Annotated in this window: 55 protein-coding genes and 1 tRNA gene (1 of these 56 only partly in view); 20 read left to right on the plus strand and 36 right to left on the minus strand. The window is 64.5% G+C overall.

Translation table 11 applies throughout. From position 1 onward, the window contains the following. A partial coding sequence (locus U0L91_RS00005) for an ABC transporter ATP-binding protein (protein WP_330043780.1) occupies positions 1-599 on the minus strand: 599 nt, incomplete at its 3' end. 122 nt (positions 600-721) lie between these two features. On the opposite strand from U0L91_RS00005, the gene U0L91_RS00010 reads away from it, so the two are divergent. Further along, entirely contained in the window at positions 722-1,522 is an 801-nt protein-coding gene (locus U0L91_RS00010) for an AraC family transcriptional regulator (RefSeq protein ID WP_330043782.1), read from the plus strand. Here the strand turns inward: U0L91_RS00010 and U0L91_RS00015 are convergent. The 16 genes from U0L91_RS00015 to ruvC all read right to left on the minus strand — a co-directional run bounded on the left by U0L91_RS00015 (position 1,513) and on the right by ruvC (position 18,856). Continuing rightward, positions 1,513-3,207, minus strand: coding sequence for a hypothetical protein (locus U0L91_RS00015; RefSeq protein ID WP_330043784.1), 1,695 nt, complete (start codon positions 3,205-3,207; stop codon positions 1,513-1,515). The genes U0L91_RS00010 and U0L91_RS00015 overlap by 10 nt on opposite strands. Positions 3,208-3,311: 104 nt before the next feature. Further along, on the minus strand, positions 3,312-4,337 hold the full coding sequence (gene galE / locus U0L91_RS00020) for a UDP-glucose 4-epimerase GalE (protein ID WP_330043786.1): 1,026 nt from the start codon (positions 4,335-4,337) through the stop codon (positions 3,312-3,314). Positions 4,338-4,513: 176 nt separating this feature from the next. Next, positions 4,514-5,383 carry a helix-turn-helix domain-containing protein gene (locus tag U0L91_RS00025; RefSeq protein ID WP_330043787.1) on the minus strand — a complete coding sequence of 290 codons (870 nt, stop codon included), beginning with the start codon at positions 5,381-5,383 and terminating at the stop codon, positions 4,514-4,516. A 15-nt stretch (positions 5,384-5,398) separates the two neighbouring features. Beyond that, complete coding sequence (locus U0L91_RS00030; protein ID WP_330043789.1) at positions 5,399-6,391, minus strand: hypothetical protein; 993 nt, start codon at positions 6,389-6,391, stop codon at positions 5,399-5,401. Between the two features lie 16 nt (positions 6,392-6,407). Then, complete coding sequence (locus tag U0L91_RS00035; RefSeq protein ID WP_330043791.1) at positions 6,408-8,687, minus strand: ATP-dependent Clp protease ATP-binding subunit; 2,280 nt, start codon at positions 8,685-8,687, stop codon at positions 6,408-6,410. 139 nt (positions 8,688-8,826) lie between these two features. Continuing rightward, the gene (locus U0L91_RS00040) at positions 8,827-9,498 is read right to left on the minus strand and encodes a CvpA family protein (protein ID WP_330043793.1); all 672 of its coding nucleotides are present in this window, start codon (positions 9,496-9,498) and stop codon (positions 8,827-8,829) included. Positions 9,499-9,534: 36 nt separating this feature from the next. Beyond that, the gene (locus U0L91_RS00045) at positions 9,535-10,863 is read right to left on the minus strand and encodes a DUF5711 family protein (RefSeq protein ID WP_330043795.1); all 1,329 of its coding nucleotides are present in this window, start codon (positions 10,861-10,863) and stop codon (positions 9,535-9,537) included. A gap of 36 nt (positions 10,864-10,899) precedes the next feature. Then, on the minus strand, positions 10,900-11,658 hold the full coding sequence (truA, locus tag U0L91_RS00050; RefSeq protein WP_330043797.1) for a tRNA pseudouridine(38-40) synthase TruA: 759 nt from the start codon (positions 11,656-11,658) through the stop codon (positions 10,900-10,902). A gap of 21 nt (positions 11,659-11,679) precedes the next feature. Continuing rightward, positions 11,680-12,495: an energy-coupling factor transporter transmembrane component T family protein gene (locus U0L91_RS00055; RefSeq protein ID WP_330043799.1), complete on the minus strand. Its 816-nt coding sequence runs from the start codon at positions 12,493-12,495 to the stop codon at positions 11,680-11,682. Beyond that, a complete protein-coding gene (locus U0L91_RS00060; RefSeq protein ID WP_330043800.1) occupies positions 12,485-13,414 on the minus strand; it encodes an energy-coupling factor transporter ATPase in 930 nt (309 codons plus the stop codon). The genes U0L91_RS00055 and U0L91_RS00060 overlap by 11 nt, the downstream gene beginning before the upstream one ends. A gap of 70 nt (positions 13,415-13,484) precedes the next feature. Beyond that, on the minus strand, positions 13,485-14,336 hold the full coding sequence (locus U0L91_RS00065; protein ID WP_330043802.1) for an energy-coupling factor transporter ATPase: 852 nt from the start codon (positions 14,334-14,336) through the stop codon (positions 13,485-13,487). Between the two features lie 26 nt (positions 14,337-14,362). Further along, positions 14,363-15,226, minus strand: a complete 864-nt coding sequence (locus tag U0L91_RS00070) for a class I SAM-dependent methyltransferase (RefSeq protein WP_330043804.1) — start codon at positions 15,224-15,226, stop codon at positions 14,363-14,365. Between the two features lie 17 nt (positions 15,227-15,243). Next, entirely contained in the window at positions 15,244-16,614 is a 1,371-nt protein-coding gene (glmM, locus tag U0L91_RS00075; RefSeq protein WP_330043805.1) for a phosphoglucosamine mutase, read from the minus strand. 51 nt (positions 16,615-16,665) lie between these two features. Next, positions 16,666-17,727 carry a Holliday junction branch migration DNA helicase RuvB gene (ruvB, locus tag U0L91_RS00080; RefSeq protein WP_330043806.1) on the minus strand — a complete coding sequence of 354 codons (1,062 nt, stop codon included), beginning with the start codon at positions 17,725-17,727 and terminating at the stop codon, positions 16,666-16,668. A gap of 12 nt (positions 17,728-17,739) precedes the next feature. After that, positions 17,740-18,342 (minus strand): Holliday junction branch migration protein RuvA, encoded by a 603-nt coding sequence (gene ruvA / locus U0L91_RS00085; protein WP_330043808.1) that lies wholly within the window; start codon positions 18,340-18,342, stop codon positions 17,740-17,742. Positions 18,343-18,364: 22 nt separating this feature from the next. Beyond that, on the minus strand, positions 18,365-18,856 hold the full coding sequence (ruvC, locus tag U0L91_RS00090) for a crossover junction endodeoxyribonuclease RuvC (RefSeq protein WP_330043809.1): 492 nt from the start codon (positions 18,854-18,856) through the stop codon (positions 18,365-18,367). A 200-nt stretch (positions 18,857-19,056) separates the two neighbouring features. On the opposite strand from ruvC, the gene U0L91_RS00095 reads away from it, so the two are divergent. Then, a tRNA-Val gene (locus tag U0L91_RS00095) sits at positions 19,057-19,132 on the plus strand. A 467-nt stretch (positions 19,133-19,599) separates the two neighbouring features. Beyond that, positions 19,600-22,227, plus strand: coding sequence for a hypothetical protein (locus U0L91_RS00100; RefSeq protein ID WP_330043811.1), 2,628 nt, complete (start codon positions 19,600-19,602; stop codon positions 22,225-22,227). 78 nt (positions 22,228-22,305) lie between these two features. On the opposite strand, the gene U0L91_RS00105 is transcribed toward U0L91_RS00100, so the two are convergent. Beyond that, positions 22,306-22,857: a hypothetical protein gene (locus U0L91_RS00105; RefSeq protein ID WP_330043813.1), complete on the minus strand. Its 552-nt coding sequence runs from the start codon at positions 22,855-22,857 to the stop codon at positions 22,306-22,308. A gap of 139 nt (positions 22,858-22,996) precedes the next feature. Here U0L91_RS00105 and U0L91_RS00110 point away from each other — a divergent pair, with 139 nt between their 5' ends. Further along, positions 22,997-24,178 carry a pyridoxal phosphate-dependent aminotransferase gene (locus U0L91_RS00110; protein WP_336647529.1) on the plus strand — a complete coding sequence of 394 codons (1,182 nt, stop codon included), beginning with the start codon at positions 22,997-22,999 and terminating at the stop codon, positions 24,176-24,178. Between the two features lie 52 nt (positions 24,179-24,230). Here U0L91_RS00110 and U0L91_RS00115 read toward each other — a convergent pair whose 3' ends face one another. Further along, positions 24,231-24,446: a helix-turn-helix domain-containing protein gene (locus U0L91_RS00115; protein WP_481804508.1), complete on the minus strand. Its 216-nt coding sequence runs from the start codon at positions 24,444-24,446 to the stop codon at positions 24,231-24,233. Positions 24,447-24,636: 190 nt separating this feature from the next. Here U0L91_RS00115 and U0L91_RS00120 point away from each other — a divergent pair, with 190 nt between their 5' ends. The 4 genes from U0L91_RS00120 (at position 24,637) to U0L91_RS00135 (ending at position 26,392) form a co-directional block, all read left to right on the plus strand. Further along, positions 24,637-24,981 (plus strand): winged helix-turn-helix domain-containing protein, encoded by a 345-nt coding sequence (locus U0L91_RS00120; RefSeq protein WP_330043815.1) that lies wholly within the window; start codon positions 24,637-24,639, stop codon positions 24,979-24,981. Between the two features lie 125 nt (positions 24,982-25,106). Beyond that, positions 25,107-25,517, plus strand: a complete 411-nt coding sequence (locus tag U0L91_RS00125; RefSeq protein ID WP_330043817.1) for a PadR family transcriptional regulator — start codon at positions 25,107-25,109, stop codon at positions 25,515-25,517. Continuing rightward, positions 25,499-25,921: a hypothetical protein gene (locus U0L91_RS00130; protein ID WP_330043819.1), complete on the plus strand. Its 423-nt coding sequence runs from the start codon at positions 25,499-25,501 to the stop codon at positions 25,919-25,921. The genes U0L91_RS00125 and U0L91_RS00130 overlap by 19 nt, the downstream gene beginning before the upstream one ends. 15 nt (positions 25,922-25,936) lie before the next feature. Further along, positions 25,937-26,392 (plus strand): hypothetical protein, encoded by a 456-nt coding sequence (locus U0L91_RS00135; protein WP_330043820.1) that lies wholly within the window; start codon positions 25,937-25,939, stop codon positions 26,390-26,392. Between the two features lie 93 nt (positions 26,393-26,485). Here U0L91_RS00135 and mgsA read toward each other — a convergent pair whose 3' ends face one another. The 4 genes from mgsA to U0L91_RS00155 all read right to left on the minus strand — a co-directional run bounded on the left by mgsA (position 26,486) and on the right by U0L91_RS00155 (position 29,930). After that, positions 26,486-26,890 carry a methylglyoxal synthase gene (gene mgsA / locus U0L91_RS00140; protein WP_330043822.1) on the minus strand — a complete coding sequence of 135 codons (405 nt, stop codon included), beginning with the start codon at positions 26,888-26,890 and terminating at the stop codon, positions 26,486-26,488. A 58-nt stretch (positions 26,891-26,948) separates the two neighbouring features. Beyond that, on the minus strand, positions 26,949-27,692 hold the full coding sequence (locus tag U0L91_RS00145) for a nucleotide-binding protein (protein WP_330043824.1): 744 nt from the start codon (positions 27,690-27,692) through the stop codon (positions 26,949-26,951). Between the two features lie 203 nt (positions 27,693-27,895). Then, on the minus strand, positions 27,896-28,243 hold the full coding sequence (locus tag U0L91_RS00150; protein WP_330043825.1) for a sigma-70 family RNA polymerase sigma factor: 348 nt from the start codon (positions 28,241-28,243) through the stop codon (positions 27,896-27,898). Between the two features lies 1 nt (position 28,244). After that, positions 28,245-29,930 carry a recombinase family protein gene (locus U0L91_RS00155; protein ID WP_330043826.1) on the minus strand — a complete coding sequence of 562 codons (1,686 nt, stop codon included), beginning with the start codon at positions 29,928-29,930 and terminating at the stop codon, positions 28,245-28,247. Positions 29,931-30,042: 112 nt separating this feature from the next. On the opposite strand from U0L91_RS00155, the gene U0L91_RS00160 reads away from it, so the two are divergent. The 4 genes from U0L91_RS00160 to U0L91_RS00175 all read left to right on the plus strand — a co-directional run bounded on the left by U0L91_RS00160 (position 30,043) and on the right by U0L91_RS00175 (position 31,596). Next, positions 30,043-30,273, plus strand: a complete 231-nt coding sequence (locus tag U0L91_RS00160; protein WP_330043827.1) for a hypothetical protein — start codon at positions 30,043-30,045, stop codon at positions 30,271-30,273. A 72-nt stretch (positions 30,274-30,345) separates the two neighbouring features. Then, on the plus strand, positions 30,346-30,882 hold the full coding sequence (locus U0L91_RS00165; protein ID WP_330043828.1) for a GDSL-type esterase/lipase family protein: 537 nt from the start codon (positions 30,346-30,348) through the stop codon (positions 30,880-30,882). Beyond that, positions 30,879-31,268, plus strand: coding sequence for a rhodanese-like domain-containing protein (locus U0L91_RS00170; protein WP_330043829.1), 390 nt, complete (start codon positions 30,879-30,881; stop codon positions 31,266-31,268). The genes U0L91_RS00165 and U0L91_RS00170 overlap by 4 nt, the downstream gene beginning before the upstream one ends. Positions 31,269-31,326: 58 nt before the next feature. After that, positions 31,327-31,596 (plus strand): GNAT family N-acetyltransferase, encoded by a 270-nt coding sequence (locus tag U0L91_RS00175; RefSeq protein WP_330043830.1) that lies wholly within the window; start codon positions 31,327-31,329, stop codon positions 31,594-31,596. Here the strand turns inward: U0L91_RS00175 and U0L91_RS00180 are convergent. The 5 genes from U0L91_RS00180 to U0L91_RS00200 are packed head-to-tail and all read right to left on the minus strand — an operon-like array spanning position 31,520 to position 38,556. After that, positions 31,520-32,560: a hypothetical protein gene (locus U0L91_RS00180; protein ID WP_330043831.1), complete on the minus strand. Its 1,041-nt coding sequence runs from the start codon at positions 32,558-32,560 to the stop codon at positions 31,520-31,522. The two genes, U0L91_RS00175 and U0L91_RS00180, sit on opposite strands and share 77 nt — an antisense overlap. Then, positions 32,557-34,002, minus strand: a complete 1,446-nt coding sequence (locus U0L91_RS00185; RefSeq protein WP_330043833.1) for a hypothetical protein — start codon at positions 34,000-34,002, stop codon at positions 32,557-32,559. The genes U0L91_RS00180 and U0L91_RS00185 overlap by 4 nt, the downstream gene beginning before the upstream one ends. A gap of 24 nt (positions 34,003-34,026) precedes the next feature. Next, positions 34,027-34,890, minus strand: coding sequence for a carbohydrate ABC transporter permease (locus tag U0L91_RS00190; RefSeq protein ID WP_330043835.1), 864 nt, complete (start codon positions 34,888-34,890; stop codon positions 34,027-34,029). Further along, positions 34,887-36,275, minus strand: coding sequence for a carbohydrate ABC transporter permease (locus tag U0L91_RS00195; protein ID WP_330043837.1), 1,389 nt, complete (start codon positions 36,273-36,275; stop codon positions 34,887-34,889). The genes U0L91_RS00190 and U0L91_RS00195 overlap by 4 nt, the downstream gene beginning before the upstream one ends. 4 nt (positions 36,276-36,279) lie before the next feature. Beyond that, entirely contained in the window at positions 36,280-38,556 is a 2,277-nt protein-coding gene (locus U0L91_RS00200) for an extracellular solute-binding protein (RefSeq protein ID WP_330043839.1), read from the minus strand. Positions 38,557-38,709: 153 nt separating this feature from the next. Between U0L91_RS00200 and U0L91_RS00205 the strand changes: the two genes are divergently transcribed. Together U0L91_RS00205 and U0L91_RS00210 are read left to right on the plus strand one after the other, a co-directional pair. Then, complete coding sequence (locus U0L91_RS00205; protein WP_330043841.1) at positions 38,710-39,408, plus strand: response regulator transcription factor; 699 nt, start codon at positions 38,710-38,712, stop codon at positions 39,406-39,408. After that, positions 39,401-40,693 carry a sensor histidine kinase gene (locus U0L91_RS00210; protein WP_330043842.1) on the plus strand — a complete coding sequence of 431 codons (1,293 nt, stop codon included), beginning with the start codon at positions 39,401-39,403 and terminating at the stop codon, positions 40,691-40,693. The genes U0L91_RS00205 and U0L91_RS00210 overlap by 8 nt, the downstream gene beginning before the upstream one ends. Positions 40,694-40,739: 46 nt before the next feature. On the opposite strand, the gene amrS is transcribed toward U0L91_RS00210, so the two are convergent. The 6 genes from amrS to U0L91_RS00240 all read right to left on the minus strand — a co-directional run bounded on the left by amrS (position 40,740) and on the right by U0L91_RS00240 (position 45,397). Beyond that, positions 40,740-41,564, minus strand: a complete 825-nt coding sequence (gene amrS / locus U0L91_RS00215) for an AmmeMemoRadiSam system radical SAM enzyme (protein ID WP_330043844.1) — start codon at positions 41,562-41,564, stop codon at positions 40,740-40,742. Beyond that, complete coding sequence (amrA, locus tag U0L91_RS00220; protein ID WP_330043845.1) at positions 41,561-42,949, minus strand: AmmeMemoRadiSam system protein A; 1,389 nt, start codon at positions 42,947-42,949, stop codon at positions 41,561-41,563. Before amrA ends, amrS begins: the two co-directional genes overlap by 4 nt. 40 nt (positions 42,950-42,989) lie before the next feature. Beyond that, positions 42,990-43,481, minus strand: a complete 492-nt coding sequence (locus U0L91_RS00225; RefSeq protein ID WP_330043847.1) for a prolyl-tRNA synthetase associated domain-containing protein — start codon at positions 43,479-43,481, stop codon at positions 42,990-42,992. A gap of 21 nt (positions 43,482-43,502) precedes the next feature. After that, complete coding sequence (locus U0L91_RS00230; protein ID WP_330043848.1) at positions 43,503-43,898, minus strand: sigma-70 family RNA polymerase sigma factor; 396 nt, start codon at positions 43,896-43,898, stop codon at positions 43,503-43,505. Positions 43,899-44,015: 117 nt separating this feature from the next. Beyond that, positions 44,016-45,056: an aldose epimerase family protein gene (locus U0L91_RS00235; RefSeq protein ID WP_330043850.1), complete on the minus strand. Its 1,041-nt coding sequence runs from the start codon at positions 45,054-45,056 to the stop codon at positions 44,016-44,018. Beyond that, positions 45,053-45,397: a YerC/YecD family TrpR-related protein gene (locus U0L91_RS00240; RefSeq protein ID WP_330043852.1), complete on the minus strand. Its 345-nt coding sequence runs from the start codon at positions 45,395-45,397 to the stop codon at positions 45,053-45,055. The genes U0L91_RS00235 and U0L91_RS00240 overlap by 4 nt, the downstream gene beginning before the upstream one ends. 258 nt (positions 45,398-45,655) lie before the next feature. Here U0L91_RS00240 and U0L91_RS00245 point away from each other — a divergent pair, with 258 nt between their 5' ends. The 4 genes from U0L91_RS00245 to U0L91_RS00260 all read left to right on the plus strand — a co-directional run bounded on the left by U0L91_RS00245 (position 45,656) and on the right by U0L91_RS00260 (position 49,116). Then, positions 45,656-46,633 (plus strand): dipeptidase, encoded by a 978-nt coding sequence (locus U0L91_RS00245; protein ID WP_330043854.1) that lies wholly within the window; start codon positions 45,656-45,658, stop codon positions 46,631-46,633. A gap of 22 nt (positions 46,634-46,655) precedes the next feature. After that, the gene (locus U0L91_RS00250) at positions 46,656-47,051 is read left to right on the plus strand and encodes a DUF3592 domain-containing protein (RefSeq protein ID WP_330043856.1); all 396 of its coding nucleotides are present in this window, start codon (positions 46,656-46,658) and stop codon (positions 47,049-47,051) included. 74 nt (positions 47,052-47,125) lie between these two features. Further along, positions 47,126-48,559: a DNA recombination protein RmuC gene (locus U0L91_RS00255; RefSeq protein WP_330043858.1), complete on the plus strand. Its 1,434-nt coding sequence runs from the start codon at positions 47,126-47,128 to the stop codon at positions 48,557-48,559. Positions 48,560-48,597: 38 nt separating this feature from the next. Beyond that, on the plus strand, positions 48,598-49,116 hold the full coding sequence (locus U0L91_RS00260; protein ID WP_330043860.1) for an HdeD family acid-resistance protein: 519 nt from the start codon (positions 48,598-48,600) through the stop codon (positions 49,114-49,116). Positions 49,117-49,180: 64 nt separating this feature from the next. Here U0L91_RS00260 and U0L91_RS00265 read toward each other — a convergent pair whose 3' ends face one another. Then, positions 49,181-50,659, minus strand: a complete 1,479-nt coding sequence (locus U0L91_RS00265; protein ID WP_330043862.1) for a phage tail tip lysozyme — start codon at positions 50,657-50,659, stop codon at positions 49,181-49,183. Positions 50,660-50,861: 202 nt separating this feature from the next. Then, positions 50,862-52,646 (minus strand): threonine--tRNA ligase, encoded by a 1,785-nt coding sequence (gene thrS / locus U0L91_RS00270; RefSeq protein ID WP_330043864.1) that lies wholly within the window; start codon positions 52,644-52,646, stop codon positions 50,862-50,864. A 681-nt stretch (positions 52,647-53,327) separates the two neighbouring features. Here thrS and rny point away from each other — a divergent pair. Continuing rightward, positions 53,328-54,881 (plus strand): ribonuclease Y, encoded by a 1,554-nt coding sequence (gene rny / locus U0L91_RS00275; RefSeq protein WP_330043866.1) that lies wholly within the window; start codon positions 53,328-53,330, stop codon positions 54,879-54,881. A gap of 291 nt (positions 54,882-55,172) precedes the next feature. After that, positions 55,173-55,290, plus strand: partial view of a glucose-1-phosphate thymidylyltransferase RfbA gene (rfbA, locus tag U0L91_RS00280; protein ID WP_330043868.1) — the 5' portion only. The gene runs 767 nt beyond the window's last position; only the first 118 of its 885 coding nucleotides appear in the window; the start codon lies at positions 55,173-55,175; the stop codon falls past the right edge of the window.

Here is a 55,290-nt window from a genome sequence, read left to right on the forward strand (position 1 = left end):
GTCATGGCCTCGGTCTGGTCATGGGTAACGTAGATGAAGGTGGTGGCCAGCTTCTTGTGGAGCTTGATGATCTCGGTACGCATGCTGGTACGGAGCTTGGCGTCCAGGTTGGACAGAGGCTCGTCGAGCAGGAAGACCGCCGGGTTACGGACCATAGCGCGGCCCAGGGCAACACGCTGACGCTGGCCGCCGGACAGAGCCTTCGGCTTACGGTCGAGCAGGTGCTCGATCTCGAGGATCTTCGCGGCTTCACGCACGCGCTTGTCGATCTCGTCCTTGGGCATCTTGCGCAGCTCGAGGCCGAACGCCATGTTCTTGTAGACGGTCATATGCGGATACAGAGCGTAGTTCTGGAACACCATGGCGATGTCACGATCCTTCGGCGGAACGTCGTTGATCAGGCGGTCGCCGATGTACATCTCGCCTTTGGAAATTTCTTCCAGACCGGCGATCATACGCAGGGTGGTGGACTTGCCGCAGCCGGAAGGACCAACGAAAACGATGAATTCCTTATCAGCGATTTCCAGGTTGAAATCCTTGACGGCGGTGACATTGCCGGGATAGATCTTGTAAATGTGACGGCAACTAATGCTGGCCATGGGTCATTACCTCCGAATAGTTTTTTATTGATACGCGGTCGGCGTATTTCTCTTGACAAACCTATAATAACAGGTTAGAATCGGAAAAGATATAGCACTTTATTGATATAGGAGGTCAAAAATTGATATTCGATGTCAATCGCTGCTGCCGCCGGGCCGAGGTGCGGGAACTGCAGGGCGACACCCCGCTGGCCCTAGGCGGCGAAGGGCTGTGGGTGGGGGTGCTGTCCAGCGGCAGCTGTCTGCTGGACTGCCCGGGGCGGCAGAGCTCGGGCGGGGCCTCGGGCGACCTGCTGCTGGGCCGGGGCGGGTTCACGCTGCGGCCGCTGAGTGTGTGTCACCTGCTCTGCGTGCGGCTGACCGGGCTGGCGGCGGACGCCTTTCTGGAAGGGCTGCCCGAACCGCGCTTTGCCGACAGTGCCGCCTGTCCCGGTGCGGCCGAGCTGCTGGCCCGGGTCTGCAGTGCGTCGGACGAACCGGACGCCGCGGAGGCCGCAGCCCCCTACACGCTGCTGTGCGCGATGGCCCACGCCGATGAGGAGGTGCGGCATCTGTCCCCGCTGGTGCAGCGCGCCGTCGAGGCGATCCGGGAGAATTACATGGCGCTGTACGGCGTCGAGGAGCTGAGCAGCCAGCTGGGCGTGAGCAAATGCCATCTGGTGCGGGTGTTCTCCTCCGAGATGGGGATGCCGCCCGGCAAATATCTGACCTCGGTGCGGATCGAGGCCGCCAAGCTGCTGCTGACCGAGCGGGAATACAACCTGGAGATGATCGCCGGGCTGTGCGGCTTCTCGGGCGCCAACTATCTGTGCCGGGTCTTCAAGCGGGAGACCGGGCTCTCCCCCGCCGCCTGGCGGGAGACCGCCGCGCCCCATGCGGCCGTCGAGAAGCTGCCGATGCGCAACAACGAGATTTACGTCTGAGCGCGGCGGCGCAGCAGCAGGGCGCCGCCCAGCAGCGTGAGCAGCGAGACCAGCTCGGCCGCCCGCCACAGCGGCGGTTCCCGGAAGGTGACCGTCACGGTGCCGGCGTAGCCGTCGGGCAGGGTCAGGTCCACGGCGTTGTCCATGCCGCAGCTCACCGCCAGGGTGTCCCCGGTGGCGTCGTCCACGGCGGTGTAGCCGCGGTACCAGAGCAGCGGCAGCAGGACGCCGGCCGGCTCCCCCGCGTTGTTGGCGACGGTCATCCGGATTTCAATGCCGTCCTTGCGGTACTCTCCCAGCGTGATGCCGCCGTCCCAGATGGGGCCCTCGGGGAAGATGCTCAGATCGGTGGGGCCCTGTTCGGCGGGCAGATAATGGCCGCAGCCCGCCTCCCAGAAAGGTTCCTCGGTGCCGGCGAGGTAGTATTCGGGGGCGGCTGTGCGGCAGTATTCCCGCAGCTGTCCCGCCGCCGAGAACACCGACACCGCGCAGAGCAGCACCGCCAGGGCGATGCGCGGCCGCTGCGGCAGGCCGCTCAGTGCAAGGGCCGCCGCCAGGCAGAGAAAGAGGGTGGCCGGGCCGAGGAACCGCCAGGGGAACTGCAGGCTGCCCACGAGTCGGGCCGCCGTGCTGCCCAGCGAATAGAGGGCATCCCAGGGGAAGAAGTTGCCCGCCAGCAGCAGGCAGCCCACCCCGGCCGCGGCGAGCGGCAGCGCGGCCCGTGACCGCCGGAAAGCCAGCACCACGGCCAGGACGAGCGGCACCGCGAGCAGCAGGGCCGGTCCCGGTGTGAGGGGCATATCGGGCACAAGGCCGGCCTGTTCCCCGCCGGACGCCGTGAAGGGCAGGCCGAGCAGCTGCTGCCACAGGGCACCGTTGGACTGGATGGGTTCGGTGCCGCCGGGCTGGTTGATCTGGAATTTTTCGGTCAGGTAATACTGCAGGAACGGGACGAGGAATCCCGCATTGAGGGCACAGAAGGTGGCGGCTGCAGCCAGCAGGCGGCGCAGCGCCGCCGGGCGGAAGGTGCGGCGGGCCAGCAGCAGTGCGGCCAGCGCCAGCAGCAGCACCGTCATCTCAAAGCTCAGCAGGTGGCTTTGCAGCACGCCGGAAAGGCCCAGCGTGAGCAACAGCCAGCCGGGCAGGCGGCGGTCATCCGGTTGGAGGGTGCGCCACAGCCCGCAGGCCACGAGCGGCAGAAAGGCCAGCGCGGTGTACTCGCCGAGGGCGGCGCGCACCGTGGTGTTGCACAGCCGGTAGGCGCTGAGCAGATAGAGCACCGCCCCCGCAGCCGCCCCGGTCCGCCCTGCCCCGAGGCGCCGGGCGGCGTAGAAGGCAAAAAGCCCGGTGAGCAGCGTGACGGCGAAGAGATACAGCCCGTAGGCCGCCGAGACCGACAGCCCGGCCAGCCGCAGCAGCGCGGCCGGATAGAGCAGCAGGTCGCCGTAAAAGACGCCCACCGCATAGCCGGCGCCGCCGCACCAGTCGGACTGGATGCGCACGGGGAACTGGCCGTTGGTCAGGCCGATGGCGATGTTTTCGATGCGGCGCAGATGATAGCCCAGGTCGGAGCCGTGGTACAGCCCGCCGCCCAGGAAGGGGGCGCAGGCCAGCAGGGCCGCGGCCGTGAGCAGCAGGACGGTCAGGGCCGTTTTGTGCCTGGACGATTGCAGAAGTGTTTTCATCTTGGACCTCTTATCAGAAAGATACGCCTGAAACCACCGGTGCCCCCGGCCTGGCGGAAAGCTCCGCAGGCCGGGGGCGCCGTACTGTTTTTGATGAGGGGAGATCAGTGAACGGTCTTGTAGCCGTCCGGGTTCTGGCTCTGCCAGTTCCAGCTGTCGCGGCACATCTCCTCGATGCCGTACTCCGCGGTCCAGCCCAGTTCCTCCTTGGCCTTGGTGGGATCGCACCAGCACTCGGCAATATCGCCGGGGCGGCGGGGATCAATCACATAGGGCAGGTCGCGGCCGCAGGCCTTGCTGAACGCCGCGATGACCTGCAGCACGCTGTAGCCGTGGCCGGTGCCCAGGTTGCAGATGAACAGGCCGGGCTTCTGCTCCAGCTTGCGGATGGCCGCCACATGGCCGCGGGCCAGGTCCACGACATGGATGTAGTCGCGCACACCGGTGCCGTCCGGCGTCGGATAGTCATTGCCGTAGACATGGACTTTCTCGAGCTTGCCGACGGCCACCTTGGCAATGTAGGGGACCAGGTTGTTGGGGATGCCGTTGGGATCTTCGCCGATCTTTCCGGACGGATGGGCGCCGATGGGGTTGAAGTAGCGCAGCAGCGCGACGTTCAGCTCGGGGTCCGCCTTGCAGCAGTCCGTCAGGATGCGCTCGGTGAACGCCTTGGTGGTGCCGTAGGGGTTGGTGGTGGCACCGACCGGGAAGTCCTCGCGGATGGGCACGCTGGCGGGATCGCCGTACACCGTCGCGGAGGAGGAGAAGATGATGTTGTGGCAGTCGTAATGGCGCATGACATCCAGGATGGTCAGCGTGCAGTTGAGGTTGTTGGAGTAGTACTCGATGGGCTTGGAAACGCTCTCGCCCACCGCCTTGTAGGCCGCAAACTGGATCACGCAGGTGATGCCCGGATGGCTGCGGAAGATCTCCTCCACCTCAGCCCGGTTGGTCATGTCCGCTTTGACGAACGGGAAATCCTTGCCGGTGATCTCCCGCACACGGTTGAGCGCTTCGGGGCAGGAGTTGTAGTAGTTGTCCGCCACCACAATCTCATAGCCCGCATTGAGAAGCTCCACGCAAGTATGGCTGCCGATGTAGCCGGCGCCGCCGCTGACCAGGATGGACATAATGAACGCTCCTTTACTGTGTTTGTATTTATGTTGCAAATGACTGCGGTTGCAGTCTCATCAATACCAGGAAGCAGGCGTTTTTTGCTCCTGTTTCTTTGTCTTTATTCTATCTTTTTGTGCTGTGGTTTTGAATGGAAGTTTCAGTATTTTGCATGGATGATTGTTGTTCCTTCTCACAGCTCACACAGATGCAGCAGGTGGGGCGCACGGCGGAAGGCCGTGGGAGTCTGACCGGTCAGCGCGTAGAAGCGGCGGCAGAACCATGCCTGGGACCCGTAGCCCAGCATTTTGGCCACCTCGCCGGGGCCGTAGCCGGAGGCCAGCAGCGCGCCGGCCTTTTCGGCCTTCATGCGGGCAAAGTAATCCATTGGGCCGGTATGGACGCGGGCCCGGAACGCCTGCTGCAGGGCGGCGCGGCTGCAGCCGTTGGCGCGGCAGACTTCGGGCAGGGTCAGGGATTTTTCGATGTTCTGGGCAAAGTAGAGGCGCACCCCCTCCACCAGCGCGGCCTGCTCCTGTTCGGCGCGGGCCCGCGGACCGGGGCGTCGGGTGCGGCGGCGACGGCGCAGCACAAGCAGCAGGAGCTGGTTGAGATACAGTTCCTGCAGTTCCCGGGCCGCATAGGGGATCTCGGCGCGGGGGGCGGGCATCTGCCAGGGCTCGGTGACCGGGGCGAAGACCTCCCGGCCGGTCTCGATGAGCAGCCGCAGGCAGTTGCGCTCGGCCGCGTTGGCGCGCAGATGCAGTTCCCGCAGATCGTCCACGGCGCTGCCCTCGCAGGTGAACTCGATGCGCAGCACCTCGGGCGGGACCTCGCCGGCCGCCCGCATGCTGTGGGTGGTGTCGGGCTGGTGGAACAGCAGCTGGCCGGAACGCAGCGGGATGCGGCGTCCGTCGCTGATCTCCTCCACGACGCTGCTGTGCACATAGACGAGCTGCCAGGCTTCGCAGAAGCGCTCGGGGCTCTGCTGGCCGCTGCGCCACTCGGTAAAGGCGGAGGCCTGCACGCCGGTGACCCGGACAGGCCATTCGGTCTGGTTCATGCGGTCAACCTCCCATCAGGCGGCCTGGCCGGTCTCCCAGTTTCCGGCACCGCGCCCTTCCATCGTATAAACGCCGGGCGGGTCGGCGGTCGCATCGGGGAACCGCTCCATGCCGGGGAAGCGGTCGCACAGCCCCAGCCGGAAGGCGGTCAGCGGGCAGAGGCTCTTGTCGATCTCCTCCCCGCCCACCGTGCCGTCGGCGTTGTAGGTATCATACATAATGGCGTCCGGCCAGGTCTGCGCCACATAGGCGGCCAGCTCCGGCGTCACATAGGGGTCGCTGCTGCCCTCGTACAGGTCCGCCGCACCGAAGAGGTGCAGAATCTCGTGGGCATAGACCGCCGGGCTTTCCGGCGTGCCGGGCTCCACATAGGGATCATAGAGATACAGGCAGCTGAATTCGTTGAGATAGTTTTCCCCGTCCTCCAGATAGTGCAGGATGGAGTAGGAACAGCCCTCGAAGGGCAGAAAGATCAGATACCCGATGCCGGCGGTGCCGTAGGCGGCGCGCAGGGCGTCCGTGTCCACGGCGGCGGTCAGGGTATCGACATAGTCATAGAAGGCGTCCCCCGAGGTATTGTCGGCGTCGAGGGGGGTAGTGCACGTCACCCGGGCGGAAAGGCGGCCGTCCCCCGTGTCATAGTACAGCCGGGGGGAGGCGTTGTACCGGCCGGCCTGCTCGGTGATCCAGTCCGCGGCCTCGGCCAGGCGGCGCTGCGTCAGCGCAATCTGCTCGTCGGTCCAGCAGGCGTAGGGACTGTCCAGGTAGATGCTGTACAGCACGCAGGGCCAGGCCAGCAGACCCGCACTGCCGTAGGCTTCCCGGAAACTGTCCGCCGAGGCGGGCAGCGTGTCGTCGGGCAGCAGCGTCGGGGGCGGGGTCTGGCGTCCCGGGAACTGTACGTCGGGAATCCCGGTCTGCAATTCGCCGCTGTACCGCACGCAGCCGGTCAGAAGGCCGGCGGCCAGCAGCAGGCAGAGCAGCCGGAGCAAGACGCGGCGGGCCATGGTCCCGGCCTCCGGGTCAGGACGGCAGCCGGAGCACCGGCTTGCCGTTTTCGTCCGCCTCCACCGTGACGGTCTGTCCGGCGGAGAGCTTTCCGGCGATGACCGCCTCGGCCACCGGGTCCTCCAGCGTCTTGCGGATGGTCTTGCGCAGTTCCCACGCGCCGAAGCGGGTGGGCGTCTCGGCGACGATGGCCGTCAGCGCCTGGGGCGTGTAGGACAGCGTCAGGCCGCGCGCCTCGAAGCCGGGGCGGTATTCCTCCAGCATCAGGGCGGCGATCTTCTCGAGGTTTTCCTGGTCGAGCGGACGGAAGGTGATGATCTCATCCACGCGGCCGAGGAACTCGGGGCGCAGGAACTCCTGCAGCGCCTTGAGGCTCTTTTCACGGGTGGTTTCTTCGATCGTCCGGCCGAACCCGGTCAGCGCGGTGCGGTCGCTCGACCCCGCATTGGAGGTCATGCAGATCACCGTGTTGGAGAAATCCACCACACGGCCCTGGGCGTCGTTGATCTTGCCTTCGTCCAGAATCTGCAGCAGGATGTTCATGACATCGGGATGTGCTTTTTCGATCTCGTCAAAGAGGACCACGCTGTACGGATGGCGACGCACCTTCTCGGTGAGCTGGCCGGCCTCGTCGTAGCCCACATAGCCCGGCGGCGAACCGATCAGGCGGGAGACCGCGTATTTTTCCATATATTCGCTCATGTCGATGGAGATCAGCGGGTCCACCGTGTCAAAGAGCTGGGAGGCCAGCTGTTTGACCAGCTCGGTCTTGCCCACGCCGGTGGGACCCACAAAGAGGAAGCTGGCCGGACGGTGGCGGCCCGACAGGTCGGCGCGGGTCCGCTTGATGGCCTGGGCGACGCTGTGAACGGCTTCGTCCTGGCCGATGATGTGGGCCTTGAGGGCGTCCTCGAGGCCGAGCAGGCGGCCGTACTCGCTCTCCTTGATCTTGACGGCGGGGATGCCGGTCCAGAGCTCCACGACCTGGGCAATATCGTCCGGCGTGACGCAGATGTCTGCCACCCGCAGTTCCAGCGCGGGCAGTTTCTGGCGCATCTGGGCCAGCTCGGTCTTGACCTTGGCCAGCTCCTCGTAGTCGATGGCGCTGTCCCCCTCGGGATCGGGGTTTTCCAGCGTGTGTTCCTTCTCCTCCAGGTCGGCAACCTGCTTCTGCATGGTCAGGTACTCGGTGATCTCGGGGTGGCGCAGATTGCAGCAGGCGCAGGCTTCATCCAGCAGGTCGATGGCCTTGTCGGGCAGGTAGCGGTCGGTGATGTACCGTTCGCTGAGCCGCACGACGTCGGCGGCCACCGCGTCGGGCACCTTGACGCAATGGTATTTTTCGTAGTAGCCCTTGACGCCGCGGATGACCTCAATGGCATCGTTGATGGTGGGCTCCTCCACCTTGACGGGCTGGAAACGGCGTTCCAGCGCGGAGTCCTTCTCGATATATTTGCGGTACTCGGCGAACGTCGTCGCGCCGATGACCTGAATCTGCCCGCGGGAGAGCGCGGGTTTCATGATGTTGGCAGCGTTCATGGCGCCGTCCGAATCGCCGGCGCCCACAATGTTGTGGATCTCGTCAATGAAGAGGATCACATTGCCCTCGGCCTTGATCTCGGACAGCAGGCCCTTGACCCGCTGCTCGAACTGGCCGCGGAACTGGGTGCCGGCCACCAGGGCCGTGAGGTCCAGCAGATAGATTTCCTTGTCCTGCAGGCGGGCGGGCACCTTGCCGGCCGCGATGCGCTGGGCAATGCCCTCGGCGATGGCGGTCTTGCCGACGCCGGCCTCACCGATCAGGCAGGGGTTGTTCTTCTGGCGGCGGCAGAGGATCTGGATGGTACGGTACACCTCGCGGTCACGGCCGATGATGTTGTCCAGCCGCCCTTCGCGCGCTTTCTGGGTCAGGTTCTCGCAGTAGCCGTCCAGGTATTTGCGCTGGCCGCGGCCCCGCTTCTTCTTGGACTTGCCGCCTTCCTTGTCGGCCTCGGCGGGCACCGCAAAGGGGAAGGTCGGCGAACCGCCCGGCACGAACTCGTCGGGCAGCTCCCCGTTCTCGGCGGAAAGCGCATCCGGGTCCTGTCCGGCTTCCTGCAGGAAGCTGGACACCCGCTCTTCCATATTGGCCAGGTCGTCATCCGACATTCCGAACCGTTTCATCAGATCGTCCACGGGCTGGATGTGCAGTTCGCGGGCGCAGGTCAGGCAGTAGCCCTCCTGCACCGGCTTGCCGCCGTCCATGCGCTGGACAAAAACCACCGCCGTACGTTTCTTGCAGCGGACACATAACATACTTCTTCACCTCTCTGTTCGGGAGGGGTCTGCGGTCCCGCCGGTGGGGCGGAAACCGCGAAATTCTCCCACAGATACTATTATCCCCCACCCGCCTTGCATTTGCAAGGGGGCGGGGGGAATGTTCAGATATTGTTCATCAGTAATGCAGCAGGAAGGGATTGAGCCCCGACAGCAGCGTGTAGATCCGGCTGTGTGCGAGTGCACCGCTGCTGAGGAATTCCAGCCGGCCGCCGGTCAGGCCGGAGACCATCCAGACCGCCAGCGAGAAGATCCAGCAGTTGAGCAGCCCCGCCACGACGCCGAACGCCAGGCCCAGCATCTTGTTGAGGGTGCCCACGAGCGGAATCGCGTTGATGCCGCGCAGCCAGCGGGCGATGAGCCGGAAGACCGCCCGCACGAGAATCCAGACCGCGAGGAAGAGCAGCGTCTGGATGAGCGGCAGAAAGACCGGTTCCAGCGCGCTGACGATCTGGGGGACCGCCTCGCCGGTCAGGTTGGTGACCAGCGTGCGCAGGGTTTCCCGCGCGGCGTCGGGCAGGAACTCCAGCTTGGCGAGGGCGGCGTTGAAGTCACCGCCGCAGTCGTTGAGGGTGGCGGCGACGGTTTCGCCGATCGTGACGCCCAGATGGTCGCGGTAGAGCGGCAGCGCCCAGGCACGGCTGGCATAGACACCGGCCACAACGCCGGCCACCGAGCCGATCAGCGACACCAGGCCGCTGACAAAGCCGCGGCGGCGGCCGTCCAGGGCGGCGCCCACCAGCAGGATCAGAAAAATCAGGTCATAGACCAGACCAATCGAGACATTCATACTTTCTTTCCCTCCGTTTTTCGGGGATGTGCGGCTTCAGGATTCCGGAGCGGTCAGCACATCCACCTTGCCGGGTGTGAACACAAGTGTACGGGCGGCATCCAGCACCGCCTGGGGGCGCATGCCCAGATACTGGGACCAGTTGTGCACCCCGTCAAAGGTATAACTCTCCACCCCCACGTCGGTGAGCAGATAGACGGCCGTGTCGGTGCAGACCACGCTCTCGGCCTGGCCGGCCGGGATGGTGGCCAGCGGCGTCAGGTCCTCGTCCAGCGTCACGAGGGTGTTGCCGCCCCGGATGAGCAGCAGCAGCGCCGTGCTGCCGCCCCCCACCGAGACGCTCTGCAGCGTCGCGCCGCCGCAGTCATAGCGGGCGAGCTCGGTCCCGTCCGAGGGGTTGAGCACCGCCACATAAGTATCAAAGACGGCCAGCACCCGGCTGCCCGACATCCATTGCAGTCTGAGGATGACGGCGCCGGTGTCAGCGGTGTAGGCGGGGCCGGCGGTGTCCTGGGCGGTGTCCATAAAGCGGACGACCGTCCGGAGCTGGCCGTCGCTGGCGGCCACGGTGCCCGCGGCAAAGCGGCGGTTGTCCGGCGCAAAGGCGATGGTCAGCGGCGTGCCGTCCTGCTGGGTCATCTTCCAGACAAAGGGGTCGCCGCGGAACTCGGGATCAAAGACCTGGACCTCGGCGGCGTAGCGGTCCGACTCAGTGACGACGGCCAGCGTGCCGTTCTGCGCCATCGCGCAGAGCATGATGGGGTTGGAAAAGCTCTTGCTGTACAGCCGCCGGGTGCGGCTTTCGACGGTCAGCTCGGTGCCGGCGCGGTTGTACACGACGAACCGGGTGTTGCCGACGGCCAGCGCCGGGCGGGCGTACCCGGGCTGGAAGGCCCGGATCTTGGCGCCGTAGGCGGAGTAGACCGCCACATCCTCGGCGTCCATCTCGACAAAGCCGCCGGCCAGTTCCTCCACCTGGGTGGGGATGCGGATGCCGGTGCTGGCGGGCCAGCCGCCGCCGGCCCGGTTGAGGTAGAGCACCACCGAGTCGGTCATATCGCCCAGCATCGCGATGGAGGTGCTCAGCAGGCCGCTGACCGTGGCCATCGCGGCCGCCAGGACGAGGATGACAAGCGCCAGCAGAATGTGTTTGCGGCGGCGACGGCGGCGCAGCACCGGGCTGATGGGCCGCAGGTTGGACGCGGGTTCGGGTGTCTGTTCGCGGGCGGGGGCCGTGTAGCGGGTGCGGGGCGGCTCCCGGGGCGGGATGCGGACCCCCGCGGGTTCCTCGCCGGGGTCCAGCCCCTGTTCGCGGGCAAGCATCCGGCGTCGGCGTTCCAGTCGTTCACGGTCTTGACGGTTCACGGGCAGAACCTCCTTCCAGCAGGTTTCGGGGCAGGGTCAGCACGAGGCCAGCCCGGGATAGCGGACATCCCACAGGAACAGCCCCCGGGCGGGCAGCGTCGGCCCGGCGCGGCGCCGGTCGCGGGAGTCCAGAATGGCAGGCACGCCGGCGGGGTCCCGCTTGCCGAGCCCCGCTTCCAGCACCGTGCCTGCCAGAATCCGCACCATATTGTACAGGTACCCGTCCGCCGTCACGGACAGGGTGAACAGCTCGCCGTCCTGCCGCACCGTGCAGTCCGTGACGGTGCGCACCGTATCGCCGTGGGCGGCGGCCGACGATCCCGACGCACAGAGCGCCAGAAAATCATGGGTGCCGCAGAAGCCCGCCGCCGCGCGCTGCATGGCCGGCAGGTCCAGCGGGCCCGCCACCCGGTGACAGGTCTCCCAGTCGAAGGGGTCATCCACCCGCGAGCAGCGCAGCCGGTAATGGTAGGTCTTGTCATGGGCGGCATACCGCGCATGGAAATCGTCCGGGACAGGCAGGGCCTGCAGGGCACGGATGTCCATGGGCAGCCGGGCGTTGAGGGCCAGCGGGATTTTCTCGCAGGGAATCCCGCCGTCATACCGGAAATTCAGCGCAAACCGGCGCGCATGCACCCCGGCATCGGTGCGGGAACAGCCCTTGACGGGCGGGCGGACGCCGAACAGGTCCTCCATCGCGTTCTGCAGTACCTCGCAGACCGTGACGCCGTTGGGCTGGACCTGAAAGCCCGCATACCGCGTTCCCTTATAGCTGATCCAGAGCAGAATGTTCATCGGTGAATCCTTTCCGGCCGGTCAGATGCCCGGCACGAACCACCGCGTGGCCAGGATGATCCCCAGGCAGACAACAAGGCCGACGGCGCATTTGACATCGTCGCGGCCGAAGCGCAGCACCTTGAGGCGGGTGCGGCCCTCGCCGCCGTGGTAGCAGCGGCATTCCATCGCCATGGCCAGCTCGTCGGCGCGGCGGAATGCCGAGATGAACAGCGGGATCAGCACCGGCACGAGGGCGCGGATGCGCTCCATGAACTTGCCGTTGTCCAGCATGGCGCCGCGGGCCTTCTGGGCGTTCATGATCTTTTCGGTTTCGTCGATGAGCAGCGGGATGAACCGCAGCGCAATGGTCATCATCATGGCCAGCTCGTGGACCGGCAGATGAATTTTGGACAGCGGCTTGAGCAGCGCCTCGATGGCGTCGGTCAGCACGATGGGGCTGGTTGTGTAGGTCAGCAGGCTGGTGCCGGCGATCAGCGCAATGATGCGCACCGCCATCAGCACCGCGTAGCTGACGCCCTCGCGGTAGATATGCAGGAAGCCCAGCGAAAACAGCGGTTCGCCCTGTCCCGTGATGAAAAAGAGGTTGAGCACCGCCGTGAACAGCACGATGGGCACAATGGGCTTGAGGCTTTTGAGGATGAGGCGCAGCGGGATTTTGGCGACGCGGTAGAGCAGCACGAGGAAGCCCAGCGACAGCGCGATGCCCAGCGGGTTGGACGCCATGAAGAGCACGACGATGTAGGCGATGGTGGCCACGATCTTGAGCCGCGGGTCACAGCGGTGGATGATGGAGTTGCCGGGGAAATGCTGGCCGATGGTGATATCACGAAGCATCCGGGGCACCTCCCTTCCCGTTGGCCGCCCGGACAGAGGGCAGCGGCACCGCCTTGTCGGGGTGTCTGGCATTCCAGGCCTTGAGCACCGTCTTGACGGCGTAGGGCATCGTGTAGACATCGGTATCAATGTCCAGGCCCATCGCCTTGAGCATCAGGAACACCTGGGTAACCTGCGGGACGGACAGACCGAGCTGCAGCAGTTCCGGCGCCCGGGCAAAGACCTTTTCGACGGTGTCGTACATGGCCACCTTGGCATGGCTCATGACCAGCACGCGGTTGGCGTACTTGGCGATGTCCTCCATCGAATGGCTGACCAGCACCACCGTGATGCCGGTCTGTTCGTGGTAGTTCTTGATCTGGCTGAGGATGGTGTCCCGGCCTTCGGGGTCCAGGCCCGCGGCGGGTTCGTCCAGCACCAGGATCTTGGGGCGCATGGCCATGACGCCCGCAATCGCCACCCGGCGTTTCTGGCCGCCGGACAGCTCAAAGGGGCTTTTGTCCAGCAGCTCGTCGGTCAGTCCCACGAAGGCGGCCGCCTCGCGCACGCGGCGGTCGATCTCCTCCTCGCTGAGTCCCATGTTGCGCGGACCGTAGGCAATGTCCTTGCGGCAGGTCTCCTCGAAGAGCTGGTACTCGGGGTACTGCATGACCAGTCCCACGAGGAACCGGAACTCCCGCAGGTTCTCGCCGGAGGCCCACATATCGCGGCCGTCCACATAGATCTTGCCGGAGGTGGGACGGTTGAGGCCGTTGAAATGGGCGATCAGCGTGGACTTGCCCGAGCCGGTGGAGCCCATGACGCCCACGAAGTCGCCCTCCTCGATAGAGAAATTCACATCATCCAGCGCGGCGGTCTCGTCCGGCATGCCGGCGTTGTAGACGTAGCGCAGATGCTCGACTTTGATGATTTCTGACACGTTTGCTTCCTTCCCGCAGGGTACCGCCCGGACCGCTGTCCGGTGCCGTTCCTGCCTTCTTCAGGGAATTTTATGCCAGCAGGTCGTAGATGGCCTTGGCACACTGTTCGGGGGTGATGACGCTGCGCGGCATCGGCAGACCGGCCGCGGCCAGCGCGTCGCGCAGCTCGGCGGCCTGCGGCACGTCCAGATGGTAGGACCGCACCCGCCGCGTCTGGCTGAAGACCTGTTCGGGGGTGCCCTCCATGACGATGCGGCCCCGGCTCATGACCAGGACGCGGTCCGCCTGGGCGGCCTCCTCCATATAATGGGTGATCGAGACAATCGAGATGCCGGCATTGCGCAGATCGCGGATGGTCTTCATGACCTGGGCGCGGCCGCGGGGGTCCAGCATGGCGGTGGCCTCGTCGAGGATCAGGCAGTCCGGCCGCATGGCGATGACGCCCGCGATGGCGACGCGCTGTTTCTGACCGCCCGAGAGCTTGTGCGGCGCCTTGTGCCGCTGTTCCCAGATTCCGGCCAGCTTCATGGCATCGTCCACCCGGCCGCGCATCTCCTCGGTGGGAACGCCCAGGTTTTCGAGTGCGAACGCCACGTCCTCCTCCACGACCGTCGCGACGATCTGGTTGTCGGGGTTCTGGAAAACCATGCCCACCTTCTGGCGGATGTCGTAGAGTTTTTCCTCGGTGCGGGTGTCCATATCCTCCACCAGCACGGTGCCGGTTTCGGGCAGCAGGATGGCGTTGAAATGCTTGGCCAGCGTGGACTTGCCGCAGCCGTTGGCGCCCAGCACCGCGACGAACTCGCCGCGGCGGACCTGCATGCTGACCCCGTCCACGGCGTAGACCGCCTGTTCGGGCGGGGTTTCGGTATCATAGCGGAAGCGCACCGACTGCGCTTCCAGAATCGTATCCTTCTGCATACTTGTGTGCCTCGTCAAATATCCAGTCATTCCTGCCACAGCGCCGTGGCGCCGCAGGGAACCACGCCGCCGGTGGCCGACACCGGCAGGCCGATCTCGTCACAGTCGGTCCGTCCGCCGATCTGCGGGCAGAGCGTGGTTTTGAGAATGTACTCCATGACCGCCGGGCTCAGGCCCTCGGTGTAGGAGTTGATGGCAAAAAAGAGCGGTGCCTTGCTCAGAACGCCCGCCGTCAGCCGGATCAGGTCGTAGACGTTGTCCTCCAGCTTCCAGATCTCGCCGTTGGGGCCGCGGCCGTAGCTGGGCGGGTCCATGATGACCGCGTCGTAGGCATTGCCGCGGCGGATCTCCCGCTGGACAAACTTGGCGCAGTCATCCACAATCCAGCGGCAGGGCCAGTCGGCCAGACCGCTGGCCGCGGCGTTCTCCCGCGCCCAGGACACCATCCCCTTGGAGGCGTCCACATGGGTCACCGAAGCCCCCGCCGCCAGGCAGGCCAGCGTGGCGCCGCCGGTGTAGCCGAACAGGTTGAGCACCTTGACGGGCCGGCCTGCGGCGCGGATTTTTTCACGATACCACGCCCAGTTGACGGCCTGTTCGGGGAAAACGCCGGTATGCTTGAACCCGGTGGGACTGACGATCAGCGTCAGGTCCTGCCAGTGGATGTTCCATTTCTGGGCCAGCGGGCGGCGGTACTCCCACCGTCCGCCGCCCTTGGCGGAGCGGTAGTAGACGGCGTCCGCCTTCTGCCACAGCGGGCTGGCCTCCTCGTTTTTCCAGATAACCTGGGGGTCCGGGCGGATCAGCAGGGTCTTGCCCCACCGTTCCAGCCGGTTATGGTTGGTTGCATCGATCAGTTCGTAGTCTTTCCAACTGTCTGCCGGACGCATAGTCTATCCCTTTCTGTTTACTGAACGCCCGGAATGCGCTGCCGGATCAGCTCGCTGATGCGGTTGGCACTCTGGGTGATGGCCTCGCGGTCCTCGCCCTCCACCATCACGCGGATCTTGGGCTCGGTGCCGGAAACCCGCACCAGGACGCGGCCCATGCCCATCAGGTTCTGCTGCTGGCTCTCGATGAAGCCGGCAATATATTCGTCTTCCTTGTAGGCCTGCTTCTGTTCCTTGTTGGCCGACAGGTTGATCAGCACCTGGGGGAACTTGGTGTAGACGGCGTTGAGCTGGCTCATCTTGGTGCCGTCCTCGCGGTGCTTGCGGGCCAGCAGCTTGAGCAGCTTGCCGGCCGTCAGCTCGCCGTCGCCCGTCGTGGAGTGGTGCAGGAAGATCACATGGCCGCTCTGCTCGCCGCCGATCGCATAGTTGCGGGCGCGCATCTCCTCGAGAACGTACCGGTCGCCGACAGCCGTGCGGGCCGTCTCGATGCCGATGGACTGCATATATTTCATGAAGCCCAGGTTGGACATGACGGTCACCACAGCGGTGTTGCCGTCCAGGCGGCCGCGCTCCTTCATGTCCTTGGCGACCAGCGCGATGATCTTGTCGCCGTCGATCTCGGCGCCGGTCTCATCGCAGGCCAGGCAGCGGTCGGCGTCGCCGTCAAAGGCGATGCCGCAGTCATAGCCGCCCGCCACGACCTGTTTTTCGAGGGTTTCGAGGTGGGTGGAACCGCAGCCGTCATTGACCGAGACACCGTCATCCAGCGTGCCGATAAAGCCGCAGCGGCAGCCCAGCCGCGGGAACAGCTTCTGGGCCACCCGGGCGGAAGCGCCGTTGGCGCAGTCAAACAGGACGTTGAGGCCGGACAGGTCGGCGTCGATGTGCTCCACCAGCGCGTCCACATAGTCGTCCAGCGCCTTGTCGATGCGGCGGACGCGGCCGATGTCGGCGCCGCTGCAGATCTTGATGTCATCGCAGTTGCGGAAGATGTGCGCCTCGATGCGGTCCTCCACCTCGTCGGGCAGTTTGTAGCCGTCACCCTTGAAGATCTTGATGCCGTTGAACTCCATCGGGTTGTGGGAGGCCGAGATCACAATGCCGGCATCCGCGCCGTACTTGCGGACCAGATAGGCCACGGCCGGCGTCGGGATGACGCCCAGCAGGTCCACGTCGGCGCCGACGCTGCACAGACCGGCCGCCAGCGTGCATTCCAGCATATCACCGGAGACGCGGGTGTCCTTGCCGATCAGGATGCGGGGGCGATGTCCGTCCAGGCTGGTCAGCTCGGCAGCCGTGGCACGGCCGATCTGCAGCGCCAGTTCGCAGGTCAGGTCCTGGCCCGCCACGCCGCGGACACCGTCGGTTCCAAACAATTTACCCATACGATCAAATCCTTTCTTTCGTCATGCGGAAAAGTTCTTGTTGTCTCCGGTTCAGTACAGGCTCTGCTGGCCGTCCTCCTCCCCGCGCAGATGGCGCGGCACCGGAATGTGCAGATGTTCATAGGCAAGACGGGTCACGCAGCGGCCCCGCGGTGTGCGGGTGAGCATTCCCATCTGCATCAGGTAGGGTTCACAGACGTCCTCCAGTGTGACGCTCTCCTCCCCCAGGTTGGCCGCGAGGGTTTCCAGCCCGACGGGACCGCCGCCGTACAGCTCGATGATCGCGCGCAGCACGCTGCGGTCCAGCTCATCCAGGCCGAGTTCGTCAATATCCATCTGGCGGCGGGCGGCGGCCGCCGTGGGGCCGTCGATGCTGCCGTCCCCCTGGACCGTCGCAAAATCCCGCACCCGCTTGAGCAGTCGGTTGGCCACGCGGGGGGTGCCCCGGGCACACTTGGCAAGTTCCAGCGCGCCGTCATGGTCAATCGGCACGCCGAGGATGCCGGCACTGCGCATGATGATGGCGGCCAGCTCATCGGGGCTGTAAGGCTCGAGTTTGAGCAGGATGCCGAACCGGTCGCGCAGCGGGCCGGTCAGCTGTCCGGCCCGGGTGGTCGCGCCCACCAGCGTGAAGCGCGGCAGGTTGATCCGGATACTCTGGGCGCTCGGTCCCTTGCCGATCATGATGTCCAGCGCGTAGTCCTCCAGCGCCGGATAGAGCACCTCCTCGACCTGGCGGGACAGGCGGTGGATCTCATCGATGAAGAGGATGTCGCCCTCCTGCAGGTTGGTCAGCAGGGCGGCCAGGTCGCCCGGTTTCTCGATGGCAGGGCCCGAGGTGATGCGGATCTGCACCCCCATCTCCTGGGCCACGATGCCGGCCAGGGTGGTCTTGCCCAGGCCGGGCGGTCCGTACAGCAGTATGTGGTCCATCGGCTCGCCGCGGGTCTGCGCCGCGCGCAGATAGATCCGCAGGTTGGTCTTGACCTTCTCCTGTCCCACATAGTCGTCCAGTGTCCGGGGACGAAGGCTGACTTCCTCGGCGTCGCCGGGCGCCGCGTCGGGACTGACCAGACGGCCGGGGTCCACGGTATATTCGGTATTTTGGCTCATGTTGCTGCTCCTTTACGCACGGGAAAGCCCGCGAAGCGCGATCTTGATGATGTCCTGCACCGGCAGGTTCTCATCAATGCGGGCGACGGCCTGGGCGGCATCCGAGGTGCTGTACCCCAGTGCCACCAGCGCCGCCACGGCCTGGGCCGGCGCGCTGGACGGCGGCGGCGCCTCGACGGCCCCCGCAGCGAACCCGGCGCCCGAAGCCAGCCCCTTACCCACCTTGTCCTTGAGCTCGAGGGCGATGCGCTGGGCCAGCTTGGGCCCCACGCCGCTGGCCTTGGTGAATGCCTTGTGATCCCCCGAGGAGGCCGCCAGCGCGACTTTCTCGGGCGTCATGATGCTGAGGATGGACAGACCCGCCTTGGGGCCCACGCCGGACACCGAGATGAGCATTTTGAAGCAGGCGCGCTGTTCCTCGGTCGCAAAACCGTAGAGCGAGACATCGTTTTCCGTCACATTCATGACGGTGTACACCGTGCCCTCGCGCCCCGGCGCCGGCAGTGCCTCGCCGACGGCCGTCGGCACCTGCACCGCAAACCCGATGCCGCCGCAGCTGATGACCACGGTATCCAATGTTTTTTTTAGTATTTTGCCGGTCAGGCAGTCAATCATCGTTTTCCCTGTCCTTTACTTGTCATCGCAGGCCCGAAAGCCGGCTGGTCGCACAGTGGCAGTGCGCCACCGCCATGGCCAGCGCGTCGGCCGTATCGTCCGGCTTGGGAATGGCCGGCAGCTTGAGCAGGATGCGGGTCATCTCCTGAATCTGTTTCTTGACGGCCTTGCCGTAGCCCGTCACGGCCTGTTTGACCTGCATCGGGGTGTATTCATAGATCGGGATGCCGCACTGGGCGGCAGCCAGCAGAATCACGCCACGGGCTTCGGCCACGCCGATCACCGTCGTCTGGTTGTGCTGATAGTACAGCTTTTCCAGGGAGAGCGCCTGCGGCTGATACCGCTTGCAGATGTCCAGCACACCGTCGTACACTTCGCACAGGCGCTGTTCAAACGGCGTGTCCTTGTCGGTACATACCGCCCCGTAGGCCACCGGCGCAAACCGGTTGCCCGCATACTCCACAACGCCCCATCCGACGATCGCATAGCCGGGGTCGATGCCCAAAACCCGCATTTCTTTACACCTCTCCATGGTAACTGTAACAGTATACCACAAACCAATACCTTGGGCAAGAAAAAGCCGCGGGGCCTTTGTAAAATTTATATTCGTATCATCGACGTTTTTGACCTTTCTGGAAAAATTTTTGAAGTTTTTTGAAAAAAAGGCTTGCATTTTTCCGAAGAATTTGCTATAGTAATTGAGTCGCAAGGCGAGCGCGGTTAGCTCAGCTGGTAGAGCATCTGCTTGACGTGCAGGAGGTCACAGGTTCGAGTCCTGTACCGCGCACCAAAAACCGAACGGTTTCAGACCGTTCGGTTTTTTATTGTCTGTGTTTTATTTCCCCGTAAACTTGAGGATCGCAAATGTCAAAGAGGAAAAGGCGTTCTTGATAAGTTTATCAGGGATGCTCTAAGGCTCCGGCCTATATGTGCGGCTGCCGCTTTGCCTGTGATTGGTTTTGTGTTGGCAATCATAAAACTGGGATTGCAGCCAAATCATGCCAGCTGAATGCCTTTGACATCGGGGAGATCATCCGCTGCAAAATTGAATTGACACAGAGCTTTTGTGATCTTTCCGTTTCTTGATGATGGGATCATGGATCTCCAGCCCGGCCGGTCGCAGGATCGGCCGGGCTTTTTGTCGTGATCGGGGAAAGTTTCGCATTGCAATCCCCCTGCCGAGCCTTTATAATGAAGTTGAATCGGTTGTGCCGGGACGGTCCCGGCCATGCCTGAGCCAAAGAAACGAGGAGGATCATGAAAAACTTGCGACAAAAGATCGTGGCTGTGACACTGACCTTCGCCATGCTCGTCTGCGCGGCCCTGCCGGCGGGAGCAGCGGAACAGACCACACCGACGTTCCCGACCGCGGTCGCGGCGTCCGGCACACCGGAGACCGCACAGACCCCGGAAGACGCGCAGACGCCGGCGCCCATCCACCCGGAGGACAACCTTACCGCCCGGTCGCAGAGCGAGGCCCCGCTCTACAATTCCGACGGGCAGTCGGCCTGGAACTCCATTCTGACGCAGAACAAGAATGTCCGCCGGGTCATGGGCGAGGTCCTGCTGAACAGCCGGCCGTTCTATTACTCGGACTATCGTTCCAAAGCGAACAATATGCCGGCATATACCATTGATGAACTGCAGCAGTTCTCCTATGCCATCGCCGGCACCACCGGCAGCCAGTACGACCGCGCCAGAACGTTGTATCAATGGGTTGCGAGCAACATTTCCTACGGCTCCTACTACGCCTATCCCATCGACATTTTCCGGGAGCGGACCGGCGCCTGCGAGGGCTACTGCATGCTGCTGTCCGATCTGCTGGCGGCTCAGGGCATCACCTCGATCATCATCAATGTGGCAACCAACCAGGGCGGCGGCGACTGGGCCGTGAAGCCGTACTCGGTGACCCACTCGGTCCTGCTGGCGGCGCTGGACGGCCAGGTCTACTGGCTGGACCCGACCTGGGATGAAAAGACCGCCACCCATCTGAACTACTTCGGACAGACCGACGAGGAGTTCTCCCGCGAGCACTTTGCCATGTCGTATGGCAAAACGACCGCCAATACCTATCTGTACGGCGAAGAGCTGTTCTTCACCGACAACGAGGCGCTGTTCAGCACCGGCTACGGTGCCACCGGAAACCGCCTCGGTTCCGGCGTCAAGCGCTGGACGCTGGACAACGGCGTGCTCCGCGGCGACAACGGGACGAACTATCCGGAATCCGGATGGTACGCCCTCACGGAGCGGTCCTATTTTGCCGGCCTTTACCTGGATTCCTGCGTTTATCTGAAAGACGGGCTGGCCCTCACCGGCAAGCAGACCATCGACGGGCAGACCTATACCTTCAGCAGCACCGGCATCCTGGTCAGCGGGGAGAAGGATCTGGCGGACGAGCTGCCCGTCACCCCGCTCAACACCGACTGCACGAATCATTCGACCTATTCCGAGTCCTACTATGCCCGTTTCCACCTGGACAATTCCGGTATTGTCAGCTTTGAGTTTGACAACGCCAGCGGTGATGTCCGGATGGAGATGTTCGATCTGGAAACCCAGGGATATGTGACCTACCTCTGGAGCAACTGGGCCAAAGCCTGGAAGAGCCAGGAGTTCTGGCTGGACGCCGGCGATTATTTCTTCTGGATCGGCGGGCCGTACTCTTCGACCTTTGATTACCGGGTCAACTACCGTCCCGACGACGGCAGTGTGGAGCGGGAAGGCAACGGCTCGTTTGAAACCGCCGATCCGATTGCCTGCAATCAGGTGGTCAACGCCTCGGCGGCTTCCGCCTACTCCGACATTGACCTTTACACCTTTACGCTGGACTCCCCGCAGGAAGTCACCATCCGGACCAGCCACGAGGCGTACAGCAAAACCTCCGGATACTGGCTGACCTATCTGCTGGATTCTTCCCAGCGGCAGCTGCTTTCCAACGACCTGCTGCGCGATTCTTCCGGCGTGATCTATTCCGATTATGTGAACAGTACCGGAGAATCCTACACGACCACGCTGGCGGCCGGCCAGTATTACGTCCTGCTCATCAGTTGCCTGGACGTGAACAGCTACAAGCCCGACGATCCCTGCCTGTACCAGCTGACCGTCTCGACCAAACCCCTGGACGTCCCGGATTTCGGCTGGTGCACCATCCGCGGCAAGGACTACTGGTTTGAAAACGGCATCCAGCAGGGCACGACGGGCCGCGGCAAGGAAATCTACGACCCCGGCACGGATGCCTGGTACTGGCTGGATGCCATCCAGGGCGGCGCCAAGGCCGTCGATAAAGAGGTCTACATGGACTACGAGGGCATGCAGGGCGACCCGAAGTGGGTGCGCTACGATACCGACGGCCACATGGTCAAGGGCTGGTACAACAACGGGAACGGCACCTACTACTATGACCTGATCACCGGTGCAATGGCCAAGGGTGACATCCTGCTGAACGGCATGCACTACGGCTTTGATTCCGCGACCGGCGTGATGCTGGACAAGGCCTGGCTGACGATTGACGGCGGCGAGTACTGGTACGAAGGCGGCATCCGGCAGGGCTGCCAGCTCAATGCGGACGGCACGCCGGACCTGAGCTACCGCGGCAAGGAGATCTATGACCCGGCCTCCAACGCCTGGTACTGGCTGGACAATGTGGACTACGGCAAGAAGGCTGTGTCCAAGGATGTCTACCAGGAGTCCGAGGCGGGCGTCTGGGCGGACCGCCCCGACGGCACCGGCAAATGGGTGCGGTACGATGCCAACGGCGGCATGATCAAGGGCTGGAGCGACGACGGCATGTATTACTTTGACCCGATGTTCGGCACGATGGCCAAGGGCGTCGCCGTGATTGACGGTCAGACCTACACCTTTGATGTGAATACCGGCAGAAAGCTGTAACGGCAGCCGGACATGACAAAGCGGCCGGTCCCCGGATGGGGACCGGCCGCTGTTTGTCGGTCAGAGAACCAGGCCGGATCAGCCGGCACGCCGCAGGGTGTTGTAGGCCCGGATCATCAGGATGGTGAACCAGAGCAGCGACACCGAGAAGATCACAAAGCTGATCGAGACAAACTGGTTGAGCAGGGTGTTGTGGGGCACCGCCATGTTGATGAGCCGCAGCATCGTGTGCAGTGCGAGCAGGGCGGTGGAGGTCAGCAGCATGTTGTGGGTGCTGCGGGTGTAGCGCAGATCGTCCAGGGCGGGACGTGCGGCATCCAGCGCGCCCGAGACCAGTCCCAGCAGGACCCACAGATCGGCCAGGCGCAGAAACGGCGACGCGGCAGCCAGCAGACCGCCCTGATGAACCCAGTCCCCGCACAGGACCAGTTCCAGGCCCAGCGCAATCACCGCGGCGACCAGCGGCCGCAGCAGCTGCCGGGACAGCAGCAGCGCCCCGACCAGCAGCAGCGCGGTCAGACTCAGTTCCAGTGTGCTGACGCTGTCCGGCATGGACAGAAACGCACGCCCGGCCACACCCACGCCCAGCAGCAGAAAAGCTGCGGCTTTGCGGTTGGATGATTTTTTCATAAACATTGACAGCTCTCTTCAAGCGGGAAATTTCATGGTTTATGGCGTATTATATCACCTTCTGACCTCTTGCGCAAGCTGCCGGGGGATGGTATAGTAGAGTGGAATTGCAAAATTATTGTGAATGAGGTGTTTCCGAATGGCATTTTCGATGGACTTTTCCAAGCGTCTGGAGCTGTTCGGACCGGAAATTTTTGCGGCCCTGAACGATAAAAAAGTAGCCCTCGAAGCAACGGGCAAAAAGCTGTACAATCTGTCGGTGGGCACGCCGGATTTTGAACCGATGCCCCACATCAAGCAGGCCCTGATCGAGGCGGCGTCGGACAGCGAAAACTGGAAGTATTCGCTGCGCGACCTGCCCGAGATGCTGCAGGCCGTCTGTGACTACTACCGCAGCCGGTTCGGGGTGGAGGACATCACCCCCGACCGGGTCATGAGCTTTTCGGGCAGCCAGGACGGCATCGGTCACCTGGGCATGGCGCTGCTCAACGACGGCGACACCGTGCTGCTTCCCGACCCGTGCTACCCGGTGTTCATCACGGGGTCCCGGCTGGGCGGCGGCGTGCCCTATTATTACCATCTGACCCGGGAACACAACTTCCTGCCCAACGTCCGCGAAATCCCCGAGGAGGTCGCCCGCCGCGCCAAGTACATGATCGTCTCGCTGCCCGCCAACCCGGTCGGCAGTGTCGGCACGCCGGAAATCTACCGCGAGATCGTGGATTTCTGCAACCGGTACGAGATCCTTCTCGTCCACGACAACGCTTACAGCGACATCATCTTTGACGGCGCCGAAGGCCACAGCATCTTCAACGTCCCCGGCGCCCGGGACTGCGCGGTGGAGTTCTTCTCGCTCAGCAAGAGCTTCAATGTGACCGGTGCGCGGATCAGCTTCCTGGTGGGCCGCCCCGACGTCGTGGCCGCCTGCAAGAAACTGCGCACCCAGATTGATTTCGGCATGTTCATCCCGGTCCAGAAGGCGGCCATCGCGGCCCTGACCGGCCCGCGTGAGGCCGTCCGTGCCCAGTGTGCCGAGTACCAGCGCCGCCGCGACGCCCTGTGCGGCGGCCTGCGCGCCATCGGCTGGAACGTCCCGGACAGCCACGGCTCGATGTTCGTCTGGGCCCCCGTGCCGCAGGGCTATGCGAACAGCATGGACTTCTGCCTGGCCCTCATCGAGAAGGCCGGTGTCATCTGCACCCCCGGCTCCAGCTTCGGCCCCTCCGGGGAAGGCTATGTCCGCTTTGCGCTGACCCTCCCCGTCGAAAAAATCCGCGAGGCCGTGGCCGCCGTGCAGGCCAGCGGCCTGATCCGGCAGTAAATCAGAACGGCGCTTTCCCTCATCCCGGAAAGCGCCGTTTTTTGTTGCCGTTTCAGCCGTACGGCCAGGGAATGTCGGACAGCTCCAACAGATAATCCGACGTGACACCGTAAAACTTTGCCAGCTTGCGGAGCACCTCGGTCGGAATGTCCAGCTCCCCGCGCTCATAGTTGCTGTATACCCGCTGACTGCAGGACAAAATCTGTCCCATCTGTTTCTGTGTCAAATCGTGATCCTCCCGCAGATCGCGGATGCGGCGATACAGCATGGCGCAGCTTTTCCCCCTGCCCAGGAGCCGGACGGCTCGCTTGTTACTTTGTAAAATTGTAGCATAGCGGATTATCCGCTATTGCATTCTAGCGGATTTTGCGCTAGAATGAAGGGGAAATGCCGGTCTTTCAGGATATTTTCAGTTTGACAGGCTATACTTTTGAAAGAAAGGGAGGGCGGCAGACGGAATGGAACGGCAGCAAAAGCGGATCTTTGAATGGCGGGATCTGCGGGTGGATTTCGGGGCACGGCGGATCTGGCGTGCAGGGGACGAGATCTCCCTGACCCCGCGGGAATTTTCCCTGCTGGAAGTGCTGGTGCTCAACCGGGAGCTGGCCCTCACGCGGGATCAGCTGCTGCAGCAGGCCTGGGGCTACGACTATGCCGGCGAGAGCCGGACCGTCGATGTGCACATCAACCGTCTGCGCCGCAAGCTCGGTCTTGAGGATGACATCCAGACCGTCTACAAGGTGGGATACCGCCTCACGCTGTCCTGTTCGCCGCTGCGCACAGGGTCCCGCCATCACGTCTGACAAAACCGCCGGGCCGCCCGCCCGGCGGTTTTGTCGCAGATGACAGGAACTTCCATTGAAAAACCGGACCAGTCTGTGCTATAATTTCATGTGAACATTTTGTGGGCAGAACAGGGGGCGAGTCAATGTCAAAATCCTCGGGAACCGCCGCGTCCAAGAGCGGCACGCCCGCAGGGCTGCGTGAAGCGATGAAAAAAGCGACCACAGAGATGCTCGTACTCTTTCTGCTGCGTCAGAAAAACATGTATGCCTACGAGATGATTCAGGAATTGTCCCGTCTGACCGACGGGGTCCTGACCTTCAGCACGCTGTATCTTGCCATTTATCGCCTGCAGGCGCAGGGGCAGATCCGGGAGGCGGAAAAGCGGATCACCGACAACCGGACGCGCGTTTATTTTGCAATCACGGACCAGGGCCGGACCTACTTGCAGGAACTGATCCGGGAATACAGCCTTCTGACACAGACCATCCAGGCTCTGCTGTCGAAGGACGGAAAGCTCTACGGGGAGGACGGCTCATGCATCAGCGGGAACTGAAACAATACTGCCGCAGGACACGACGCTATCTGCCCGGAGGGCGGGAGGCGGCTCTCGCCTTTGAAGGGTACATACACAGCTGCGCCGACCAGTTCTTTCAGGAACAGCCCGACGCGGCGTTCGAGGATTTTGTGGCGCAGATCGGCACACCGGAGGAGGCAGCCCGGGAATACCTGTCCCTGCTGCCCGGCGAGACGGTCCGCCGGCACCGCACCCGCCGCCGGCATCTGCTGCGCGGGGCCGTGGCGGCCGGCTGTGCCATGCTGGCAGTCCTGGCGGGGCTGGTGATCTATTACTACGCCGTGCGCGGCGTGGTCGTCATCCATGAACAGAGCGGTGTTGTTGACTACGACGGGGGAGCGGACCTTTCGGGAATGCCTACCCCGCCGCCGATCATAGAATAAACTGGAGGTAGTATCATGAAAAAACTCGTTTCGCTCTTTGTCTGTCTGGCACTGGCCGTCGGTCTGGCACTGCCCTGCGTGGCGCAGGAACTCCCGGCGTCGGCGCAGCGCACCGTCAGCACCACCACCGAGGACCTCGGCGACGGCTGGGTTGTCGTGACCACCGTGACGGAATCCGCCGCACAGGCCCGCTCCTCCACCAAGGTGGGCAGCAAGCATGCCGAGTATACTTACGAGGGCCGTCACATTGCCACGGTCTACCTCAACGGCAGCTTCAGCTATGACGGCAGCTCCGCCACCGCCACCGGCGTTTCCGCCAGCCATGTCACGGCTTCCGGCTGGAGCTACGGCGGCGAATCCACCTGGTGCAGCGGCGCTTCGGTCCGCCTGACGGCCACCCTGTCCGGCGAAGGCCATGACGTGCCCATCAGCCTGACGCTGACCTGCGACAAGAACGGCAATCTGTCCTGAATCCCGGCAGCGCTCCCCGGCAGGGAAGCGCTGCTTTTTTGCTGCAAAAAAAGCCCCTGTGCCGGCCGGCACAGGGGCTTTTGTCTGCGTTTGTCAGTGCTGCGGGTTCAGGATGGTGCGCCAGTCCAGATCCCCGTGTTCGAGGCCATGGATCAGCACTTCGGCGGTGGCAATGTTGGTCGCCACCGGGATGTTGTGCACGTCACAGATGCGCAGCAGATTCATCTCATTGGGTTCGCTGGGCTTGGCGCTGATGGGGTCGCGGAAAAACAGCAGCATATCCACCTCATCACAGGCAATCCGCGCCATGATCTGCTGTGCGCCGCCGTGGGCTCCGGGCAGAAAGCGCTGCACGGGCAGACCGGTCGCCTCCTCCACCATCCGGCCGGTGGTGCCTGTTGCAATCAGCCGGTGCTCGCTCAGGATATGGCGGTACGCGGTGCAGAACTGAACCATAAGTTCTTTTTTGGTATCATGCGCGACCAGTGCGATTGTCATAAGGCTCCCTCGCTTCCATCTATATCAACGTAACGGGCGGATTTCTGCTGTGCAAGGATCACAGAGCAACCAGGGGAATGCGTTCCCCCAGCAGACGCCCGGCCAAAGCTTCCCCGGCCAGAGCGGCGAGACATCCCGGCGGCAGCTCGGTTCCGGCTGCACCGGCCTGCTGCAGTTCCCGACTTTCGGGGATCACGGCGATCAGCTGCAAGCCTACGGTATCAATACATTCGTCCAGATCATACACCGCCGAATCCCGCCCGAAGCTGCTGCGCGAGACACGGTTCACAACAAGCCGGACCGACGAAGGCGCGTGGTCGTGCTGCAGCAGCGTGTCGGCCACAATCCTGCCGTCCCGCAGCGCAATGGGGTCCGGTGTCAGCACCACCAGCGCGCGGTCCGCCAGCTGATCGGCCGCACAGAACGGCGCGCCCATGCCGGCGGCAGTGTCCAGCAAAATAAAATCGAAATAATCCCGCATGGCCAGGATCAGGCCGGCCAGCGGCGCCGCGCGGACTTCACCGCCCTCATACGGCGCACTGATCACCGACAACCCCGGGTAAAGCGGGCTTTGTACAATGGCTTTTTCACCCGGACACCGTCCGCACAGAACGTCCTCAATGTCATAGACGGTCTTTCCGTATACCCCGGAAATCACGTCAACGCTGCGCAGACCGGAATCCAGCTCAATCAGCAGGACCCGCTTGCCGCGGGCCGCCAACTTGGCCCCGACCAGTACGGATACGGTGCTCTTGCCCGTCCCGCCCTTGCCGGAGCAGATCATGATGGTTTGTGCGTTCACGAAATTCCTCCCTTGTTCCGGGGCAATAACACCCCTTCGCAGCACGATGCTGCGCCAAAAAGGAAGAAACCCCGTCTATTATTTTAACACAAACATGTGGGAGAAACAACTGATAATTTGATAAAAAATACCTAGTTTTTTTGTAGCAATCTAACGATAGCAAGCACAAAAGGAAACGTTTCCGCCGGACCGTCCCATTTTTTTTACATCCGCTGCCCCCACAGCCGGCGCAGCATTTCCAGCGCGTGCTTTTCCAGCCGGGACACATAACTCCGGCTGATGCCCAGCCTGGCGGCCAGTTCGTGCTGGGTCAGCGGCGCGCCGCCGTCCAGCCCGTACCGGCTCGATACAATCTGCCGCTCCCTCTCGGGCAGCTGGCGCAGCAGCGCCCGCAGCCTCGCGGCCAGATCCCGCCGCTCGCACCCGTCCTCCATGGCCGGCTCGTCGGGCAGGACGTCGGCCAGCGTCAGCATGCTGTTTTCGCCTTCCAGCGGCTCCTGCAGCGAAACCTGCGTCCCTTCCCGCCGCGTCCGCCGCAGCTGCATCCGCATCTCATTTGCTATCCTCCCCCCAAAGCGCTCCGGCCGCAGCGCCGTCTTGCGCGCCGAACAGCACCACCTGCGCGCATTCGCCGTCCCAGACGACTTTGCGCACCACCGTGCGAAGGAGCGTCCGTTTCTGTTCGGCCGTCATCCCGTCGATGCCGTCCCGCAGCACCGTGAGCGTCTGCCGCAGCCGGTCGAACGCGGCGCCGCTCAGGGCGTGCCGGTCGGTCCGCTCTTCCAGCTCGGTGATGCGGGCCTGCAGCCCGGCGCTGCGGGCGTGCAGCTCCTCGATGCGCTGCCTGATATGGCTCGCGGCGGTGCTGCCGTCAAAATCGGCCAGCGAGTCCACCAGCGCGCCGATCTTCCGCTCCGTCCCGGCCTGCTGCTGCCGCAAGTCTTCGAGCTGGCTGTCGGACTCCTCCCGGCTGCCGGCGAAAAACCGTCTGCCCTGTTCCAGCCGGGCCGCAAAGACGCCCCCATCGCCGGACAACTGCCCGACCTGCCCGAGAACGGCATCGTCCAGCGCCCGGCCGCCCGCGTTGGAGCAGCGGCACAGACTGCGCTTGCTGCGCTCCTTCATCTTGCAGACGTAGGTATAGACCGGCTTGCCGTCCGCCGTGACCCGCCCGGAAAGCTTCGGGTACATCCGACTGCCGCAGCGGCACCACAGCAGCCCGGTGAGCAGTGCCTCGTTGCGGCGGGGGCGGCGGTAGGCCCGGGATTTGTTGCGTTCCAACGACTCCTGGACGTGAATCCAGGTCCCGGACGGGATGAGGCCGGGATGCTGCCCGACCGAGATGATCCACTCGCTGACGGGCAGATAGACGGTGGCCCGGCCCTTTTGCTGGGCGGTGCGGTTGTAGGCCAGAATCCCCCGGACGCCGTCGAACTCCTCCGGCGGGGAGAACAGATCGGCCTGCTTCTCTATAAAATATTCGTAGGCGTCCCGGTCGGCCATGAGATAGACCGGGTTCTGCAGAATGCCCTTGATGGAAAACCGGGTGAAGCTGCGGCCGGTTTTGGTCCTGATCTGGCAGCGCAGCAGTTCCGCCTCGGTCATCGTCAGCGAGCCGGTCTCGCAGTACAGCGCATAGATCCGGCGCACGATGTCGGCCTCCTGGGGGATGAGTTTGAGCTTGCAGGCCCGCTTGCTCCTGCCGTCCACCGTGACGGTCCGGACCGCCTCCGAGGTGTAGCCGGTGGGGGTGATGCCGCCCAGCCAGCGCCCGGTCTTGGCCAGCTCGTGCATGTTGTCGCGGATGCGCTCGGCGATGGTCTCCCGCTCGAGCTGACTGAACACCGAGGCAATGTACATCATGGCCCGGCCCATGGGGCTGGAGGTGTCAAAGCTCTCCCGGATCGAGACAAAGTCGATGTCCAGCCGCCCCAGCTCCTCAATCAGCGCCGAAAAGTCGCTGATGTTGCGGCTGATCCGGTCCAGCCGGTAGACCACCACGGCCCTGAACCGGCGCTCGCGGGCAGCGCGCATCATCCGTTTGAAATCCGGACGGTTCAGATTGCCGCCCGAAAACCCCTCGTCCTCAAAGACGACGGCCCCGTCGGCCAAGTCGTCGCCGAAAGCGGTGCGGATGTACGCCCGGCACAGCTCCACCTGGTTGCCGATGCTCTCCCCCTTGCCGGTAAAGCGGGATTTGCGGGAATAGATCGCAATGACCTCTTGGTTCTTGGGCATGGAAAGCCCCCCTTCTGCCGCAATTCTATGCAGGAACGCCCCAAAAGCGTCATAACAGACCGGCCCGGCGCCATACAATACACCAAACGACGAAAAGCGGGAGGTGGAGCGGATGAGAAGCGGCGCGCCCATCCGGGTCATCGTGCAGTTTCCGGCGACCGGGGAGGGCAGAGGCGAGCTGGCCCGGCGGGTCGCGGAGGCGCACGCCGATTTCGTGATCGGCACCATCAGCAGGCTGAGCTGCCCCGTGCGTCAGAAGCTGGATCTTCTGCAGGCCGTGATGGCTGCGGCGGAACGAGCCGAATCGGAACCGGCAGAACAAGAGGGTCCCCGGAGAGCGTGATGCTCCGGGGGCCCTCTTGTTGAGAAAGCCTGCCGCTCCTGGTATAATGAAAACGAGGAAGGGAGTGACCGCATGAAAGTTGTCTGTTTCGGGGATTCCAACACCTACGGCTATGACCCGCGCTCCTGGCTCGGCGGGCGGTATCCCGAAGAGAGCCGCTGGGTGGACCTTCTTGCCGAAAAGACCGGCTGGCAGGTCGTCAACCTCGGGGAGAACGGTCGGTGTATTCCGCAGCGGCCCGTCGCGCTCCCGGCGGAAGCGGATCTGCTCATCGTGATGCTGGGCACCAACGATTTGCTGCAGGGCGGCACCCCGCAGCAGGCAACCGGGCGGATGGAGCGCTTTCTGGCCAGCCTGCCCGTCGCGCCGGACAAGATCCTGCTGATCGCGCCGCCGCCCCTGACCCTCGGCGCCTGGGTGCCCGACGAGGGGCTGATCGACGCGTCCCGCACGCTGGCCCGGTGCTACCGGGCGCTGGCCGGACGGCTGGGCACCAAGTTTGCCGACGCGGGAAACTGGAATGTGACACTCGCCTTTGACGGCGTGCATTTTACCGGGCAGGGCCACCGGGCCTTTGCCGAACAACTGGAGCGGGAGGTCAACCCATGAAACAGATTGTACCGTTGGTTTTGTCGTTTCTTCTGCTGCTGACCGGATGCGGCGCGGCCGGAACGGCGGGGGACAGCGGCTACCGGCAGATCAGCCAGGAGGAAGCCAAGGAGATGATGGACACCGGGGAAGTCCTGATCCTGGATGTCCGCGAACAGGACGAATACGACAGCGGCCATATTCCCGACGCCGTGCTGCTGCCGGTGGGGCAGATCACCGAGGAATCCGCCGCCGAGGTCATCCCGGACAAGGACACCACGGTCCTTGTGTACTGCCGCAGCGGCAACCGCAGCAGGACCGCCGCCGCGGCGCTGGCCGGACTGGGCTATTCCAACATCTTCGAGTTCGGCGGCATCTCCACCTGGCCGTATGAGATTGAACCGTAAAACGCAGCGCCCGGCAGAAGCTGCCGGGCGCCGGGAATCTTCAAAGAGGTGATCGGTTATGAACTTTTGCAGCGAACCCGGGCGGATTTTTGCCCGAGACGAGAACGGCCGGCTGGTGGCGGAAGTGACCTTTCCGCAGCAAGGCGGCGTGGCCGTCATCAACCATACCTTTGTGGACCCGTCGCTGCGCGGGCAGGGGGTGGCCGGCCAGCTCCTGCAGGCCGCGGCAGATACCCTGCGTCAACAGGGGCTCAGGGCTCACCCCACCTGCTCCTATGCCGTCCACTGGTTTTCGGTGCATCCGGATCAGCAGGATCTCCTGGTGTGACGGCCGGGCGGGACAGCAGGGCTCCCGCACACAGCATCAAGGCGCAGCCGGCTGACGCCAGGAGCTGCCCTGCGAGCCCGTGATCCCGCACCGTGTCCGGCAGGGAGACAAACGCCAGCAGACTTTGCCGGGCCATGTCGGCCAGATCGGTCCAGAAGCCCGGGTCGGACCACCGGGCGGGAATCAGCCAGCGCGGCAGCACCCCCAGCAGGGCAGGCAGGGCCAGCGCGGCGGCAAGCAGCACCCCGAACCCCGCCGCCCGGCGCAGTCCCGAAGGCAGCCGCTGCCCCAGCTGCCGTGCCAGCAGCAGTGCCGTGACGACGAGCGGCAGCCAGCCCGCCGCGGTCAGGAACTGACGCAGCGTGCCGACGGGCAGCAGCACCGTGTCGCTTTCCGCAAGGCCGGCGCGCTGCAGAAGGCTCTGTACCGTGCCGCGCGGATTGCCGCCCGATCGGATACGCAGGGAGGCGGCGGAGCAGCCGGCGCCGGAATCCGCCGTTTCGGGGCAGAGCAGGAACGCTTCCTTCCCCGTCAGCACACCGGTGACGCGGCGGGATTCGCCGTCCGCCGTCAGTGTCAGTCCGGCCGCGTCCCGGTTTCCGAACAGGGCATCGGCCAATCCGGCGCTGACGGCGCAGCCGTCTGTCTGGCCCGCACCGGGGACCGTTCCGCACACGGCGTCGGCCGGAAAGCAGAGGGAAGGGCTGCCGTATACCGCAATCCGCCGGGCCGTTGTGCGGCGGCCCAACGCGGTGGTCAGGGTGACCGGTTCCTCCCGCCAGAGGGCGAGATCCAGACCCTGCTCTGCGGCGGCACGGCAGAGGGACTCGGCCTGCCCGGCACTGAGCGGCGCATCGAACCGCAGCTCATAGCCGTCGGCAGGAAGCCCCGCCGCAGCCGCGAAGAAGCCCCAGACGGCCGCGGCGATGAGCAGCCAGCCGAGCACCGGACCCAGCCGCCTCATGAGGCAACCCTCACCCAGGCGCCTGCCGAGAGCGGTTTGTCCGCCCCGGTGACCACCTGGCCGCTGATGCTGCCCGAGACCGCGGCCATCCCGTCCCCCTGTGCCTCCACCGTGACGGGCAGACGGACCAGGACGTTCTGCCGGCCCAGCAGGGTGGACTGCTCCTCCATCAGATAGACAAAGGTTCCGCTGCTGTCCGTCTGGATGGCGGTGGCGGGCAGGCATTGCGGGTACTGCCCCGCGTTGAGCCGCAGTTCCACCGAGGCGGCACCCGCCTGCCAGCCGCCGGCGTCCAGCAGGGCGGTGACCCGCACGCTGCCGTCCTCCGCCGGATCGGCCAGGGCAGTGATGGCGGTCTGTGCCGACCGGCTGCCCTGCGTCACCGTCACCGACGTTCCCACCGTGGCAAGGCCGGCAGCCTCCCGGTCAAGCGAAAAGGTCAGCACGCTGCCGGTGGTCTCATCGGCCAGCAGGCCCGCCACGGCGGAACTGGCCTGCCCCGCCGCAAGGTCCAGCCGGGTCAGCGTGCCGTCGGCGGGGGCGGTCAGCACACCGCCCGCCTGTTCGAGCGCCTGCAGGGCATCCAGAGTGGCGCGTGCGGCGTCCAGCTGCGCCCGGGTCACGGCTGCCTGGGCCTGATTCGCTGCGTTGGTCTTCGCCAGGTCCGCGGCGGACTGGCGGTAACTGTGGGCGGCACTGTCGCGGGCATCCTCATAGTTCTGGGCGGTGTCCGTCGCCGCCTTGTTGGCGGCGGCTGCACTTTCCTGCGCGGCGGCAAGGGCGGTTTCGGCGGCATCCAGCGCGGACTGCGCGGCGGCAATCTGCTGCTGCCGCTCGGCCTCGGCACTCTCGGGGGTGGCGGCGGGCTGGCTCTGCAGGGCGCGCAGCGCGCTTTGGGCCTCGTCGCGCTGCTGCTGCGCCTTGGCCACCGTTTCCTCCCCCGCCTGCCAGGTCTGCCGGGTGTCGGCATAGGCGCGGTCCAGCTGCTGCTGGGCCTGCTGCAATGCGAAGCTGTCCGCCTGGTCGGGGTCGGAGAGCTGGGCAGCAGAGGTTTCCAGCTGCCCGACCTGCGCCTGCTTTTCCGCGATGGCCTGTGCCAGGGCGGCGGCGTCAAACCGGGCAATCGCCTCTCCTTTTGCAAGATGCTGCCCGGCGGTGGCGGTGACCTCGGCGACGAGCAGCCCTTCCGGGACGGAAATCGGCGTGCCGCCCTGAACCGAAATGCTGCCCTGGACCGTGCTGCTCCGGGTGATGGTGCCGGCGCTGGCCTGCCCCACGGTGATCCGGGGCATGCTGGCCCCCGCAATGCCGCGGGCAACGAGCGTCAACAGCAGCATGGCGGCAAAGAATTTTCCCACCGTGCCCAGACGTCCGGCCTGCTGGGGATCGCTGTCCCGCCACGCGGTGACCGCTTGCGGCAAAAATGAAAAACGATGTTTCATGAATCTGCTTCCTTATGAATAGCGCTATTCTTTGAGGCCGCTGGCCTGAATGCCCAGTTCCAGATAGGGCTGCCCGAAGCGGAAAATCAGGACGGCGGGCGTCAGCATGACAAGGCTGGCCGCCATGGCCGCAGCCAGCCCTGTGCCGTCGAGACCGGCAGCGGAGGCAAGATAGAGGGAGAGCGGCCAGCGGGCGGGATTCCTGAGAAAGGTCATGGGCTGTTCGATGGCGTTCCAGCCTTCCAGAAAGGCCAGCACCATCGCCGAGAGGATGCCCGGCGTACCCAGCGGCAGCCCGATGTGCCAGAAGGCCCGGACCGGTCCGGCGCCGTCCAGCGCGGCGGCTTCCAGCAGGGCGTGGGGCACGGCATCGAACCCCCGTGCCATCACAAACACCGGAAAGGCGGAAAAACAGCCGGGCAGAATCAGCGCCCAGTGGGTGTCCAGCAAGCCCAGCCGGTCAAGGACCAGATAGTTGGGCACCATCGTGACCTGAAAGGGCAGCAGCATCAGCAGAATGTACAGACCCATCCAGAACTGCCGTCCCCGGAACCGCAGGCGGGACAGCGCCCAGGCCGCCGGGGTGCCCAGGCAGAGCTGCCCCAGCAGCTGGGGAAACACCTGCAAACAGCTGTTCCAGAACATCGCAAAAAACTGCGGGGTGTCCAGCAGCAGCCCGGCCAGGGGCTGCAGGGTGGGCCAGCTGGGCAGAAGCTGCCACCGCGCCGCGCCGGATGCTGCGCCGCTCAGGGCCGGGCCGATCGTGGCGGCGAGTTCATCCGCCGGCGTCAGCGTCCCGAAGAAAAGAAACCAGAGCGGCCACCAGACGGTCAGGGCCGCGGCGCCCAGCACGACGGTGAGCAGGGCGCGGGCTGCCGCGGGCTTCACGGGTTGAGGATGGCGACGGTGTCCGCGATGAAACCGTCGTCCGTCATGCTGCCGGTGATGTAGACATAGGCGTTCTCCCGGATCATCTCGGCAGTGCCTTCCTCCTGGCGGGAGGTTCCGTTCCCGTCGGCGTAAATCGCCAGATAGCGGGTGTCCTCGGGGCAGGTCACGGCGAACGCCGAGCCGGTATCGGCCTGCGCCATGACGCAGCCATCGCTCCCGGCGCTTTGCGAATCGACCACCGTGGGGCAGAGCAGGAAGCCGGTGTCCGTCCGTTCCTCCACCAGTCCGTCGTATGCCGCGGCATCCGCGTCAAAGAGGGTACTCTGCGTCGCCGAGGGCTCCGGCGACGGCGCGGCGGTGACGGCCGGCGCAGGCGAGGGCCGGACGCTCTGCCCCGAGAGAGAGGCCGCGGACCCGGCCGGGGAACCGCAGCCGGTCAGAAGCAGCGCGCAGGCGGCTGCGGCCAACGAAACAATCTTCCGCATGGGAAATCCTCCTTTGAAAAATACGCAGTCATCCCGGGTCAAGGCCCGCTGCAACACAAAAATCAGACCCGAAAGGGCCAGCGCCGTGAGCACGGCCGCGGCCGTCAGGCGGGGAAGATCCAGGGAGAGAAACCAGTTGTTGAACAGATGCTGCAAGAGATACATGCTCTTGTCGGGGTAGCTCCCGCCCACCAGAAAGGCTTCCCGGAAGGCTTTGAAGCTGTTGAGCAGGCTCAGCATCCCCACAAGGCCCAGCGTGGGCAGCAGATTGGGCAGCGTGATGCAGAAAAACTTCTGCCAGGCATTGGCGCCGTCCACCGCGGCGGCCTCGTACAGGTCCGCCGGGATGCCGTCCAGCCCGGCCAGCCAGAGGATCATATCATAGCCGGCATTTTTCCACACATAGGTCAGGACCAGCACCCAGAAGGCCGCCCCGGTGCCCATAAAGTCCACCGGCGGCCTGCCCAGGGCGGAAAGCACCCCGTTGACCAGACCGTTGCGGGCAAACAGAACCTGCCACAGAATGACGATGCTGGCGACCGGAATGGCCATCGGCAGCAGAAAACTCGTGCGGAACACCCGGCCCCGGCGGGTTTCGGTGCCGTCGCGGCGGCGGGCCACGGCTCGGACCCCGAGCGCCAGCAGCAGACTGGCGGCCAGCAGCAGCGGCACACAGACACCGAGGAACCGCGCGGTGTTCCGGACCGCCAGCCGGAAGGCGGCATTCTGCACGACCGACCGGTAGTTGGTCAGCCCCACAAACTGCCGCCCCGCTGCGTCGCAGAAGCTGCGGCGGACCGTCTCCAGGAAGGGAACCAGCACAAAGACCGCCGTGCCTGTCAGGCTGGGCAGCAGGAAGAGGGCCGCGGCCCGGCTTTCCGGATTGCGGCGGGGCATAGCCTTACCCCTGCTCCGCAAAGCGGAGCGAAAGGTCGCTGACCACGCCGGAAACCGCCTGGTCCATCGTCTCGCTGCCGGACAGCAGGGCCTTGGTGTGGGCGATCAGACTGTCCTGCAGGGCCTGGTCCACCACGACCGGGGTTGAGAGCCGGGCCAGCAGTTCCTCAAAGCCGCCGGTGTAGCCGTTTTCCTGCATGGCTTCGAGATTGCGGTCTAAGAAGGCCTGCATCCCCGCCTTGGTCACCGGCATGCCGTCATACTGGAAACTGCCCTGCACGCCGTCGCTGAACAGGGCCTTCACAAACGCCAGGGCGTAGTCCTCACGGTCGCTGTCGGCGCGGACCGCCGCGAAACAGGAGGGCAGATAGACCCCCTCGCAGAGTCCCGGCTGCAGGATGGTCTGGCCGGTGGCCCGCTGGTCGGAATCGGTGGCGCCCAGCCAGGCGGGCGTCGTCATGGTGCCGTAGCCGAACACTGCGCGCCCGGCCTGGGCGTACTCCGACATGGCCTCGTTCCAGGTCACGGCGTCCACACCGCCAAAGCTGCTTACGGTCCCGCCCATCGGGTCCGGCTCGGGGTAGTCCGCCATGCCGTAGGCATTGCCGACCGTTTCCAGGAAGGTCATCAGACGGCGCAGGGCGGTTTCGTCCAGATGATCCGCCGGGAGCAGCGCCGGCTCGGAGGTCTGCAGCGCAAACCGGACCAGGCTGTCCACGCTGTCAAAGCCCAGGGCGTACCGCTCGGATTCCTCCAGCGGCGCCCAGCTCGTCTCGGCCGGGCGGGGCGGATACTGCTGTACCAGCGCCGCCACATCCTCCAGGGTCGAGACGCCGTCCAGCGTGCCGGCCGCGCCGTGCATGACCGGAACCGTAAAGCGGGCAGGCAGCAGGCAGAGACTGCCGTCGGCGCCGGTATAGTCGTCGGCCACAAAATCGTAAAGGCTGTCAGGGTCCACCGTGCCGGACAGGTCGGCCAGCAGCCCGCTGGCCGAGAAGGCGTCCAGATCCGCGCCGTCCAGAATCATCACGTCGGGACCTTCCCCCGCCAGCAGTTCGGTGTTCAGCGTGCGCAGCGCGTCGTCGGCAGTCAGGCCGGCGGCGTCCTGCATGGCAACCTGGTAATCCACCGCACAGTCGGGATTCTGCCCGACAAAGGCCTGGATGGCCGCGCGGACGGTGGAATTCTCTTCGAGGCTCCAGACCTCCAGCGTGTCGGCCGCGGCGGAGAGCGTCGCGTCAAAGGCATAGCGGCAGAGGGTGGACTGCATCGCGTCATCCTGCAAAATGACCAGATAACTGCCGTCCGGGGCACAGAACAGCTCGGAAATGTAGTTGCTCGGCAGGGACAGCGCGGTGCCGGAGCCATCCACGACCTGTTCGCTCAGGCCGCCGCCCTGGGCCTGCCGGTAAATGCCGGTGCTGTTGACGTAACAGATGGACTTGTCGGCCCCCATGGCGGTCTGGACGGCATACGGGTCGGACACAAAGCCGGACTGGACCGTCTGGGTGGTGCCGTCCTGGTTGGCGCGGCAAAGATCGCCGTTGGCCGTCAGATAATACAGGAAGGCGCCGTTTTCATCGCTGGCCGGCAGAATTCCCGCAATCTCGTTGCTGCCGTAAAAGTAGCCTCCGCCGTCTGCGCTGATGGCCACATCGGTCTGGTTCTGGGTGTCCACGCCCAGCGATATCCAGCATTTTGCCTGCCGGGCCTCCACGTCGTAGAACAGCAGGTTGCCGGGCAGAGAGATGCCCGGCCCGCCCGAGGGGATCACGGCCAGCGTGCCGTCGGGCAGAAAACACAGCTGGGCGATCCGCAATCCGCCGCCGTCGGGGTTCAGGTCCAGCTGGGTCAGGCTGCCGTCCGGCCGGGCCAGCCAGGTTGTGGAATCCATGGCTTCAAATACCACGGTGCCGTCCGGGGTGGCCGCCCAGTATACCAGCGGGCCGGCCTTCTCGGCCCAGTCCAGCGTCTCGGCCTGCCAGCTGGCGCCGTTGTCGGTGGAAGTCAGGCGGACGGTGGCGGAGGTCTCGGTGCTTTCGTCCCGGGCATAGAGCACAAGACTGCCGTCCGCCAGTGCGGCGGGCGGGCAGGTCAGCAGCAGCCCGGCCGGAAGTCCGGTGGCCTGCTGTTCCACCCAGCGCCCCTGGGGAACGGCCGCGGTCTGGGCGGCGGTGCCGTCGGCGCTGTCCGGCGCGGTGCCGGATGCCGTACACGCGGCAAGAGAAATCGCCATCATCCCGGCCACCAGCGGGGAGAGAAGCTTGTTTACAGTTTTCATGGCTGCCTCCAAACAATCATGGGAATTTCGGAACACCTGCATTCTAGCAAAACAGTCTGGAAAAAACCTGAAACCCGCCTTTCAGGTTTCTTCCAGACTTTTGGCGTATACTGAATCTGATTGAAAACTTGTCACATCGGAAAGGAATGTTTCATGCGCATCTTACTGATTGAGGACGATGAAGCACTCTGCCAGGTCCTGCAGCCCACGCTGCAGGCCGCGGGGTTTGCCTCGGACTGCTGCCACAACGGCGCCGACGGGCTGGAACTTCTCAGGTCGGGGTATTACGATGCCTGCATCCTGGACCGGATGCTGCCCGAACTGGACGGGCTCCGCCTTTTGAAGCACGCCCGCGCGGACGGGGTGCGCATCCCGGTGCTCATGCTCACCGCCCTGGGGCAGGTCGGGGACCGGGTCGACGGGCTGGATGCCGGGGCCGACGATTATCTCGCAAAGCCCTTCGATACCCGGGAACTGCTGGCCCGGCTGCGGGCACTGGTCCGCCGTCCGGCCGACCTGAACGAGACGGCGCACCGCATCGTCTGCGGGGACCTTGTGCTGGACACCGCCCAGCAGACGCTGACCGGGCCGTCCGCGACCGTCACGCTGAGCCGCCGGGAATGTGACCTGCTCACGGTGTTCTGCCGCGCACCCGGCCGGCTGCGGGCGCGCGCCGTGCTGCTGGGCAGTGTCTGGGGTTCCGATGCCGACATCGAGGAGGCAAGCCTTGACAGCTATGTCAGCTTTATCCGCCGCCGTCTGAACGCGGTGGGCAGCCGGGCGGTGATCCGGACCGTGCGCGGTTCGGGGTACCGTCTGCTGCCCGCCGGGGAGGAGGCGTCCCATGCTTGACCGTCTGCGCCTCCGTCTGACGGTGCTGTTCAGCCTGCTCACGGCCGCCGTGCTGGCGGCCGCGCTGGCCGCCACCTGCCGCATGGCCCAGAACGAGGCGGTCGCCGGGGCGGACCTGGTGTTTGCCAACACCGTCACGGCGGTCGCGGACGCCGTCAGCGAAAACGGTCTGGTGCGGGACAGCTGGCTGGCACGGCAGGAAACCGACGGGCGGCTGATCCTGTATCTCGAGGATAACGGCCAGCCGCTGGCCTTCCCGGGCGGGTGGACGCCCGCCGACGACCGCGCCGAGCTGGTCGGCCTGGCCAAGGAACAGGCGGCTGCGGCCGGACTGAACCCCGACAGCCGGCGCCGCCAGAAGGTCAGTTTCCCGCTGCCGGGCACAGCGCTGCGCGGCAGCTATACCGGCACCGCCCTGCTCTTGCCCCATGAACAGGTCCCCAGCGCCGTGGCCCTGTACGTCATCCGGGACATGCAGCCCCTGCAGGCCCGTCTGCGCGCCATGATCTGGCAGTATGCGGGGCTGTGGGCGGTCGGCACAGCGGTGCTGGCGCTGCTCTCCCACTGGATGGTCTGCCGCGCACTGCGCCCCACCGAACAGGCCATGCAGAAACAGCGGGAGTTCATCGCCGCAGCCGGGCACGAGCTGCGCAGCCCGCTGACCGTGCTCAAGGCCAGCCTGCAGGCCGCACAGGCGCCCGGGACGGCCGATCAGGCCCCCCGCTTCCTCGACCATGCGGTCTGTGAGGTGGACCGGCTGTCCCGCCTGACCGAGGACCTGCTGATCCTGGCCGGCGGCGATGCCGGTGTGTGGCGTACCTCGCTCGCGCCGATCAGCACCGATACCTTTCTGATTGAGCTGTATGAACGGTTCGCCCCGGTTGCGCGCCTGCATCAGCATACGCTGACCCTCGATCTGCCGGACAACCCGCTGCCGGACCTGCACGCCGACACCCAGCGGCTGGAACAGCTGTTTGCCGTCCTGCTGAACAATGCGTTTGAGTACACCCCCGCCGGCACGCCGGTGGAAATCCGGGCCCGGGTGTCAGGCACCCTCCGCATCGCGGTGACGGACCATGGCCCGGGCATACCGGACAATGAAAAACAGCGAATTTTCGAGAGATTTTCCAGGGGGGACCGCAGCCGCACCGACAAGGCCCATTTTGGCCTCGGCCTTGCCGTCGCCGGCGAGATCGCCGCATTGCACGGGGCCAGCCTGCGGGTGCAGGATACGCCCGGCGGCGGGGCCACCTTTGTGGTCGAGTGGACCGCCAAAGCCATATGAAAAAAGACAGGGTCCGTGCCCTGTCTTTTTTGGTTTTCTTTTCCGGTCAGCAGTTGCCGGTATAGACGTATTTCAGCTGTTCCCGGGCCGCCTGTGCCAGACGGTAAACGGTATCCACCGGCGTCGGCGGGCGGTCCTGCATCCGGTGCCGCGGGAAAAAGCGGGAAACGTGCAGCGGAATCTCCGGGCTGACCGAAGCCAGCCAGCCGGACAGCGCCCGCATCTCGGCCTCGCTGTCGTTCTCGCCGGGGACCACCAGGGTGGTGACCTCGAGATGGCACTGCTCCGCCGCCAGCGCGATGGACCGCTTGACGGTTTCCAGGTCGCCGCCAAGGCGCCTGTACCAGCCTTCGGTAAAGCCTTTCAGGTCGATGTTCACCGCGTCCATCAGCGGCAGCAGCGCTCGCCAGGGTGTTTCCGCAATCGTGCCGTTGGTCACCAGCACATTGACCATCCCCGCCCGGTGAACCAGCACGGCGCAGTCCCGCAGATACTCGTACCCCACCAGCGGCTCATTGTAGGTATAGGCCACGCCGATGTTGCCGCGGTCCCGCAGCCGCAGGGCCTGCTGCACCAGCTGTTCAGGGGAGCAGTCCCGGGTGTCGGTTTCCGCCCCGACGGCGGCAATCCCGGCATTCTGGCAGAACGGACAGTGCAGGTTGCAGCCGAAGCTGCCCACCGACAGAATCAGGCTGCCGGGATGGAACCGGCGCAGCGGCTTTTTCTCGATGGGGTCGAGGGCCAGCGCGGTGATCCGACCGTAGTTCAGCGGCACAATGACGCCGCCGCGGTTGGCGCGGGCCCGGCAGGCGCCGGTCTGGCCCTCGTCCAGCCGGCAGCGGTGAAAACACAGCTCACAGATCGCCTTCATACATGCCGCACCACCTTGAAACGCTGCAGTGTGTAGGGGTCATTCTCCCCGATGCCGCCCTTGCGGCGGGCAATCTCCACCTGCTGGTCCACCGTGTCCACGCCGTCCAGGTCAGGCAGCAGCAGGCCGCGCCTGCGCCCATAGCTGACAATGACGCCGTAGCGTCTGGGGTCCAGCCGGGCGGGCGAGTCCACCGGTTCGGGTCGGCCCAGCACGTCCACGCTGTATTCCAGCTCGTCCAGTTCGTCGGCGCGTACCGGCGGAAAACGCGGGTCCCGGGTCCCGGCCGAAACCGCGTTGTGCACAATCTCCTCGGCCACGCTGGCTTGGGTGGGGGCGATGGTCCCGATGCACCCGCGCAGCCGCCCGTCCTTGTGCAGCGAGACAAAGGCCCCCGCCGCCTCCCCGGTCAGCGCGGCGGGCAGGTCCCCGGGCAGGGTCTGCAGCATCTGCCCCTGCCGCAGATAGGTCTCGAGCGACAGGCGCGCCAGCCGCACCCAGGGGTCCTCCGCGGCGCGGCGGGCGGCCAGCCGTTCTTTGCGGGCCGCCTCGCAGGCCGGGGCATACCGGCGGGTGTCGTCCTGCCCGGTGACCGGGAACAGCGCCACGCCGTACCCCACGCCGAAGGGCCCCTCGTGGCTGAGCAGCCGGGGGGCAACCGCCAGCCCGTCCAGCGCGCCCGCCATGATCTGGAAGGAGCGCAGACCGCATTCCGCCGCCCGCTCGCACAGGGACGGGTCCATCGTCAGGAATTCAAGAAAGTTGCCGGAGGCCATCGTGCGCGTCACAGCGTCGTCAAAGACCGGGCCTTCCGGCGCAAAGCCGTAGGGGCCGTCGGCCCGGAGCTTGTGGGACAGGTCCCCGCTGGCCACAAAGACGGCGCGGCGGCCCAAAGCCTCCACCGCCCCGGCCACGCACTGCCCCAGCCGGTAGTGGTCCAGCGCCGAAAAGCCGGACAGCCCCATCCGCACCATGGGGCAGGTGACCCCCGCCTTGCGCAGATAATACAGCGGAATCAGCACGCCGTGGTCCAGGCTGGGGTCCCGCTGACCCCGCGTGCCGGCCTGCAGACCGGCTTGTCCGGCGCGGCGGAGGATTTCCTCCCGCAACGGGGCATCATAGGTGACTTCCAGGCGAACCTGCGGCGCTCCGAAGGCCGCCATCGAGCCCGCCGCGCCGCTGCCCGGCGCAATGTGGAAGTAATCCGCATACAGGATCGTGTGGGGCGAGGCGACGATCAGCACGTCGGGGTTCCAGCGGGCCACCTCCGCGGCGGCGGTGCGCATCGCATGGTCCGTCGCAGCAATGTCCCGTTCCCGGCCTTTGCCCACTTCGGGCAGCAGCACGGGCGGATGTGGGGTCAGTACAGCACCAAGCATCGGCATATCGGTCACTCCTTTCCGGTGATGCAGCGGATTTCCGGTTTCAGTCCAGGTCCACAATGTCCACGGCGGTACCGTGCTCCCGCAGCAGCGCCACCAGGTCCTCGGCCTTCAGCCAGACCGTGGCGGTGTTGTCGTTGGGATGTACGCCGATCAGGCCGGACCCCTGCCAAAAATCCCGGTCAATATAAAAATGTACCCGGCACGCTGTGTCGTTGAGCAGGCCGAAGGGGGTCACCGCGCCGGGAATCAGGCCCAGAAGTTCCTGCAGCTCCTCCGGCGAGGCAAAGGTCAGCGGTTTGGTGCCCTGCCGGCGGCGGAACTCCTTCAGGTTCACCCGCTTGTCCCCCCGCACCGTGATCAGGTAGTAGCTGCGCCGCTTGTCGTCCCGCACAAAAAGGTTCTTGGCGTCGCGGTCGGGGTAGGGCAGCGCCACCTGCGCCAGCTCCTCCATGTTGTAGACGGCGGTGTGCTCGGTGATCTCGTGCTCGATCTGCTTTGCGTCGAGAAATTCATAGACTTCCTGTTTGGTCATAGGAACCCTCCCTCTCTGTCTTTATTGTAGCGCATCCCGCAAGGGGGAGCAAGCGGTCGGCGCTGGGGGGAGGATAGCATTTTCAATGCAGCGGCTGGCATAGCTGGCAAAGCGGGTGGGACGGGACGGGTCGTAGGTATCCACGGCCTTGATGAGCCCGATGGTTCCGATGCTGATGAAATCGTCCTGGCTGCCCGGCGCCGCGTAGTATTTTTTGGCCACATGGGCCACCAGCCGCAGGTTGTGGCGGATCAGCCGGTCCCGCGCCCCCTCGTCGCCGCGGCGCAGGGCGGCGAAGGCCTCCCGCTCCTCCTCGCGCGTGAGCGGGCGGGGAAACCGCCCGGTCTCGAGATGCAGCGCCAGGTACAGCATATGCCCGGCAACGGACTGCAAAAACAACCCGAAAATTCCCAACATGAGATCACCCCCGTACACTGTATGCACGCGGGCCCGGCGGCAATCGCGCACCGGGAAGAACCGACACGAAAAAAGGGAACCGCCTTCCAAGAAGGCGGTTCCCTGCAGAATCCAGGATCACAGCGGGGCGACATCGAACCGGTAGACCGTGGTGGCGCTGTAAGGCGTCTCGGGCAGGACGGTGACATCGGGGAACTCGTTGTGGTTGGGGGAGTCGGGGAACTCCTGGGTTTCCAGACAGACGGCGTGGCGCGGCGCGTAGCGGGCACCGTCCTTGCCGGGCGTTTTGGGTTCCAGGTAGTTGGCCGTGTAGACCTGAACACCGGGCTGGGTGGTCAGCGTTTCCATCCGGATGCCGGTGTCGGGGCCGGTCAGCCAGGCCACATGGCGCAGGCCGGTGTCGGGCACAACATAGCAGTGATCGTAGCCGCGGCACTGGACCAGCGCCGGATAATTGGCGGCAATATCGCGGCCGATCGTCTTTTCTTCGGTGAAGTCCATCGGCGTGCCGGCCACCGGGATCTTACGGCCCGTGGGGATGGAATATTCGTCGGTCTCCAGATAGGTGCGGGCGTCCATGGACAGCCGGTGCCCCAGCACACTGCCCGAATCGTGGCCGTTGAGGTTGAAGTAGCTGTGGTTGGTGATGTTGATGACGGTGGGGGCGTCGGTGGAAGCGGTATACTGGATGACCAGACCGCTGCCGGCCAGACTGTACCGGACTTCCAGCTCGACGTTGCCGGGGAAGCCGTCCGTGCCGTCCGGGCTGACGGCGGTCAGCACCAGGGCGTCGCCGTCCTCCACCATCCGGAAAACCGTGTGATGGAATCCGTGCAGACCGCTGTGCAGGCAGTTGCCGTTCTCGTTGGCGGTCACATGGTATTCCTCTGTATAAAGGTAGAAACTGGCTCCGCCGATGCGGTTGGCATACCGGCCGACGACGGCGCCCATCGAATCGGGATTCAGCTCATAATCCTCGACGGTGGGGTAGCCGAGCACGACATCCACCTTGCGGCCGTGGCGGTCCGGCACGATGAGGCGGTGGATCAGGGCAGCGTAGCTCAGGATATGGACCTCCAGCTGCCCGTTGGACAGGATGCCTTCCTTGACGGAAGTGCCATCCGTGGCTTTGCCGAAATTGCGGATCTGAATGCTCATCCTTGCTCGCTCCCTTCCGAGTCGGTATCGGAACTCTCTGCTTTGCGGGACAGATCCAGCCGGACACTGTCGGCCACGGCGCCGGTGCCGTAATTGAGCATCCGGTTCACGCGGCTCACGGTGGCGCTCGAAGCGCCGGTCTCCTTCCGGATCTCGCTGTACACCTTGCCTTCCAGCAGGCAGCTTGCCACATCGTAGCGCTGCTCCAGCGTGCGCAGTTCGGTCACAGCGCAGAGGTCCTCAAAAAAACGAATACAATCATCCAGGTTTTCCAGCCGCAGAATGGCCTCATACAGAGCCGTACGGCGGGGCTGCCCGTTGGGTGCGGTACCAGCGCGCATAGGCGCCTCCTTTGACAAAATACAGGTCTGGGGCCAGAGTGGCCCGGTGGAACTTGGCGGATGCGCCTACAAAGCCCAGGCGCTTGTTATTTGTATTGTAGCAATTTCACAAACGCAAGTCAAGGCTTTAACACACTGAATTCCTACCCCGTCAATATCGAAGTTCCCCGGCTCCGCCCCCTTGCCGTTTGGCGCGCAAAGAGGTATGATAGACAACATACAGGCGGATTTTGTTCCGCCCGAGAGGGAGGTAGTACGATGAAAGTATGGGATCTGCACTGCGACACGCTCTCCGAGCTGCGCTATGCCGAACGGGAGGGCCACCCCAAGGACTTTGCCCACAACGACCTGATGCTGGACCTGGAGCGGATGCGCCGCGGCGACTATCTGCTGCAGTGCATGGCCTGCTATGTCTGTCTGGACCCCGAGCGGGAGAAGGACCCGCTGGTTGCCTGCCTGGAAGAGATTGATGTTTTCAACCGGCTGCTGGACCGGTACGCCGACCAGGTGACGGCGGTGCGCACCCCCGAGGACATCCGCGCCCTGCGCGGCAGCGGCCGCATCGGCCTGATGCTGACCGTTGAGGAGGGCGGCGTCTGCCGGGACAGCCTGGGCGTGCTGCGGGATCTCTACCGTCTGGGCGTGCGGATGATGACGCTGACCTGGAACTTCCGCAACGGGCTGGCCGAACCGAACTTCGTGCAGGAAAACCGTCCCAACACCGAGGGCGGCCTGACGCCCCGCGGCGTCGAGTTCGTGCGGGAGATGGAACGCCTGCGGATGATCCCCGACGTGTCCCACCTGTCCGACGCCGGCATCCTGGACGTGCTGCGCTATACGACCCGGCCCTTTGCGGCCAGCCATTCCAACGCGCGCGGCTGCTGCCCCCATGTCCGCAACCTCACCGACGAGATGCTGCACGCCATGGGCGAGCGTGGCTGCCTGATCGGGCTGAACTACTGCCCGTCCTTCCTGGACGCCAACCCCGACCCCGCCCGGCGCCGCAGCCGCATCAGCGACATGGCGCGCCAGGTGCGCTACCTGATCGACCATGCGGGCGAGGACTGCATCGCCCTGGGCAGCGACTTTGACGGCATTGACGGCGATCTCGAAATCGCGGGCGCCCAGGACCTGCCCCGTCTGGCCGAAGGCCTGCAGCGGGAAGGCATCCCGGAGCGGGTGGTGGAAAAGCTCTTCAGCGGCAACGCCGAGCGCTTCTTTACCGAAAACCTCTGACCATACAAAAAGGAAAACAGTCATGACAGCATTGCAGATTTTTTATTGGGCGCTGGGCCTGGTCTTTATCGTGCTGGGCCTTGCCTGCGTGGCGGAAAAATACCGCACGGTGCGGGGCGGCACGCTGCTGACCGCCCGCATCCTCAAATGCGAGAAAGACGGCCCCAAAACCCGCAAGGGCAGCGGCGGCTATCGCTATACCGTGGAATTTGAGGCAGACGGCGTCCGCCGCACCGCCCTGACCAACGATGCCTTCTGGTTCAACCGCAGCCGCAACATCGGCCAGCTCATCGCGGTCTGGTACAATCCGGCCAGCCCCCATCTGGTCGAACGCAAGAGCCCCGAGGCCGAACTGCTCAGCCTGTTCTTTGTGGCGCTGGGGGTTGCGGTGATTCTCTGGCTGGGAATTCCCTGGTGAACAACATAAGGTTGTAATCTGCCGGATTTTGTGGTATACTGGCAGCATCACGGAAATTCGGAGGCAGGCATACTATGCAGGTGGTAGCATATCTCGTTTTGGCACTGTCGGTGCTGAGCAACATCCTTCTGGCGCTGCTGCTCGTCCGCAGCAACCGCAACTCAGGGCGGGACAACACCGACAAGATCGCCCGGCTGGTGCAGCAGACGGTGGAAGGGGAGACCGAGGTCCTGGCCGACCAGCTCCGGACGCTGCAGGGCGAGATGGCCCGCACGACGACGGCGAGCACCCGGGACCTGGGTACGCTGCTGGCCGAGAGCCAGCGCCAGAGCCAGGAGAATGCGACCTCCCGGCTGGAGGCCATCGACCGGGCGGGAGCGGCCCGGCAGCGGGCGGCCAACGACGCGCTGCTGGCCCAGCTGACCGTGCTGGAAACCCGGCTGAAAAACCTCGAGGATACCAACGCCAACCGGCTGGAGGGCGTCCGTTCGACGCTGCTGCAGGGCATGAATGCGATCCGGGCGGACAATAATAAGAAACTGGAAGAGATCCGCGGCACCGTGGATGAAAAGCTGGAAAGCTCGCTGCAGAAGCGGGTCAGCGAGTCCTTCCGGACGGTCAGCAGCCAGCTCGAACAGGTCTACAAGGGCCTGGGCGAGATGCAGAGCCTGGCCGCCGACGTGGGCAGCCTCAAGCAGGTGCTGTCCGGCGTCAAGACACGGGGCATCCTGGGCGAGGTGCAGCTCGGGGCGATCCTCAAGGAGATCCTCGCCCCCGGCCAGTATGCCGAGAACGTCGCCACCGTTCCGGACAGCACCAACCGCGTGGAATTTGCGGTGCGGCTGCCCGGCCAGAACGGCACGGTCTGGCTGCCCATCGACGCAAAGTTCCCCGGCGACAGCTACGCGCACCTGCAGAACGCCCAGGCCTCGGGGGACCCGGCGGCCGTGGCGGCGGCCCGCCGCCAGCTGGAGACGGTGATCCGCCAGGAAGCCAAGGACATCCACGACAAATACATCGAGGTGCCGTACACGACGGCGTTCGGCATCCTCTTCCTGCCCTTTGAGGGGCTCTACGCCGAGGTGGTCAATTCCGGCCTGCCGGAGGTGCTCCAGCGCGAGTACAAGATCAACGTGGCGGGCCCCTCGACGATGGCGGCGCTGCTCAACGCGCTGCAGATGGGCTTCCGCACCCTGGCCATCCAGAAGCGCTCCGGCGAGGTCTGGCAGGTGCTGGGGGCCGTCAAGACGGAATTTGAAAAGTTTGGCACCGGCCTGCGCTCGATGCAGCGGCATCTGAACCAGACGGGCAGCGACCTCGAGGACCTGATCGGCACCCGCAGCCGGGCGATCTCCCGCAAGCTGGAGAGCGTCCAGCAGCTCGAACCCGCCGAGGCCGCCGACCTGCTGGGCCTGACCGAGCCGCTTGCCCGCGATGCGGCCGGGCAGGAACCCGAACGGACGGAATCCCCGGCCCGGCTGCGCCGCCGCGAGGATGCCAAACCCTGAACTGCCGCAAGGCAAACTCCCCGGGAGGTGGATCTTGTATGAAAGACATTCGTTGGGAACTGATTGCGATGCCGCTGGTCGGCATTGTGCTGGGCCTGTACCTCATCGTGCGGCCCGGCGCCGCCACCGTGGCGCTCTGCTCGCTGGTCGGCTGGCTGATCCTGCTGGCCGGCGGCCTGGGGGTCGGCGCGGCGCTGACCTTCCAGCGCGCCACCCTCGTCAAGACGGCGCTGCTGCCGCTCAGTGTGGCCGGCGTTGTGGTGGGGCTGTTCTTCATCCTCAGCCCCGGCACCCTGATCGAGCTGGTGGGCCTCGTCATCTGCGTTTTCCTGATGGTGGAGGGCATGACCAGCATCCAGAACGCGGCAGCCCGCCGCCGCTGGGGGGACCGCGCCTGGTGGGTGCCGATGGTCATCGGCGTCGTCTGCGTGCTGCTGGGCATCTACGCGCTGTTCTCTCCCGGCGCATCCACGGCCATGGTCATGCGGCTGGTTGGCGTCATGCTGACCTTCAGCAGCGTCGTCAACCTGCTGGCCATCCTGAGCAGCGCCGACTGAGTGCAAAAAAAGGGCCGCAGCCTTCCGGGGCTGCGGCCCTCTGTGTTTGTGGGAACCCGGCGGCTCAGGAGAGCAGCAGCCCGGTGTTCCAGTCGAACTGGTACAGGATGCCGTTGATCCAGACCGGCCCGTGGGCCATGGCCCCGGTCAGCGGGTCAAAGTAGCAGGTGCCGGCGCTGCTGCTGTTCCAGCCCTTGACCATCCGGCCCAGGGCGTCGTACCGCACCCATTTGCCGCCGTCCACATCCAGATAGACATCCTTGCTCACGGCCTTGGCGCCCTGCTGGACATTGTCCAGCCAGTACCAGGCGTTGGAGGCCGGGTCGTAGATCTCCTTGCCGCGGTAGTTCGGGTCGGCGGGGTTCCAGCCCTGCCGCACCCAGTTCTCGTACCAGTACTGGGCGCCGTCCACCGTGAACCAGAAACTGCCCGCGGCGCTGCCGGTCAGGTCGCCGTCCAGCCAGTCAAAGGTGTAGCTCAGCCCGTTGATCCAGACCTGGCCGTAGCACATCGTGCCGTACTGGGGATCGTAGTAGACATGACGCCCGTCAGGCAGCGTCCAGGGCCCCTTGACCATCGCGCCGGTGACCGGCTCAAAATAGTACCAGCTGCCGTTCTGGAAGTTCTCGCCCTTGACCATCCGGCCGTTGGCGTCATACCGCACCCATTTGCCGCCGTTGGTGTCCTGATAGACATCCTTGTTCACGGCCTTGGCGCCGCCCTGCACGGCGTCCAGCCAGTACCAGCCGTCCGAGGCCGGGTCATAGATCTCCTTGCCCCGGCCCGTCGTGCCCTGCCGCACGCCGTTCTCGTACCAGTAATCCCGCCCGTCGCGGCTGAACCAGCCGGTGTAGCCGGCCGGCACGTCGGCGTCGCCGCTGTTCGCATACTTGGGCCAGAAGGTATCCCGGGCCAGCACCCCGCGGGAATCGCAGCGGTCCCGGTCGGACTGGGACGGGTTGTAGGTCACGAGCTCATAGTACTGGCACCAGTCATAGCCCGCCCGGTAGGCGCCCTCCGCGGTGTTGGGCACGCTGCGCAGCGTCGAGAGCAGACTGGGCAGACTGTTGAGCTCGTATTCCAGAAAGTGCATCTGGCCGTCCAGCGTTTTCCAGTTGTAGCCGTATGTATTGCAGTAGTTCTGCAGGTTGGTCCAGCGGCTGCCGTACCACTGACACAGACCGTAGGCGGTGCCGTAGTCGTTGGTGATGTCCACATAGAAGCGGGATTCCCGGTACATACTGGCCATGATGCCCGCCGCGGCGGCGGTGTTCAGCCCCATGTTCCCGGTCAGGTAGGCATAGACCCCCTGTTCGTTGGCGGCCAGGTCCTCGTTGCCGTAGCTGGCCAGGAACAGCGGGGCTTCGGCATACGATGCGCTGTCATTGTCAAACAGCGGCATCAGCGGCGGCATGGCCTCGTCGGCCGCCTCTCCGGTGGCGGGGGAAAGGGCGGATTCCGGGGTGGCCTGTGCCGCAGCGGGCAGACACAGACTCAGCGCGGCCGCAGCGGCCAGCGCCAGGCTCAGGATTTTACGTTTCAAAAGGCACCTCCTTGGTCGTGGAACGATGGGTTCCGGTTACACTTGTAAACAAAAAAGAGCACGGCGGTCTCCGGTTCAAGCAACCGGGGACCGCCGTGTTCATCTTGTACAATCCGATTGGGAAACCCGCAGGCCTTGCCCGGCGGATTCAAAGCTCCCCCAACAGAGCTGCACGAAAGTTCTGCGGCCGACCGGCAGACGCTCAATAACGGCGTTCCCGGATCTCGGCGGTGACATCCTCAAGGAAGGAGTCCAGATCGCGCACCGTCGTCTCGCCCTGACGGTCGCGCACGCTGATGTTGCCCGCTTCGGCTTCCTTGGCGCCCAGCACCAGCATATAGGGCACGCGGTCCACCTGCTGGGCTTCGCGGATCTTGTAGCCGATCTTCTCGTTGCTCTCGTCCAGGACGGCACGGATGCCGGCATCCGCCAGCTTGGCCGTCACGGTCCGGGCATAATCCAGCGTCTTTTCGCTCACGGGCAGGACCTTGACCTGCGTCGGAGCCAGCCAGGTCGGGAAGCGGCCCTTGGTCTCCTCAATCAGGTAGGCCATGAAGCGGTCCAGAGAACCCAGGATGGCGCGGTGCAGCACCACGGGGGTCTTTTCGGAACCGTCCTTGTCCACATAGGTCAGATGGAACTTGGCCGGCAGGCAGAAGTCCAGCTGGCAGGTGGACAGCGTGTACTCGGCACCCACGGCCGGCTTGACGTTGACATCCAGCTTGGGTCCGTAGAAGGCCGCCTCGCCGATCTCCTCGGTGAACTGGATGCCCAGCTCGGTCAGCACCTCGCGCAGGGCGCTCTCGGCATGGTTCCACATCTCGTCGTCGTCGTGGTACTTCTTCTTGTCGTTGGGGTCGCGCAGCGACAGCACGCAGCGGTAATCGGTGATGTTGAAGTCCTTGTACACATCAAAGATCAGGTCGCACACAGCGGCAACCTCGCTCTTGATCTGGTCAGGACGCACAAACAGATGGGCGTCATTCTGGCAGAAATGACGGCCGCGCTCAATGCCCTTCAGCGTGCCGCTGGATTCGTACCGGAAGTCGTGGGCGATCTCGCCGATGCGGATGGGCAGCTGACGGTAGGAATGCGGACGGTTGGCGTAGATCATCATGTGATGGGGGCAGTTCATCGGGCGCAGCACATAGCTCTCGCCCTCCATCTCCATGGCCGGGAACATGTTCTCGCGGTAATGATCCCAGTGTCCCGAGGTGCGGTACAGGTTCACGGTGCCCACGCAGGGGGTCATGACGTGCAGGTAGCCGCGCTTGCGTTCCTTTTCCTTAATATAGTTTTCCAGCTCCTGCCAGACCGTGTAGCCGTTGGGCAGGAACATCGGCAGGCCGCGGCCCACCAGGTCGTCCGTCATGAACAGACGCATTTCCTTGCCGATCTTGCGATGGTCGCGCTCCCGCGCTTCCTGCTGCTGCTTCTCCCAGGCGTCCAGCTCCTCCTGGTTGTGGAAGGCCACGCCGTTGATGCGGGTCAGCATCTTGTTCTCGCGGTCGTTCTTCCAGTACGCGCCGCTCTGCTGGGTGATCTTGAACGCCTTGAGCGCCTTGGTGTAGGTCAGGTGCGGTCCGATGCACATATCAATGTACTCGCCCTGCTGGAAGAAGCTGAACTCGGTCTCGTCGGCCAGATCCGCCATGTGCTCGATCTTGTACTTCTCGCCGCGCTCCTCCATGAGCTTGACGGCGTCCGCACGCGGCAGAATGAAGGGCTTGATCGCAAGGTTTTCCTTGCAGATCTTCTTCATTTCCTTCTCGATGGCTGCCAGGTCCTCGTCGGTCAGTTTGGTGTCGCCGAGGTCGACGTCATAGTAAAAGCCGTTCTCGGTGGCGGGGCCAAAGGCAAAGTCCGCTTCCGGATACAGCCGCTTGATGGCCTGCGCCATGATGTGCGCGGCGGTGTGGCGAAGAACGTGCAGTTCTTCCTCTTTGGGGCACTCGGCAACGGTGCCGTCCTTGTAGATGATCTTCATATAGCTGCCTCCTCGTGAGATACTGCGGCGGGCAGGCCCGCCCGACCGCAGAAAAAAATGCCTCATCCCATTCCAAAAACAGACGGGATGAAGCATTCAGATACTCCACGGTTCCACCCGAATTGGCCGCACACAGCGGTCCACTCGAACGTGTTGGTAACGGGTCACGGCCCGACGGGGGTTCGCCCCCGCGCTCGGCGGTGGTAGAATGCAGCGCGCCCGCAAGACCGCTTGCAGCACACCCGAAGGGCGGCGGTCCTCTCTTGTGCACAGCGCTGCACTTTTTTGTCCGCCTCATCGCTTTGTACAGGATGAAGTTGCTTTTACTATATCCTTTCCGCCCCCGAATGTCAAGGCCCCGGAACGTAAAATTTCCGCTGTGCCGTGGGGTTCGCAGCGGGCACATTGTAACAATTTCTTGACAATTCTGTGAATAGCCGTTAGAATACTAGTTAGGAAACAAAGGGTGTCGCCCAACGGGAACGCCGCTTTTTAGATATTGGATACCCGCCGCATTTTCGGCGTTGAACTGCATAGAATGTGATCTTTGGAGGAAGTGCGCCCATTTGTGCCTTCGTCCTCCACATCCGTGTCTGATTTTGTATAAAGATATCATGAAGGAAAAGCGTCTCGCTGTGCCTCGCCCTCCTGCAATCTCTATTTTGTAAGGAGTGAACAACCATGCCGGACTTTTTATCGTGGGTGTTGGTTTTCATTGCCGTTGTCGCAGTCGGAGCCGTCTGCTTCTATCTGGGCGGTGTGTATCGCAAACGCACAGCCGAAGCAAAGCTCGGGTCTGCCGAAGAGGAAGCCAAACGCATTGTGAACGATGCCATCAAGGCTGCCGAACAGAAACGCAAGGAAACCATCATTGAGGCGAAGGACGAAGCGTTCAAGCTCAAGGCCGACGCCGACAAGGAGATCAAGGACCGCCGCAGCGAGATCACCCGCCAGGAACGGCGGATGGATCAGAAGGAAGAAGCGCTGGACAAGCGCACCGCCGCGATGGAGCGCAAGGAAGAAGACCTGAAGAAGCGTTCCGAGCTGGTGGAAGCCCGCCTGGATGAGCTCGAACAGCTCAAACTGCGCCAGACCGAAAAGCTGGAAACGATTGCCGCCATGACCCAGGAGGATGCCCGCGCCGTGCTGCTCAAGCGCATCGACGACGAGCTGACCCACGAGAAGGCCATGAAGATCAGCGCCTACCAGGCCAACATGAAGGACGAATGCGACGCCATCGCCCGCGAACTGGTCGGCCAGGCCATCGCGCGCTGTGCCGCCGACGCCACGAGCGAGGCGACGGTCAGCGTGGTGCCGCTGCCCTCCGATGAGATGAAGGGCCGCATCATCGGCCGGGAGGGCCGCAACATCCGTGCGCTGGAGACCGCCACCGGCTGTGACCTCATCATCGACGATACGCCGGAAGCCATCACCCTTTCCAGCTTCGACCAGACCCGCCGCGAGGTGGCCCGGATGGCGCTGGAACGCCTGATTGCCGACGGCCGCATCCATCCCGCCCGCATCGAGGAGACCGTCGACAAGTGCCGCCGCGAACTGGAAATCCAGATGAAGCGGGAAGGCGAGAAGGCGGTCATGGATCTGGGCATCCACAGCCTGCATCCCGACCTCGTCAAGCTGATCGGACGGCTCAAGTACCGCACCAGCTACGGCCAGAACGTGCTGAGCCATTCGCTGGAAGTGGCGTGGCTGGCCGGTCTGATGGCCGGCGAGCTGGGCGTCAACGTCCAGATGGCCCGCCGCGCCGGACTGCTGCATGATATCGGCAAGGCGCTCGACCACGAGATCGAGGGCAGCCACGTCCAGATCGGCGTGGACATCTGCAAGAAGTACCGCGAGAATCCGCAGGTCATCCACGCCATCGAGGCCCACCACGGCGACGTGGAGCCCAAGACCGTGCTGGCCTTCATCATCATGGCGGCCGACGCCATCTCGGCAGCGCGCCCCGGCGCCCGCCGCGAGAATATGGAGAGCTATATCAAGCGTCTGGAAACGCTCGAAGCCCTCTGCAACGGCTTTGAAGGGGTCGAGAGCTCCTACGCCGTCCAGGCAGGCCGCGAGGTGCGCATCCTCGTCCAGCCCGACAAGGTCAACGATGACGAAGTCATTCTGCTGGCCCGCCAGGTGGCCAAGAAGATCGAGGATGAGCTGGATTATCCCGGTCAGATCAAGGTCAGCGTCATCCGCGAGAGCCGCGCTACCGAGTACGCCAAGTGATCCGGCCTCCGCCGGCACTCCACCCTTTCCCATGATTTCGGCAAACCGCACACACGGCGTCAACCGCCGGGCGTGCGGTTTGCTTTTTTCCTGTCCGGACGGGCCCGCGAGGCGTTTTCCCTCTTGTCAACGGATGGAAAAGAAAGTATAATATAAACTACATTAGTGTGCGGGTTTATGCCCCGGGCAAAGGCCGGAACGGAAGCTCCGGCCGGGACAGCTCAGGATGGGCGGTGACGCACGGCCCGGGGCTGCGGTACGCAGCGCTGTGAAAAGTAAGGAGCTGGAACTATGAAAGGGATTATTCTTGCCGGCGGTGCCGGCACACGTTTGTACCCGTTGACCATGGTCACATCCAAACAGCTGTTGCCGGTGTACGACAAACCCATGATCTACTACCCGCTGTCCA

This window comes from Gemmiger sp. (assembly GCF_036306485.1).
Taxonomy (GTDB): domain Bacteria; phylum Bacillota; class Clostridia; order Oscillospirales; family Ruminococcaceae; genus Gemmiger.

Excerpts from the sequence above, each read along its gene's own strand:
- U0L91_RS00015 (WP_330043784.1), bottom strand. The coding sequence starts at position 3,207 with ATGAAAACACTTCTGCAATCGTCCAGGCACAAAACGGCCCTGACCGTC.
- galE (WP_330043786.1), bottom strand. The coding sequence starts at position 4,337 with ATGTCCATCCTGGTCAGCGGCGGCGCCGGCTACATCGGCAGCCATACT.
- U0L91_RS00025 (WP_330043787.1), bottom strand. The coding sequence starts at position 5,383 with ATGAACCAGACCGAATGGCCTGTCCGGGTCACCGGCGTGCAGGCCTCC.
- U0L91_RS00030 (WP_330043789.1), bottom strand. The coding sequence starts at position 6,391 with ATGGCCCGCCGCGTCTTGCTCCGGCTGCTCTGCCTGCTGCTGGCCGCC.
- U0L91_RS00035 (WP_330043791.1), bottom strand. The coding sequence starts at position 8,687 with ATGTTATGTGTCCGCTGCAAGAAACGTACGGCGGTGGTTTTTGTCCAG.
- U0L91_RS00040 (WP_330043793.1), bottom strand. The coding sequence starts at position 9,498 with ATGAATGTCTCGATTGGTCTGGTCTATGACCTGATTTTTCTGATCCTG.
- truA (WP_330043797.1), bottom strand. The coding sequence starts at position 11,658 with ATGAACATTCTGCTCTGGATCAGCTATAAGGGAACGCGGTATGCGGGC.
- U0L91_RS00055 (WP_330043799.1), bottom strand. The coding sequence starts at position 12,495 with ATGCTTCGTGATATCACCATCGGCCAGCATTTCCCCGGCAACTCCATC.
- U0L91_RS00065 (WP_330043802.1), bottom strand. The coding sequence starts at position 14,336 with ATGCAGAAGGATACGATTCTGGAAGCGCAGTCGGTGCGCTTCCGCTAT.
- U0L91_RS00070 (WP_330043804.1), bottom strand. The coding sequence starts at position 15,226 with ATGCGTCCGGCAGACAGTTGGAAAGACTACGAACTGATCGATGCAACC.
- glmM (WP_330043805.1), bottom strand. The coding sequence starts at position 16,614 with ATGGGTAAATTGTTTGGAACCGACGGTGTCCGCGGCGTGGCGGGCCAG.
- ruvB (WP_330043806.1), bottom strand. The coding sequence starts at position 17,727 with ATGAGCCAAAATACCGAATATACCGTGGACCCCGGCCGTCTGGTCAGT.
- ruvA (WP_330043808.1), bottom strand. The coding sequence starts at position 18,342 with ATGATTGACTGCCTGACCGGCAAAATACTAAAAAAAACATTGGATACC.
- ruvC (WP_330043809.1), bottom strand. The coding sequence starts at position 18,856 with ATGCGGGTTTTGGGCATCGACCCCGGCTATGCGATCGTCGGATGGGGC.
- U0L91_RS00100 (WP_330043811.1), top strand. The coding sequence starts at position 19,600 with ATGAAAAACTTGCGACAAAAGATCGTGGCTGTGACACTGACCTTCGCC.
- U0L91_RS00105 (WP_330043813.1), bottom strand. The coding sequence starts at position 22,857 with ATGAAAAAATCATCCAACCGCAAAGCCGCAGCTTTTCTGCTGCTGGGC.
- U0L91_RS00110 (WP_336647529.1), top strand. The coding sequence starts at position 22,997 with ATGGCATTTTCGATGGACTTTTCCAAGCGTCTGGAGCTGTTCGGACCG.
- U0L91_RS00115 (WP_481804508.1), bottom strand. The coding sequence starts at position 24,446 with ATGCTGTATCGCCGCATCCGCGATCTGCGGGAGGATCACGATTTGACA.
- U0L91_RS00120 (WP_330043815.1), top strand. The coding sequence starts at position 24,637 with ATGGAACGGCAGCAAAAGCGGATCTTTGAATGGCGGGATCTGCGGGTG.
- U0L91_RS00125 (WP_330043817.1), top strand. The coding sequence starts at position 25,107 with ATGTCAAAATCCTCGGGAACCGCCGCGTCCAAGAGCGGCACGCCCGCA.
- U0L91_RS00130 (WP_330043819.1), top strand. The coding sequence starts at position 25,499 with ATGCATCAGCGGGAACTGAAACAATACTGCCGCAGGACACGACGCTAT.
- U0L91_RS00135 (WP_330043820.1), top strand. The coding sequence starts at position 25,937 with ATGAAAAAACTCGTTTCGCTCTTTGTCTGTCTGGCACTGGCCGTCGGT.
- mgsA (WP_330043822.1), bottom strand. The coding sequence starts at position 26,890 with ATGACAATCGCACTGGTCGCGCATGATACCAAAAAAGAACTTATGGTT.
- U0L91_RS00150 (WP_330043825.1), bottom strand. The coding sequence starts at position 28,243 with ATGCGGATGCAGCTGCGGCGGACGCGGCGGGAAGGGACGCAGGTTTCG.
- U0L91_RS00155 (WP_330043826.1), bottom strand. The coding sequence starts at position 29,930 with ATGCCCAAGAACCAAGAGGTCATTGCGATCTATTCCCGCAAATCCCGC.
- U0L91_RS00160 (WP_330043827.1), top strand. The coding sequence starts at position 30,043 with ATGAGAAGCGGCGCGCCCATCCGGGTCATCGTGCAGTTTCCGGCGACC.
- U0L91_RS00165 (WP_330043828.1), top strand. The coding sequence starts at position 30,346 with ATGAAAGTTGTCTGTTTCGGGGATTCCAACACCTACGGCTATGACCCG.
- U0L91_RS00170 (WP_330043829.1), top strand. The coding sequence starts at position 30,879 with ATGAAACAGATTGTACCGTTGGTTTTGTCGTTTCTTCTGCTGCTGACC.
- U0L91_RS00175 (WP_330043830.1), top strand. The coding sequence starts at position 31,327 with ATGAACTTTTGCAGCGAACCCGGGCGGATTTTTGCCCGAGACGAGAAC.
- U0L91_RS00180 (WP_330043831.1), bottom strand. The coding sequence starts at position 32,560 with ATGAGGCGGCTGGGTCCGGTGCTCGGCTGGCTGCTCATCGCCGCGGCC.
- U0L91_RS00185 (WP_330043833.1), bottom strand. The coding sequence starts at position 34,002 with ATGAAACATCGTTTTTCATTTTTGCCGCAAGCGGTCACCGCGTGGCGG.
- U0L91_RS00195 (WP_330043837.1), bottom strand. The coding sequence starts at position 36,275 with ATGCCCCGCCGCAATCCGGAAAGCCGGGCCGCGGCCCTCTTCCTGCTG.
- U0L91_RS00200 (WP_330043839.1), bottom strand. The coding sequence starts at position 38,556 with ATGAAAACTGTAAACAAGCTTCTCTCCCCGCTGGTGGCCGGGATGATG.
- U0L91_RS00205 (WP_330043841.1), top strand. The coding sequence starts at position 38,710 with ATGCGCATCTTACTGATTGAGGACGATGAAGCACTCTGCCAGGTCCTG.
- U0L91_RS00210 (WP_330043842.1), top strand. The coding sequence starts at position 39,401 with ATGCTTGACCGTCTGCGCCTCCGTCTGACGGTGCTGTTCAGCCTGCTC.
- amrS (WP_330043844.1), bottom strand. The coding sequence starts at position 41,564 with ATGAAGGCGATCTGTGAGCTGTGTTTTCACCGCTGCCGGCTGGACGAG.
- amrA (WP_330043845.1), bottom strand. The coding sequence starts at position 42,949 with ATGCCGATGCTTGGTGCTGTACTGACCCCACATCCGCCCGTGCTGCTG.
- U0L91_RS00225 (WP_330043847.1), bottom strand. The coding sequence starts at position 43,481 with ATGACCAAACAGGAAGTCTATGAATTTCTCGACGCAAAGCAGATCGAG.
- U0L91_RS00230 (WP_330043848.1), bottom strand. The coding sequence starts at position 43,898 with ATGTTGGGAATTTTCGGGTTGTTTTTGCAGTCCGTTGCCGGGCATATG.
- U0L91_RS00235 (WP_330043850.1), bottom strand. The coding sequence starts at position 45,056 with ATGAGCATTCAGATCCGCAATTTCGGCAAAGCCACGGATGGCACTTCC.
- U0L91_RS00240 (WP_330043852.1), bottom strand. The coding sequence starts at position 45,397 with ATGCGCGCTGGTACCGCACCCAACGGGCAGCCCCGCCGTACGGCTCTG.
- U0L91_RS00245 (WP_330043854.1), top strand. The coding sequence starts at position 45,656 with ATGAAAGTATGGGATCTGCACTGCGACACGCTCTCCGAGCTGCGCTAT.
- U0L91_RS00250 (WP_330043856.1), top strand. The coding sequence starts at position 46,656 with ATGACAGCATTGCAGATTTTTTATTGGGCGCTGGGCCTGGTCTTTATC.
- U0L91_RS00255 (WP_330043858.1), top strand. The coding sequence starts at position 47,126 with ATGCAGGTGGTAGCATATCTCGTTTTGGCACTGTCGGTGCTGAGCAAC.
- U0L91_RS00260 (WP_330043860.1), top strand. The coding sequence starts at position 48,598 with ATGAAAGACATTCGTTGGGAACTGATTGCGATGCCGCTGGTCGGCATT.
- thrS (WP_330043864.1), bottom strand. The coding sequence starts at position 52,646 with ATGAAGATCATCTACAAGGACGGCACCGTTGCCGAGTGCCCCAAAGAG.
- rny (WP_330043866.1), top strand. The coding sequence starts at position 53,328 with ATGCCGGACTTTTTATCGTGGGTGTTGGTTTTCATTGCCGTTGTCGCA.